Source organism: Streptomyces sp. NPDC005566 (assembly GCF_040605575.1).
Taxonomy (GTDB): domain Bacteria; phylum Actinomycetota; class Actinomycetes; order Streptomycetales; family Streptomycetaceae; genus Streptomyces.
In genome coordinates, this window is record NZ_JBEXDB010000001.1 from 276,385 (window position 1) to 331,440 (window position 55,056).

Below are 55,056 nucleotides of genomic sequence, written 5' to 3' on the forward strand. Positions count from 1 at the left end.
GGAGCACGGCGAGAGCGATACCGAGCGTGGGAGTGACCGGAAGCAACACCCGGCCAGCCTAGGTGTTTTGGGTACCCCGCCTGCTCACACCGCCACGAACCACCCGGAACGGGATCGCGCGTGCCCGGCCGGGTCGTCCCGCCGCCGGATCCCTTTCTCGAACAGACTTCGGGCCGGACGTCAGACCGAGCCGCCCTACCCCTTGATGTGACGTGCGCATGTCGCCACTCTGTTACCTGGCGACCATCCCCTGGAAATCCGGCGCCGCCACGATGACCATGCCCACAGGTCGCCCGCCCAAGTTCCCCCCACATCAAGGGAGTTCTTATGTCCGGTATCTACGCGCGTCGCATAGCCGTCGTCGCCGCCTCCGCCGCACTCGCCGCCACCACCGGGCTCCTCTCCGCCCCGGCCGCCCAGGCCGCCATGCCCACGCCGGTCAGCGCGTCGACCGCCCGCACGTACCTCGGCCAGCTCACCGTCTCCGCAGAGGGCTCCTCCACCGGCTACAGCCGCGACAAGTTCCCGCACTGGATCACCCAGTCGGGCGCCTGCAACACCCGCGAGGTCGTCCTGAAGCGCGACGGCACGAACGTCGTCCAGGACTCCGCCTGCGCCGCGACCAGCGGCAGTTGGTACTCGCAGTACGACGGCGCCACCTGGACCGCCGCCGCCGACCTGGACATCGACCACATGGTCCCGCTGGCCGAGGCATGGCGCTCCGGCGCGAGCGGCTGGACCACGGCCCAGCGCCAGGCCTTCGCCAACGACCTGACCCGCCCTCAGCTCATCGCGGTCACGGACAACGTCAACCAGTCCAAGAGCGACCAGGACCCGGGCGAGTGGCTGCCGTCCCGCACCGCGTACCGCTGCACCTACGCACGCGCCTGGGTGCACGTGAAGCACTACTACGGCATGAGCGTCGACTCGACCGAGAAGAGCGCGCTGCAGTCCGTGCTGAACGGCTGCTGACACCGAGCGGCCGCGGAGCCGCTCCCCGGCAGGCTGCCGCTGGGCAGGGACCCGCGGAGCGGAACCAACACGCCCTCCTCCGTCGTTCCGTACCCTACGGAGCCATCGGTCACGGCGACCCGTACCGTACGGAGCCATCGGTCACGGCGACGCGAGGAGGGCACACATGGCCGGGCTACGCCTGGGACCACTGCTGCGGTACGTCGACTGGGAGTCCGGTTCCCGGGCGACGGTCTGGGTCGAAGCGAGCCGGCCCTGCACGGCCGAGGTCCGCTGCGCGGACGGCGCGTCGGGTTCCACCCCGACCTTCGCGGTGGAGGGGCACCACTACGCGCTGGTCGTGGTCACGGGCCTGACGCCCGACTCGACCACGGCCTACGAGGTGCTCCTCGACGGCCGCCGCGTCTGGCCGCCCGAGGATTCCGGCTTCCCCGCGAGCACCATCACCACACCCGCCGTTCCGCAGCCCGAGGAGGCCGGACCCGTCCGGATCGCCTTCGGTTCCTGCCGCTGGGCGGCCCCGCCGAAGCCGGACCACGACCCGCGCTCCCGGCTGCGCAGTGGAGACCCCATCGGCCCGGACGCCCTCGACACCCTGGCCGTCGAACTCGCCAACGACCCCACGGCCGTACGCCCCGACGTGCTCCTCCTGCTCGGCGATCAGGTGTACGCGGACGAGACGTCGAAGGCCACCCGGCGCCGGATCGCCGCACGCCGCGACCTGAACGAGCCTCCCGGCGCGGAGGTCGCGGACTACGAGGAGTACACCCACCTCTACGACGAGTCCTGGCGCGACCCGGACGTGCGGTGGCTGCTCTCCACGGTCCCCAGCTGCATGATCTTCGACGACCACGACGTCATCGACGACTGGAACACCAGCGCCGCCTGGCTCGAGGACATACGCCGCACGCCCTGGTGGCACGAACGGATCGTCAGTGGCCTGATGTCGTACTGGGTGTACCAGCACCTCGGCAATCTCTCCCCCGAGGCCCTGGAGGCCGACCCGCTGTACGCGGCGGTGCGCGCCGTCCCGGACGCCACCGAAGTACTGCGGGACCATGCCGCCCGGGCCGACGCCGATCCCACACACACCCGGTGGAGCTACCGGCGTGTTTTCGGCCGAGTACGGCTGCTGATGGTGGACACCCGGGCGGCCCGCGTTCTCGGCGAGCAGCAGCGGTCGATGCTCGACGCGGGAGAGGCACGCTGGGTGCGCGACGAGGCCCTCGCCGACCCTGACGCGTACGACCATCTACTGATCGGCACGTCGCTGCCGTGGCTGCTGCCGCCGCTCATCCATGATGCGGAGAGCTGGAACGCCGCGCTGTGCCGGGGCGAGCGCGGCGGCCCGGACGGGCGCTGGGCGCGCTTCGGGGAGAAGGTACGCCGCGCCTCTGACCTGGAGCATTGGGCGGCCTTCCCCGAATCCTTCAACGAGTTGACGGAACTGCTGCGGCAGGTGGCCGGTGGGCCCCACGCTCCTGCCACGGTTTGCGTGCTCTCGGGCGATGTGCACCATGCGTACATCGCCGAACCCCACTGGCCAGATCCCGTACCGGGCGCCACTCCAGGCGCACGCATACTGCAGTTGACCTGCTCCCCCGTGCACAACTCGATCCCCGCCACGATAAGAGCCGGATTCCGTTTCGGCTGGAGCACGCCCGGCCGGTGGCTGGGACGCGCGCTGGCGCTCCACGGCCGGACGGGAGCGCCGCCGATGCGCTGGCGCAGGACGGGCGGACCATGGTTCGGCAACCAGCTGATGGCCCTCACCCTGCATGGCCGGAAAGCTGCGCTGACATTGGTTCAGGCCAGACAACGGCCCACAGGCGCGCAGCTGGAGACCGTCCTGGAGCGCACTCTGACGTCGAACAACTGACCGCTTTCGGCCAGTTGCGAATATGTTGAACTTGCAAGTAATAATGAGGTCTACCTAACCTGAAGGGCCCCGATCGGTTCACGTCCCCAGACCGAAGGAGCCAACCCCCCATGTCCGCACGTCTGAACAGGGCACAGCCCTACGCACTCGGACTCTTCCGTGCCGTCATCGGTTTCCTCTTCGCCTGCCACGGCGCCGCCTCGCTCTTCGGCGTCCTCGGCGGCGCGATGGGCGGCGGCACCGTACCTTCCGGCACCTGGCCGGGCTGGTACGCGGCCGTGATCCAGCTCGTCGGCGGCACCCTGGTCGCGCTCGGCCTCGGCACCCGCATAGCCGCCCTCGTCGCCTCCGGATCCATGGCGTACGCGTACTTCAAGGTTCACCAGCCTGAATCGCTGTTCCCCCTGCAGAACGGCGGCGAAGCGTCGGCCGTCTTCTGCTGGGCCTTCCTTCTGCTGGTCTTCACGGGCCCCGGCGCCGTGGCCGTGGACCGGCTCTTCTCCTCCCGCACCGGCGCCGCCCGCGAGGACCGGCGCCCCCACGAGAACTCCCCGGTCGTCCCCGTCTGACCGGCCGGCCGCCGGCCCGGATCACGTACGCCCCGGTACCCCGCCGTCGCGGGGGCCGGGGCGCACGTGACCTGCACAACATCATCCGCCCCACGGCGAACTCCGGGGAAACGGCAGGCGTACCCTGAACCGCTGACCCTGCCGCTCCTGCCGCTCCCCTGCGACGCCGCGGTGTTGACACGGTGACATGGGGAAACGGACGGGGAGTAGAAGGTGCTCGAGAGTGTGGGTGCGCTGACCGGCAGCCCATGGATCTACGCAGTGGTCGCCCTCTCGGTACTTCTGGACGTCTTCCTGCCCGTCCTGCCCAGCGGTGTGCTGGTGATCACGGCGGCGACGGCCGCCGCGGCGAGCTCGACGACGGTCACCGCCACCGCCGACGAGGCCACGCGGCAAGTGCCTTCCCTGCTGGTGCTGACCCTGAGCGCGGCCACCGCCTCGGTGCTCGGCGACCTCGTCGCGTACCGCCTCGCATGGCGTGGCGGCGACCGTCTGGACCGGGCCATCGCCCGCTCCCGCCGTCTCACCACCGCACAGGAGCGCCTCGGCGCGGCCCTCAGCCGCGGTGGTGGCGCCCTCGTCGTCATCGCCCGCTTCGCCCCGGCAGGCCGCTCGGTCGTCTCCCTGGGTGCGGGCGCCGCCCACCGCAAGGTGCGGGAGTTCCTGCCCTGGTCGGCGCTGGCCGGGGTTGCCTGGGCGACCTACAGCGTGAGCCTCGGCTACTTCGGCGGCCAGTGGCTGGGCGCGAGCTGGCTGGGCACGGCCGTCTCGGTACTGGCCCTGTTCCTTGCGGGCGCCCTCGCGGCACTCGTCGTCCGGCGGCCCCCGCACACCCGGCGGGCACCGGTCGCCTCCGGATCCCCGGCAGGCAACTGACACCCCCGGTCCACACCTGGCAGCTTCCCGGCCGAGGGCCGGTCGCCCAGGCAGGCAGCAGGCGCGCAGGCGGTGACGACGGACCGGTCAGGTCGCCCCGGACTCACACCCGGGCGGCGCTGCCCCGGATCTCCAGGCCGTCGAGCAGCCGTTGAGTCGCCTCCGCGATCTCGGCGACGGCGTGGTCGAAGACCTCCTGGTTGTGCGCGGCGGGCGCACGGAAGCCCGACACCTTGCGCACGTACTGCAGGGCGGCGGCTGTCATCTCCTCCTCGGTGGCCTCTTCGGGGATGGCTGGCGGACGAAGCGTCTTGATGCTGCGGCACATGTCTCCAGTGTGTACCGCGGCACCGACAAGCGGCACCGACGAGGACCCGCGGCCTACCGGTCCTCGAGCCGCCCGATGGCCGGGATCACATAGCTCCCGTCGAGAACGGCCTGCTCAGGGGTGTGGAGCCGCATCACGGCCCGGAAGTCGCCGGCGGGCGCGGGCAGCCAGTTCGCCGCCCTGCCGGGGTCCGCCGGCCGCTGCCGGGACAGGTACAGGGTCAGCGACCCGTCGGGGGCGTACACGAGACCGGGGGTTCGGTCGCCGATCGCGTACCGGCCCGCCACGTTCTCGACCAGGTGGTCGCCCACGTCGTACACGGTCATGGACCAGAACGCCTCGACCGGAGGCGGCCGGCCCAGACGCAGCGCGTAGCTGTGCGCCCCGCTGAGCCGCCGGCCCCGGGAGTCGCTGCGGGTGTGGGCGCACACCGCTTCGTATCCGTGGGGCCCCCAGAGCGCCTGCCGTGCCGCCACCGCCCTGACCAGGTACGACGCCTCACGGTCCGGGATCCTCCACTCCGGCGAGCTGATCGTGCCGACGCCGAAGTGGTCGAGGTTGTGGTCGAAGAGGTGCGGGTTCATCGCCCACGCACCCGGCGCCGTGTCCGCACCCTCCCGGGCGTCGTCCCGGTAGCGGCACGCCTGCGCCACCCGTGCCCTGCCCAGCGCGAGCCCTTGTGTCAGCGCCCGCAGGAGGCCGGGCCCGGCCGACACGTACGGCGAGACGCCCTCCTCCAGCAGCCCGAGGGGCTGGAACCGGTCCTGGTAGGCACGGTCGGCGGCCGCGGGCGGGAAGTCGGCCATCCACACCCGGAGCCGTTCGAAGAACCGAAGAGCCTCGGGTACGTCGGAGTCGGGCGCGGGCAGACCGGTCCGGTGGGCATGGGCTCCCAGGTGCGTGAGCGTGAGCTCCTGTTGGAGCGCCCGGACTCGGGGCATGTCCTCCGGCCCGTCGCACGCGATGCGGCCGACGAGGGAGACGACGGAGGTGGGTGCGTCGATCACCCCCGTCACCACGTCGGGCACGGTGCCGGACCAGCCGGGCGGCACGATCAGCCAGTCGCCCTCGTCCGTGCCGGTCGCCCGCCGCCCGACATAGGCGAACGTGCCGCTCCACGCGTCCACGAACTGCAGCGCGTAGTACGCACCGCCGGTGTCCGGCACATGGAGTCTGACCGGGCCGCCGGACAGGTCGAGCTGCGCGATCGCGTCGACGGTGTCGACAGCCGCGTTCGCGACGCTGTCGGCGGGAACGGCGGGCCGGACGGCGTGGGCGAAACTGTTGAAGGGCGTCGGCGCCAGCACGCCGAAGCCCTCCTGCAGGCACGCCTCGACCGCCGACAGTGCGAGGACCAGCGGAGAGCCGTAGACGTATGCCTCGGCGGCCAGGGCAGCCGTACCGTCCCCCTCCCGGCCACCGCGCCCGCCACTCACGTCAGAAGGCCGCCTTCGTACGGTCCGTGCACAGGGCCCAGATCACGAAGGCGTCGATGGCGATCGAGACGATCGCCCACACCGGCTGGTACGGCAGCCACATGAAGTTGGCGATGAGGTTCAGCGCGGCCAGCCCGACACCCACGCCGCGGGCCCAGAGCGCACCCTTCAGGATGCCCACGCCGACGAGCACGAGGACGATGCCGAGGATCAGGTGGATCCAGCCCCAGGACGTCACGCTGAACTTGAACGTGTAGTCGTTGATGCGGGCGTACACGTCGTCGGACGCGATGCCCGCGATCCCCCTGATCACGGCCAGGACACCGTCGACGAGCAGCAGGACACCGGCGAACAACACGCCCCCGGACGCCCACGCACTGCCGGATCCGGAGCGAGGGGAGGTGCCCGGTGTGGGGGCTGACTGGGCCATGGGAACTCCTTCGGTCGTCGGACGCCCGGCCGCCTGCGCGGCCGCGGGCAGATCCGACGCTGCGCGACACGGCCCCCCGGGACTACCCGGACGCGTCCGTTCGGGTGAGGACGACGCGGACGACGACGCGCCGTGGCACAACCCGAGCCCTCCGCTCGTGCGGGCCCGGTTCAGGGGCCGCCGACGCTCACGACATGCCCCTGGGCATCGACGGTGAGGGCGACCCGCTCGACCTTGTTCGTCAGCGCGAGGCCGACCCATACGGCACCCCACACGAAGCACGAGAAGACGGTCAGCAAGGCATGCAGCACATGGTTGACGGGCTGCCCGCGCACCAGGACGGCCTGAGTCCCCGACCGGGACTCCACACGCCACCCGCCGGCGATCCGCTGGCTCACCACCCAGTCGAGGATCAGCGCTCGCTGTATGACGTCGGGCGCCGACCCGCCCGCCCCGTAGTACCCGGGCGGAGGTTCGAGGGACGCCTCGCCCCGGCGCGCTCCACGAAACCTCATGGGGCTCACCTCCAGGTATCGAGGTCTCCGCCTCGCCACTCGATCAGCTCGGGTTGGTCCAGATCGATCTCCTCCACCCCCACGGCAAGCCCGGCCTGCCGCAGAAAGGAGGCCACGTCCCCGCGCCCGTGTGCCAGCCCGACGATCTGCCCCCGCACGGTCACCCGCCGCCCGCCGGTCGGCGAGGGCGGATACACGATCACAGGTGGATGTCCGGACATGCCTCCACGGTCCCCCGCCCCCCGCCGGACCGCATCCCGGGAGGTACTTCGGCGGCTGCGGTCGTCCGCCGGGAAACCCCGGTGCACCCAGCCCTCCCTCACTGGCCCACCCTCCCGTCCACGCACTCGCGCAACAGGTCGGCGTGCCCGCAGTGACGGGCGTACTCCTCGATCCTGTGCACCATCAGCTCCCGTACGGCGATCCCGTCCTTACCAAGCCGCTCACCCAGATCCGGGTGCCGGGCCAGCGCGGCATCGGTCGCGGCCTGCTCGCGCTCCAGGTCGGAGTACGCGGCCTCGACCACGGCCCGGTCGGCGACAGCTCCGTCGAAGTCCGCGTCCCGCTGCCCGTACAGCTTCGGCAGCGGCTCCCCGTCGCCGATCCAGTTCTGCCAGTCCCGTTCCACCTCGACGAGGTGGCGGAGCAGCCCGAGCAGCGACATGGTCGACGGCGGAACCGACCGCCGGGCCAACTGCTCCGCGTCCAGGCCCTCGCACTTCATCCGCAGGGTCAGGCGGTAGTCCGCCAGGAAGTCCTGCAGCGTGGCAAGCTCGCCCTCCGAACCGGAACCTTCGCTGTTGCGGGGATCCTCGTCCGGGTCGGCCCACATGTCGGGGTAGGTGGTTGCCCGGGTCCATCGTGCGGGTTGATCATTCATGCGCCCATGCTCGACCGGGAGAACCCGGGCCCGCTACTCCTTTACGGTTGGCATCGCCGGGATGGAGAGAAGTCATTTGCGAACCCATCACTTCAGAGTGCAGAAGGGCGGCTACGGACTGTTTCTCGGGATCGCAGCCGAGGTCATCCGACCCGCTTCCCCGCCGCCCCACGGCATCCCCGTCAGCGACCGGGTCTGGCTGGACGCTTCCGAGGTCCACAACGCCTACTACGGGAGTCGGCTGACACTTACCGAGGCCGAAGTGGCCTCGCTGCAAGTCGGCCTGGGCAAGGTCTCCGGGGCCATCGAACTCGTCGAGAGCAGCCCTTGCATCCTGATCGCAGTCCGAGCACTGGAGATCGTCGAGGCCCACCACGCAGAGGTCGCTCTCGCTCCGGCAATCGCAGGGTGGGCCGAATCGGAGTGGTCTCTGGCGCCCCGCCGCTGCGACGCCGTCCGGAACCGTGCCACCGGCCGGTACACGCTGGTCTGGGACGAGTGAACTTCGGGAAGCCATGAAACGGTGAGTGCGAAGGATGCCCGAGTACTGATCATGCGCCGTGTTCGCGCGTCGCGATCCGGGCGAGCTTCGTCAGCATCATTCCGTTGCGGACCGCGACGAGGTAGTCCACGGGCAGTCCGTGCATCCGGGTGCCTGGACCCCGGAGGGGATGCCAGTCGAGGGTGAGGAGAGTGCTCTCGCCCCAGGGAATCAACGTCATGGCGATGCGGGCCGCGCCGAAGGGCTCTGCTTTCGCTTCCAGTTCCAGGCGGTGCCGGGGCTCACAGATGCGGACGACGACGGTGTCGTCGAGGTTCAGGGGACCGGCGCCGACGCGGACCTTCAGGCGGGCACCTGCTTCTGGCCAGTGCGGGTCGACGGCAAGGACCTGTTGGGTTCCTGTCACCCACTCCCCGTAGCGGTGGCCATCGGACAGCAGGCGCCACACCTCGGACGGCGAGCTCAGGATCAGACGGCAATTCCGGGCCACGCTGATCACGCTCCTTCTGGAGGGTGCGGACATGGAAAGCGCCGCCGAGATCATGTCCGGCCGCCCATGGGCTTGACCTCCAGCCTCATGCGACCGCACCACATGCACAGTCCGACAGGTCCAGACGGGTGGGCCGGCCTGACCTCTCCCACTCCACAGGCAGAAGCACCGGGCGCCCCTCGGCCGGCGGAATCGCAGGGAAGAAGGAAGGCCCAGGCTCCCGGTTCCGTACCGGGTGGCCTGGGCCTTTGTCGCATTTTGATCAAGCCGTCAAGGCTCTACGAGAACTTGCTGATCTCCCAGAAGCGGAAGACGGTCGACGCGTCCAGGGTCCATTCCAGACCGGAGACGTCGTCGTACGCCACCGCGTACTGCTTGCCCTGCCACAGCGGCAGGATCGGCAGGTCCTCCGCCACCGCGTCCTGGAGCTCGCCGAAGGCCTTCTGGGTGGTGCCCCGATCGGCCAGGGCGGTGGTGCCGGGGATGATCCGGCCGGTGATGTCGTCGTTCTCGTAGCCGTTCTGCAGGACGTTGTCCTTGCCGAAGAACGGCTGGGTGAAGTTGTCCGGGTCGGGGTAGTCAGGGACCCAGCCCTTCACATAGACCCCGAGCTCTCCGGCCGCGATCCGCTCCTCGTACTCCTTGATGGGGAGGGACTTGACCTGCGCGTCGAACAGTCCGCTCGCGTTGAGCTGCTTCGCGATCGCCCGGAACTCGTTGTCGGTGGCGGGGCCGTAACGGGTCGGCGTGGACCACAGCGTGAGCTTCACCTTGTCGGTGATGCCCGCGGAGCGCAGCACCTGTTCGGCCTTGGCCGGCTGCGGGCTCCCGCCGTACTTGTCGAAGAACGCGGTGTTGTGCGCGGTGATACCGGCCGGGACGATCGAATACAGCGGGGTGGCCGTGGAGTGGTACACCTCGCTGACGAGGGCGTCACGATTCACCAGGTACGCGATGGCCTTGCGCACGGGAAGCTTCCCGGCCACCGGGTCCTTCATGTTGAAGACCAGGTGCTGCACTTCCGCGCTGGTGCCTTCGACGATGTCGATGCCCTTGTCGGCCGCGGCGCTGGATGCCTGCAGCTGGGCGATGTCCTGCGCGGCCATACCGCGGTAGGCGACGTCGATGTCCCCCTTCTGCAGCGAGGACGCCAGCTTCTTCTGGTCGCCCCGGAAGAACTGGAGAGTGACGCCCGAGTTCTTCACCCGCGCCGTGCCCTCGTAGCCGGAGTTGACCGAGAAGACGGCCTTCGACTTGTCGAGGGACTTCAGCGCGTAGGGCCCGGAGCCGACGGCCTTGCCGTCCTTGCGCAGGCTGTCCGCCGGGTACTCGCGGTGGTCCACGATGGAGCCGGCGCCCGAGGCGATCTTGCTGGGGAAGGTGGCGTCGGGAGCTGTGAGCCGGAAGACGACCGTGCGCGGGTCCGGAGCGGTGATCTTCGCGATGGTGCTGAGCAGCGGCGCCGGACCGGCGGGGTCGTCGATCCTGATCGCGCGCTCGAAGGAGTACTTGACGTCCTCGGAGGTGAGGCTGTTGCCGTTGCTGAAGGTCAGGCCGTCACGCAGCGTGCACCGGTACACCCTGTTGCCGGCCTCGAACGCGCAGGACTTCGCCGCTTCCGGCTCAGGTATGGAACCCCCGCGGGGAAAGCTGAGCAGGGACTGGAAGACGTTGTTGAACAACAGCCAGGACCCCGGGTCGTAGCCCGAGGCCGGATCCGCGGCCAGGACGTCATCCGACATGCCCACGACGATCGAGTCGCCGCCTCCGGCGGCACCTCCGTCGGTCTGGCTTCCGCAGCCGCCCAGCAGGGCCACCGCGAGACCGGCCCCGAGGGGAGCAATTGTCCGCCGTTTGCGTACGTTCACAGAACTGCCTCTTGTTTCCGGCGGCCGCGCGGGGTGCAGTAGTCGCTGCTCCGAGCCTCGGTCCGCGTCCCCTCCAGGCATGCGGAGGCTCCGCAGATCCGGACAGGGGAGGTGAGCACCTTTTCCCCAGATCATAAGGGTGAGGCGGAAGCTCCTCGTTTGCACCCTGTGCCCTGGACCAACTGCACCTCGGCAGCCGGTCGGCACAGGGCGGCGGACGCGGGAGGCGACCGCGGGTGTGACCGGTCAACCGACGGGCGATCTGCCCCTGGTTGCGCTCGACCGCCGGCCTGCACCGCGGTCACGTCACCTGTGGTCGGAGCCCTGGCCGGTTCCCGGGACGACTCGGGCAGCTCCCGCCTTCGAGCACAGACGCCAGGGCTCCGGACGGAGCATGCCGGGTGTGATGCTCCGGTACGTAAGCGGCGCGATGCCACTCCCCCGCCGGAACCGGGGAGGAACGGAGAAGGTTCTCAGCCTACCCACGTTGACCTGGGCCTTTTCGGACGTTCTGCTGAATCGCCGACATCTGCTCCACACGTTCGTCCGGAGAGCCCGTCCGGCATCTTCAGGTGGTTGATGTGCGGCTGTCAGGATCCACCTGGCGGTGTCGGTCGCCCAGCGTCGTCGGTGTCGGCTGCGGTTGCGGACGCCCTTCGGACGGGTCGTCCGGCGGTGAGAACCCCCAGGGCACAGAGGGCAAGGAGAAGCGCAAGGCTCAGTACGTCGCAGATCACCACGACCGCGAACGGGGCATCGACGGCCATCGGCAGATGTTGCCCGATCGCGGCTGTTCCAAGCACAAGGGGAAGCCACACCGCAGTGAGCCGGTAGCGAATGCGGGCAGCACCCCGCCGCATTCCAGCCTTCTCCCGCAGACGCAAGTGCCCGCTCCCGCCGACGAGGAGAAACCCCAGACCAAGAAGCACAAACAGCCATTCCACGGTGTCTCCCCCCTGCCTTTCGTGGTCTCGTGGCTTACCTCGGCGTGTAGGCACCCGGTCACCCCGGTGACTCACAGCCTGCGACATGATCGGTGAAGTTCATCCGGCTGCGGGAGGGCGATGACCAGTCGCCCTGATTCGACACCGACCGCCGAAGTCCGCGCGCGTGACGGCAAGAGCTGGCGTCAGGGCGAGGCGGCTTCGGCACTGGCTCGCTCTGCCAACTCGCGCCCGTAGCGGACAGCCGCCAGCACCAGAGAAAGAGCTGCCAGGCAACGCACAACTCTGTCGTCCTCGACAACCAGGAAGATCAGAAGCGGCACCACGATCATCAGATTCCAGTGCGGGTGATCCCACCAGCTCTTGTTCATCATCTCGCCCCCTGAGCGGCACCCTAGCGCGCGACCGTTGCGGCCGGAACGGGCCGTTCCCCTTGTCGACCGACCGCCTGGCATCCCAGGTGGAGCGCGCCACTGTACGAACGGCCTGGCGCCCTGGGCTGCGGCTCCTGGGCCAAGGCGGTCAGGATGGGAACCCAGAACGCTCACCACGAATCCGCCGACACCCGCGAACGGCGCCCCTCCCATCCCGGAGTCACGGGGTGGCCCAAGGCCCACCCGTGACCTGCGGAAAGATCCACGACTGGGGTTACCGCGGGTTCCGTCGCCGCGCACACAGGATCGTCACCGAACCGACATACCGAGCGGTCGGAAACCCCTTACGCAAGGGCTATACCCATGAGTAACGTACGCGGACCCACCAGCGCCACCCGCTCGTCCCCCGGGGCGGCAAGGAGCAAGATCGATGTCGTACCACCAGTCTTTCCCCGGCCCACCGCCCGTACCGCAGCACCGGAATTCCGGGCGCCACCGCCAAGAGGCGGCGTCGCAGTCCTGGGAGGATGGATCGCCGTCCTGGAACACCGATCCACAAGCAGCCTGGGACCCGTCCCCGCAAGCGTGGGACTCCTCGCCGCAGGGCTGGGACTCCGCGCAGCAACCCTGGGACGCCTCCCCGCAGCCGCAACCGCCCGCCGCCACCGACGATCGTGATGATCTGCACCGGCTCGGATCGGCCTACCGCAGGCTCCGCCGCGTCGCCACCTTCACCACGCTCGGCTACTTCGCCGTCTTCCTTTTCCTGTCCGGCTACGCCCCCTCGATGATGACCAGCAACATCACCGGTGGTCTCACCACCGGTCTGGTCCTGGGGCTCCTCCAACTGCCCGTGGCGCTGGCTGCGATCGCGCTGTACGAGCGGATCGCGCGCAACCGCGTCGACCCGCTCGCCGCGGCGATCCGCGAGCGCGCCGAGCAGGCGGCCGCGGCAGCCGCGCCCCGGCCGGAACGCCAGAGCCGCTCCGGACGTCCCGTGTGGCAGCAGCCCACCGGAGGTGCGCGCGCATGACCAGCTTCAGCTCCGGGGCCCAGACCATGTCGCTGATGGCGTTCATCGCGGTCATCACCGTCACGCTGCTGCTGTGCGTGATGACCGGCCCCGATCGTGACGACCTGGACGAGTTCTACACCGGCTACCGCTCGCTCTCCCCCGTGCAGAGCGGCCTCGCGATCGCCGGCGACTACATCTCCGCCGGCACCGTGCTCGGCACCATCGGCATCATCGCGCTCGTCGGCTACGACGGCGTCACGCTCGTCCTGAGCACCGTGCTCTCGCTGGTCCTGATGATGTTCCTGCTCGCCGAACCGCTGCGTAACGCCGGCCGGTTCACGATCGGCGACGTCTTCACCCGGCGTCTCCCCGGCCCAGCCGTGCGGATCACCACGGCCGCGGTCACCCTGACCGCACTGCTGCCGCTCGTGATCTTCCAGCTCGCGGGCGCCGGCGATCTCCTCTCCGTCGTCCTCGGCTTCGACGCCGACGGCTTCAAGACCGGCGCGATCGTGTTCCTGGGCCTGCTGATGATCGCGTACGCGGCGATCGGCGGCATGAAGGGCACCGCCTTCATCCAGATCGTCAAGACCGTCGTCCTGCTCGGCGCGTCCCTCGCGATCGCCGCGCTCATCCTCAACCGCTTCGACTTCAGCCTGCCCTCCCTGCTGGACGCCGCCAAGCGCGGCAGCGGGGCGGGAGACGCCTATCTCGCCTCCGGTCTGCAGTTCGGCGGCAACGAACTCGACATGATCAGCACTCAGTTGACCGTCGTGCTCGGCGCCGCGGTGCTGCCGCAGATCACCATGCGCATGTTCACCGCACGCAGCGCGGCAGCCGTTCGGCGCTCGATGTCCTGGGCCGTGTCGACCGTCGTCGTGACCTGTCTGCTGATCGCCGTCATCGGCTTCGGCGCGGCGGCGATCGTCGGCCACCAGGGGATCGTCGCCGGCGACCCGCAGGGCAAGACAGCGTTCCTCATGGTCAGCCAGGCCGTCATGGGCACGGACCAGACGACCGTCGAGACACTGCTGTTCGCGGCCGTGGCGACAGCCATCTTCCTCACCCTGCTTGCCTCGGTCGCCGGGATCACCCTGGCCTGCGCCAACACCCTGGCGCACGACCTCATCACGCACGGGCTGCGCCGCAAGGCACAACTGAAGGACTCCGCAGAGATGGCCATCGCCAGGACCGCCGCGGCGGGCGTCGGGCTCGTGGCGATCGCGATCGCCGCCGGTGCACGGCATCTGAACCTTCAGGCACTGCTCACCCTGTCGTTCTGCATCGGCGCGTCCGCGGTCGCACCGGCCCTCATCTACAGCCTCTTCTGGCGCCGCTACTCCCGTACGGGACTGCTCTGCACCCTCATCGTGGGCACCGCCTCCGCGTTCATCCTCATGACCGGCAGCAATCTGGTGTCCGGATCGCCCCAGGCGATCTTCCCGGACCAGGACTTCAACTGGTTCCCGTTCACCACCTCGGGCATCCTCTCGGCCCCGCTGGGCTTCCTCGCGGGCTGGCTCGGCACGGTGCTCTACGAAAGCGATCCGGCCGACCAGCACATGCGGTACGAAGCGGTGGAGGAGACGATCCTGGCCGGCACACCCGCGGCGAACAACGCCTCCGCGTCCTGACGCGCCCACCCCGCCGGAAGGGCGCCCGGCCTGATGTTGCAGGCCGGGCGCCCTTTCGACTGTCCCGAGGTGCCTAGATGATCGATTCCAAGGGGTCGCCTGCGGAGGCGTGTGGGGTGGGCGGCAGCCGAGAAGCCACCGCGAGACGGCCTGGCAGCGGGCTGCCGACCTTGGTTGTCGAGGTGGGCGTCGTCCACGGCCCTGACGTCTGGCCAATGCATGAACCCCGCGAGGGCTCAGAAACTCGAGAGTTGCCATGGCGCTCAAGCGTGGAAACCATCCAACACGCGATGATCCAATCTGCTCGACACTCGCTCTGGGCGATCAACAGGCCTCGCTGCTCCGCCGCCTGATTTGCCTCGTTCCTCGTGGTGCGAGGCGATCGGGTGAAGCGGGCACTACACCCGTTATCCGTCCAGTCGGCAGGGCGTTACCTGTGTTGGCCTCCCGCGCGAACCGCGCTCCAATCCGCGCTGCTAGGGCCGAGGGAGACCTTCGAAGACAGGAGAAGCTCGGAATGGAAAAGCACGGATTGAGTCGGCGGATGTCTGCCCTCACGACGGTTCTGGGACTCGGCATCGCGCTCCCGTTTGCCACGGGGGTCACGCCCGCCCAGGCTCAACCGATCTTTGGCGTCGACAAGAGCCACGCAGGAAACTTCGCACGGGGAGGGCAGGGCCTCTACAACATTACGCTGACCAACAGCGGCGATGAGGGCGCCGGTGCGGAGCTCACGGACAACCTCCCCGCGGGTCTCACAGTCGCGAGCCTAGGGGGCGACATCACGCCTGGTTGTGAGGTCATCAACGGCGACACAACGGTCCACTGCATCTTCCCTTTCACCACGGGAGCCCCTCTCACACTCGCCGTAACCGTCAACATCGCCGACAACGCACCGTGCTCCGTCACGAACACCGTCACGGTCACCGAGACCGGAGATGGAAATGCCAGCGCCTCGGACAGTGACCCCACGACGATCACCGGCGGCGACTGCAACGGCGGCGACGGGGGCAACGGGGGGTCGATCCTGCCGATCAACCTCAACGGCGTCATCCCGATGTTCAACAACATCACGACCAACAACAACATCAACAGCCCTCACGCCAGCAACAACAGCCGCCAGGTCTTCGGCCTGAACGCACCCTGAGCGTGTAGCCCTTCCATCCGAGGAGTAAGCGGAACTCGCGGCGTGCGGTAGTACCGACCAGCGCCACCGCACGCCGTGCAGAGTCAGCGCCGAGCGCCGCCGCCCTCCACCGGGCTCACTTCCGGAATCGATTGGTGGGCGGACCAAGTGAGGCGACGAGCAGCCCTGGCCGATTCCAAAGATCGCCATCAGCGCTCCAAAAGCTGATCACCTCCCACTCGGGGACTGCCTTGACCCACCACTCACCCCGGCTTCCATCCCGTCCGCCTTTGGCCCACACACCGTGGAGCGGGCGTGGTTCAGGGCGTCAAAGGGTGGAGCGCGCCACCGTACGAACGACCATGACGCCCTGGGCCACGGCTGCTCGGCTCTGCCTGGGCCGAAGGTGGTCGGGATGGGAGCCAACAAAGCTCGCAACGAATCCGCCGCCACTCGCGAACGGCGCCCCTCCCATCCCGGAGTCTGAACGCCCCCGCCGGAGGCATGTCCTGCCTCTCCTGGTTCCCCTCGGTCAAGCTCTCTCGGGGTGGACATGCCGGACGTGGTCGCTCGATGAGGTCCTCGATGTCACTTGCGTATCGTCGCTGGATGTAAGCAGTAGCCGAGGGCCCGTGTCCGACTATGCTCCTGGTCATGAGCGAGTCAACTCCCCTTCCTGACCCGTCTGCTGCCCTCGCTGAGGCGGAGTCCCTGCGCTCAGTTCTCGAGCGCAACCGGCGGACCTTCGCCTGGAAAACGTCAGGGCTCGATGAGGAGGCTTTGCGCGCGACCACGGCCGCCAGTTCGATGACGCTCGGTGGCCTCGTCAAGCATGTGGCCCTGGTCGAGGCGGACTGGCTGGCCGTGAAGCTGGCCGGTCACGAGTACGGCGCCCCTTGGGACGCTGTGGACTTCGACGCCGACCCCGACTGGGAATGGCGCACCGGGGCCCTGGACTCCCCGGATGATGTCTACGCAGTGTGGCGAGACGCTGTCGAGCGATCGCGCGAGCTCGTCGCTGACATCATCAAGGAGCGCGGGCTCGACGGACCGGCGTCCTTCACCTGGCCGGACGGTCGCACGCCCAGCGTCCGGGACATGCTCTTGGACATGATTGAGGAGTACGCGCGGCACACGGGCCACGCGGACATCCTTCGCGAGACAGTGGATGGCCGCGTTGGCGAAGGTGCGCCCGAGGACTTCACCTTCTAGGAGATCCAATGGCTGAGGTTACGGCGGTTGGAAGTCGAGGCCGGTCTTGGCGAGGAGACCGTCGATGACGCCGGGTCGGTACTGCATTCGTTTGAGCCTGGTCTTCACCAGCGCGGTGAGCTGGTCGAGGCTGTGCTTGGTGAGGTTGGCCAGGGACCGTTTCAGGTGTGACCAGACGCCCTCGACCGGGTGAACACAGGGGCGTACGGCGGCAGCTGGTAGGCGGTCAGCCATCATCGGATGTCGATCAGCTGCCGCATGGTGCGGCTGACGTGCGTGTTCAGATTGTCCACCAGGACGATCGGGCCGCCGAGTTGCTGGTGCGCGGCGTCGAGCAGGCGTGCGTAATCAGCCTCGGTGAAGCCTTTGCGGCGGCCTTTGGCGGGGCCGCGGTCGAGGTGGGTGCGGTAGATCAGCCGGGGCCGATGGCCGGATTTCGTGCAGATCAGTGCCGCCGCGGAGACGCGTTTGGTGCCCGCGGCGGTGACCCGCACGACGCGAGTTCGGCCTCGGCGGCCCCAGGTGCGGCCTTTGGGCGGCCTCAGCCCCTGGCCGGCTTCGTCCTCGAAGCAGAGCCAGGCGCCCAGGTCCGCCGCCGTCCTTTTATGACGGGCCACTGCTCGTCCTTCCAGGCGGCGATCTTCTCCTCGTCGCGCTCGGCGACCTTGCGAGGCGGGATCTGTACGGTCCAGCCGATGCGGTGCAGCAGCAGATCCAGCCCGGCCGGGGTGTAGTCCACGCCGAACCGGCGTCGCACGACCTCGGCGATCCTCGCGAGAGTCCAGCACTGGTCGCTCCAGCCCGCATCGGCCGGGCCGGCATCCAACACCACCTTCAGCACACGTAGTTGACCCGCACCGAGCTTGCAACGCGCACCGCCGGGCCCCTGGAGACCAGTGCCTGCCGCCCACCCGAAGCCAAACCCCGCCGCCAGCGGTTCGCCGACATACGCGTCACCCTGAACCGCCGGGCCACCTCCCGGTCACTGGCACCTGCCTCGATTAGATCAGCGGCCGCCAACCGGACTCGCTCACGCCGAACCCGCTCCTCAGCCGTCAGCCCTCCGCCATCGGGATACCTCATCCCTACGGCATAGCGCGGCCCACGACAGCCGTCACGACCCCACGCGTAACCCACACCCTTAAAGATCTCTAGTTGCGCGACCGGCGTAGCCGGGACCCAGAGCGGGGCGGAGGCAGGAGCGCAGGGGGCCCCGGCGGTGAGCCGGGAAGCGCGCGACGAGCGGAGCGAGGCGCCTTGATGGAGTAGAGAAAGCTTTGCCGCGCTATGGCCCGTCACAGGCCCCCAACCATGATTGGTTGGGGGCCTGTGCACTGGTGGGCGCGGACGGTTTCGAACCGCCGACATCTGCTTTGTAAGCCTGGCAGCGGCATATGAGTCATCACCGCAGCTCAGCCTGTCTGTGTGCTGCGACGGCTGTCACCAGCTGCTGACGCCGTGGCCTTCCCCAGATGACCGTGGCTGACCGCTCGATCTGGCACGTATCTGGCACGCATGCCTAGAGCTCAACACGGTCGCTCACGACGTCGTCACCGGGCTCCCCATAGCGCAGCACGACATGGGCCGGCCGAAACGGAAGCATGCGCAACCCAGACTCCATAACCCGGAACAAGGCTTCGGCATCAGGACCATAGGCGTAGATCACAACCTCTCCCCCGCCGAACTCATTGCCGTCGACCTCACCAACACCAGCGGCTGCGACCGCGGCACCGATGGACCGTTCGGCTGCAAAGACCAATGACCTCTGGTCAGGTTCGCCGAAGTCGTCGCCGCCCAGCTGGAAGCGAGCGATCACGGCGTGTTCCGGAGTCTCGTCCGGCAAGTCAAAAAGGGCGTCCTGCATGGCTCAACCCTCCCACCGGGCTCTGACAGTCGGTCGCCAGACCGGACATCTGAGCGAGCGGCGCTCTCGCAGGAGACACCTGACCTGTAAGTTCGGCCGGACGGCCGCTCCACCCCTTCGCCCCTCGGGCGATGACGCTGTTGACGGTCGTTCGGTGCCGTTGCTGTCCACTGTCGTTGATGGCAGCTATGGATGTCAGTCTCCCAGGCGGCTCCACCACGGCCTCAGGTAGGCGGACGGCTCCGACCTCCTGACAACTGCCGCGCCGAGGCTGAAGATTGCAACATGGACGAGTGGAAGTACACCCTGCTCAACGGGGCCATTTCATCAGGTGGGGCGCTACTGGTAGGCCTGTTTGCCCTTTATGGCGTACTAAGACAAGCCGCCAAGGCTCAGGACAGCGCGTCACAACAAAGCCTTGCCCTTCTTGAACAGGTTAGTAGGTCCGCAGAAGCAACGCGAGACCAGACTAAATGGCAGCTACGGCGAGACTCTTACGCAGAGATGCTGAGCTCCTGCGACCAGTACGAGGACACCATCGACAAACTCAGCTGGTTCCTTGCAGGTCAATTTGACGAAAGCGGTTCAGTAGTTGCCGACTTCGATGAATCGTCCCACGCAGAGGAGCTATCTGATTCCTTGAGCAGAGTCAGGGCGAAGACTCACACGCTGCGACTTGAGGGGCCCAAATCGCTGGACCCACAGATCAAGGGCTATCTCCAAGAGGCGGGGACTATATATCAGATGATGCACACTTGGTCGTCATTGCTCCATGATGGCCAATATTCCGACCATGTCGATGACTGGAAATTTCAACAGGCAGATCTGATCGAGGCCAGGGAAGAACTTTTCCAAGCCATGTACGCAGTGCTTCACGAGTAACGCCCAAGAGTGAACCGCCCCTAATGGGGCACCGACGCCTGGCGTCGCAGCGACGTGCGACGCAGGGCCGCCCCTCTACTCCAGGAGGATTTCTTCCGGCCGACGGTTGGTCACGACTGTCTCATGGCTGCTGAGGACATGCTCAACGCAGGCTTGCAAGTCACCACCGTGATCATCACGGGCCATTTGACGGAGCTCGCGCACCAGGTCGAGACCGTTGACCAAGATCACTGGATACTGATCTTCGACCATCTCCAGTTGTGCCGGCTCTGAGAACGATCCGGTAGTGACGTATACGCCTATCCATCCGCGACGCAGACGAGCGACCACCCGTGCGATCTGTTCAGCAGACACCAAGCTGTCGGGCTTGATGCACTTGGCCTGGCCCAGAACTACAAGTCCAGTCCCGGCGAGCCCACTGCCAAGATCGAGACGCCCTACGAAGTCCGCGCCGCCGTCGCCTGACCGGCGGGTCAACCACCCTTCGAGATAGCTGTGACCCGATCCCCTGAGCACTCGGGCAGCAACAGCAGATGCCAATGCCTCGAAGTCATGCTTGCGCCCATCAAACCGCTTGTAGACCTTCTCCAGATCGACGGCGTCTGCGCTACCCAGTGAAGGACGCTGGTCCTTGACCTTAGTGACGCGGGCGCGCGCCACTCGCCGGCGTAGCCGCGGCAAGGCCGAGTTCCCGTGCTTGACCCACTCGCGCCACGACCGCGGCGCCAGCTCCAGTGTCTCGCAATCCTTAGCGTCCGCGTCCCGACGTCGACTGACCCAGTCTCAAGGCACCTCGTCGTTCTCCGGAGTGAGATCCAAAAGGGCGACGTCGTAGACGTAGTTGACGAATGTGCTCCTCTCATGACCGCTCCACTGCACGAGCCGTTCAGCGCGTTCCATCACACCAAGGCCACAGAACTCGACATGCCCCTTCGGCTTCCCATTACGAGACACCGAACGGAAAAGCATCAGAGGGGCGGCGCGAACCCGCCCCTCAGGGGTATGTGCCTGGTGGGCCGTGAAGGCTTCCAGTAGGACCGCGTTGCCGGTCGTGGCCCCGGGCGCTACCGCAAGGTCCGCCTTATGGTCGCCGAAGTAGCGAACGTGACCGTTGTCCATGTCGAAGACATCGTGCCAAGGGGTCTGCTCGCTGCCGGCCTTCCATGGGCTCGACCGGATGAGGACCAATGGGCGGCGTCCCGAACCGGCACCCTTCACCAACCGGGCCATACCGTTGATGCCCGATTCCAGCAGTGCGCGCTTCGCTCCCGGCGTATAGGTCGCGTGGTGGAAGTTGCGGAATCCCTCGATGAAGGTCGGCTTCGGGTCCTTGCCACTCGCGTAGCGGAAGACTTCGCCAACCCGTAGTCGCTCGCCCACAATGACTACCCCTCATTCAAAACGGCATCTCTAGGACACGCCGTGCGGCGATGGAAAAGTCATTTCGGGCATCTTCAAGTGCGTCGAGGATCACATCCACACCTGCCGGGCGAGAAGCGCCATGGCTTGCATCCTGCTCACGCTCAAGGGCACGGCGTAGATCGGCAATGCGCGCCCAAACTTCAACCGCAGAACGTTCGACTTCGGACGGCCCAACCAAATCGACCTGAGCTTGCAACCTGTAAAGGTCGCGTACCAAGGATCTCAAAGTTGAGATCTGTTCGGTTCGACTCAGTGAGCCATCTTCAGGGCCGACCTCGCCATGCCAGCCGAGTGAGACCAGAACTGGATGCAGATCTTCCACTGCCTGCATGAAAGCCAAGTAGGCTTCACGCCTCTCGGACCTGAGTGACTTTTTGAAGTCGACTACCCCCTGGTCAGCAGCCTGCTTCCGAGTTGCTATGTATGTCAACGCGGCTGCACCAAGTGTCCCGACGACACCAACACTGGCCCCCAAGACAGCCGCAAGTCCCTGATCCATGTGCCCCATTCTTCCGTCGCTGCTGGCCTCGCGAGGAACTCTCCGTCAAGGCAATGGCGCCTCTCGCTTGGCCTCATTGACCGCTGACGTCCAGCCTCGATTGCACCTGTTCGCGCACGTTGATGTCAGCCACTGATGACAGGCGCTTATGGAGGCTTGACGAGTTCATCTCTCCATCGGGTAGCGGCGCACTCGATCCGAGACGTGTTCCTCAAAGAGATCATGAGCGTGGATCTCACCGCTCAATAGGCGTTGCAAGTCGCCGGCGTCCCAGAGCAGGACGGTCCTACCGTTTGGTTCTTGGGCCGCGATGCGGCGGCAATTTTCAGTGAACCCTGACCACGCAACATAGATGCCCGCGACGACCGCGGGACGCCTGCCGAGCTTGGCGGTCAGATCAGCCAGCTCACGCGGTTGCAGGCGCCTCTGCTTCCACCGACACTCGACGACAGCCCGGAATGGTTTGTGGACGAAGAAGTCGACTTGTTCCCCCTCGCCGTTGACTCCTGGCTCCACGTCGCACCCATGCGCTTTCAGGAGTTCACCGAACCAGGTCTCGAACCGGTTTCCCCTACGGGTTCCTTGTAGCTCAGCGATGGTTTCTAGCTGGCTTCTCAGACCGGCCAGTGCCGCCTCGTTGATCTCACGCCCCATAAGGGCATTGATCGCCCTCTCCCACTGCGGCTGCCCTATCGCCACACGGGCATCTGAATCTGCTTCTTCTCTACCGGAGTACTCAGGATTCGAGCTTGCGACGTGAGGTGTCCTATCGAGGTCGAACCTCATATTGTAGTCGTCGGCCCTGTACAGCTCGTAGTCAACCCCCAAGCCGACAGCCTCGCGAACTACGCGCTCATGGTCCGCACGACTGAGCATGCTCCTTTGAGCCAGACATGCATCCTCCCACCGTTGGTCCATGACGATGCTGTCTGCGTCTGCCGGTCTGGTGAACACCCATTCCTTGGCCAACGAGACAACCACGTAGACCTCTAGGGGCCTGAGCAACGAGAAACAGTCCGAGTGTTGCTCTGCAAGGTCCTCGTACAGATCACGAACCCGGTCACGATAGGCAGCAAGAGTGCGCGTCCAGCGCTCCCGGGTGAAGTCAGGCCACCCTTCGGCGTAAACCCGCGAAGGGAGGAGTCGTGACTCCCCGAAGCGAAGCGGCTCTGTCATATAGGTCGCTCTCCAGGGTGGCTGGCACGTGACCTGATCAGCGTAATGGGCAGAGCTCGATTTTACAGCGCACACAACTTCATCAACCCACCACTCACCCCAGCTCCCATCCCGTCCGCCTTCGACCCACACGCCGTGGAGCGGGCGTGGTTCAGGGCGTCAAGGTGGAGCGCGCCACTGTACGAACGACCTTGACGCCCTGGGCCGCGACTGCTCGGCTCTGCCTGGGTCGAAGGTGGTCGGGATGGGAGCCCCCACGACGCTCACCACGAATCCGCCGGCGCTCGCGAACGGCGCCCCTCCCATCCCGGAGTCTGAGCGCCCCCGCCGGAGGCATGTCTTGAAGCCGCGGGCTTGGTTCTCGTCTCATGCCCTCCGGGCCTATCCAGTCGTGGGCGCGCGTCGGCGGCGGCAGCGCCAAGCGGGCCGAAGGCAGGAGCGCGGGCGCAGCCAGAGCCGGGAAGCGCGCCCGGCGGAGCGGAGCGCAGCCGGGTGCCTTGATGAGGTAGAGAAACCTGTAACAGCTCTCGGCGTGGGTCAAGCAGAGGGCGAATCGGTCGCCAGGAGTCGACTGGTGAAACCGGCTTGGCGGAGTCGCTGGTACGCCTCGGCTACGTCGGCAGGTACGGGCTGGCGGATCATGAATCCCTGGTCCGGATAGGTCATCAGTCGCTGCAGTGCGCCCACAAGCATGTCGATCACCAGACGTGCGTCATCGATGGAGTCCACGTACTCGTCCAGAGTCATCGGCGTCGAAGCGCTGACGATCTCCACCTCAGGCCACAGTTTGCGGGCAGTGGCGTATGCCCGCCGCTCCTCGTACGGCTTGCTGATCAGCAGGACAGAAGCCACCCGGACGCCCTCCTCCTCCAGCAATTCCCGCGAGAAGCGGATGTTCTCACCCGTGTTGCGTGCCCTCGGTTCCACAAGGACAGCCGCGCTGGGAACACCCAACTCGAGTGCCCGCTCTCGGTAGTGCACTGCTTCCCCGCGGGGCATCCGCTCCCGGGTCGTAGGGCTCGTGGCTCCGGTGAAAAGCAGGAGCGGCACCAATCCGCGGTGATACAGATCTGCCGACGTGTCGGCCACTCCCAGATCGTGGCTGCCGAGCCCGATGGCAACGGAGCAGGGTTGGAGGGCGTGGCCCATCTGGTGGTAGTCCCAGATGCGCCGAGCGTCGGCCCAGTCCTGTGCGGAGATCACTACGAGTCTTCCTTGTCCGTCGCCGAATCAGGCACCTGAAACTCGTATTCCCAGGCGAAGCGCGATGCCGCGTGCACTCCGATGGCGAACTCCACTACCGTGCCGTCGGCCGTGTACGTCGTCCGGTGCAATTCAACGACCGGTTCACCCGGCGGCAGTTGGAGAAGCTTTGACTCGTCCGGTGTGGCGGCCCGAGCGAAGACCCGCTCTTTCATGTGGTCGATCTCGTAACCGGCGTCGTAGAGCACGCGGAACCCTCCGCCCCGGCCGGCAGGCCCGGGAGTCGGGTCAACGATGCGGGTTCCCTCGACGTGCTCGGGCCGGTAGTAGCTCGTCAAGGTGTGGGTGGGCTGCTCACCTTCCTTCACAAGACGGGCCCGCGCGTATACCTCAGCTCCTGCGGGCAGGCCGTGCGCTGCCGATACGGCGGGGGGAGCCTCCACAAGGCTGACAGTTTGCGTTTGCTCGTTCCGGCGGTAGGTGCGTCCACTTGCCACACGGTCCGCAATGAACGCCACTTCGTCGCTATCGCGCCACTTGGCCTTGTCGTATCGAGCGATACCGAGTCGCTTGAGGGGAACTTGCTGGCGCACGACCGTGCCGTGACCACGGGATGAAGTGACCAGACCTTCTGCCTCGAGAGCCTTGTAGGCGGCGTGAACGGTGGACTTGGAGCCCTCGCCCGCCTCCACAAGCTCCCGGATGTGCGGAAGCTGCGCGCCCGGAGCGTAGTCACCAGCCCTGATCCTTTCGGCCAGCTTGTCTGCCAGCTCTCGCCACTTGGGCGCCATCCCTGAACCCCTCTCGTCACAACCAAGTCAAACACAGTCCCAGGACTGTTGACAGTCCTGGGACTGCGGGTCATTATCTTGCTTAGAAGTTCGCAGTCCTAGGACAGTGAACTTCCGAAGGCCCTCGTTGGGCTGATCTATGTCAATCCAGGGAGTATCAGATGCCGTCCTTCAAGATCGACGTTTCGACCGCTGTCGTGTTCGTCGCGACGCCTCCGACGCCGAAGCTCGTGAGCAAGCAGACCGGTGAGATCGCGATGGACCGGGAGACCGGTGCCCCGCTCGCGACGGTGGGTCTGCTGATCTCGGATGAGGGGGAGGGCAACCTCTACCAGGTGACGGTGCCGAGCACGGGTGTCCCGGAGAACCTGACCCCGGGAACGCCGGTCACGGTGATCGGGCTCAAGGCCCGGGACTGGGAGAACACGTTCAACGGCCAGACCCGGCACGGGATCAGCTTCCGTGCGGTGGCCATCACGGCGGGTGCCTGACCATGTCAGACCTGACCACGGTGATCGAGGTGGCGGGGGCCTTATCGGCTGCCGGCGGTCTCGGCTACGCAAAGGTTCGCGCTCCTCGCGTGTTCTGGTCGCTGGCCGGCCTGCCGGTCGCCCGGGTCCGCTTCGCCGCCACGTACCGCTCGACGATGGATGTGTGCGGGCTGACGGTTCAGCCGTCCCGCCTGAGGGCGTTCATGGTCCGCAACGTGGCCCGCCGCCCCGACGTCCAGCCGGTCCCCCCGAAGGTTCGCCGAGTCCGCGGCTCCTCCACCGGAATGCGGGTCACCCTCCGCCTCCCCGCCGGCCTCGAACCCGCCGACGTCGCCGCCGCCTCCGAACGTCTGCGGCACGCCTGGGGCGTCCACTCCGTGCATGTCGTGGAGATCAAGCCCGGCTTCGTCGAACTCCGCATGACCGGCTACGACGTGCTGCGTCGGGTGAAGATGCCGCGCCGGCTGCCCCGCAAGGTCACCTCGGGCCCGCTGGTGGTACCCGTGGCACTGCGGGAAGACGGCTCCGCGTTCGTCCGCGACTACACCGCGGTTCCCCACGGGCTGATCCTGGGTGCGAATCAGTCGGGCAAGTCGATGTACCAGCGCAACCTCATCACCGGCCTCGCAAAGCTCCCGGTCGGCCTGGTCGGGATCGACTGCAAGCGCGGTGTCGAACAGCGCGGGTTCGCCCCCCGATTGTCCGCCCTCGCCGTCACCCCCGATGAGGCATCGGACCTGCTCGCCGCCCTCGTCCAGGAGATGGAAGACCGCTTCGACACCTTGAGCGCCCACGGCGTCTCAGAGCTCTGGGACTTGCCAGCGAAGGTGCGGCCCGTGCCTCTTGTGGTGCTGGTCGACGAGGTGGCCGAACTCTTCCTCGTCGCCGCAAAAAAGGATGAGGAACGCCGGGACCGCATGGTCATGCACCTGGTGCGCCTCGCTCAGATGGCCCGTGCGGTCGGCATCTACCTGGAGATCTGCGGGCAGCGCTTCGGCTCCGAGCTCGGCAAGGGCGCCACCATGCTCCGCGCCCAACTCACCGGCCGTGTCGTCCACCGCGTCAACGACAAACAGACCGCCGACATGGGCCTCGGCGACATCGCCCCCGATGCAGTCTTCGCCGCCACCACCATCCCGCCGGATCGCCCCGGTGTGGCCGTGGCCGGCGACTCCTCCGGCGGCTGGTCCCGCATACGCACCCCCGAAATGAGCGCCGCCGACGCCGTGGCCACCTGCCACGAATACGCGCACCTGACCCCCGACGTCCCGGCCCTGGCCCCGTTCCGCCCGGTCGTCCGCACCACCCCTGGATCGGCTTCACCGCTGGCCACCCCGCGCCCGGTCACCGAGTAGCACGAGCACTTCACACGGTTGGCGTGACCGTCTCGCGCCAGGTCCCTACCCCGCCCATGCCCGGAACCGGAAGGACCCACGTCATGGCCACACGGACCACCAAGCCCAGGAAGCCCCCCGGGGCCCCGACTGAGCCGGCCGCCTGCCAGCCGTGCGGCGGGACCGGAAACGTCCCCACCACGGTGCGAGTCGGTCGTAAGCGCCGCCCGGTCGGACAGCAGGACGGCCTGTGCCTCAACTGCCTCGGCTCCGGCACCGACCCCGACGCCTGACCCCCCTCACCCCGGGAGCCGGGCGGTGACCACCACAACCCGCCCGGTCCCTGGCCGACCCGAAAGGAGGTGACCCAATGTCCCGCCAACTCCGCCTCGACGCCGTGCTGATCCAAGCCGTCATCGCGGGTGCACTGTCCTTCTCGCACCTGCATGACCTTGCCGAAGCGGCTGGGCAGAACGGTTGGAAGGCATGGGCCTACCCGATCAGCGTGGACCTGCTCCTCGTCGCCGCATGGCGCCGCATGCGCACCCACGCCGACAACCGCGCCGCCTGGATCTGGTTCGTCATCGCGCTCGTCGCCTCACTTGGCGCGAACGTCGCCACCGCCGGGCTCCTCGACCTCGGCGACGTTCCGGCCTGGCTCCGCATCCTCGTCGCAGGCTGGCCCGCACTCGCCTTCCTCGGCGGCACCCTCCTTGCTCACACACCCACCACGCCGGAGCCCGCGGCCCAGGCTCCGGCACCGCTGGCTGCCCCGGACCCTGAACCTGCCTCGGACATCACGGTGGAGCGGGCCCCCCAATCGGCTCCCGAACTCCCGCGGGCATCCGCGCCCACCCCTGCTCCGGTTGCTGCTCCAGCTTCGGCTGTTCCGCCGGCCCTGCTCGATCACGCCCGGAAGATCGCCGACACCCACCGCGCGACGACCGGTGACCGGATCGACGCGGCCACTCTCCGCGCTCGCCTCGGGGTCCCGGCCTCGCTCGCTGACGCCATCACCGCCCAACTCGCCTGATCAGACAAGGAGGAACCGCCATGCCGCGCCCGAACCGCTTCACCGAGGTGATCCGCATCGGCCCCGTACAGGTCGGCACGCACTACGACGGCCGGGGCCGCACCAAGCACACCGCCGCGTGCACCGCCCCCGGCTGCAACTTCTCCGCCGACTACCACGGCCGCGCCGCCGCTGAACTCGCCGCCCGCACCCACCGCTGCAACCCCTGAGAGGACAACCCATGTTCACCCCGAAGTACCCGACCCCGGACACCGCCCCCACCCCGGACACGTCCCTCGTCCGCCCCCTCACCGGCATCACCCACCACGCGGCCTGCGACTGCCACCACACCCCCGCCTCGATCCCGGCACCCGCACCGGTGCCCGCCGCGGTTTCGGCCGGACGGCCCTCGGTCCAGTTCACCCCCGGGGCCCTGGTAGTGGCTGTGGCCGGCGGGAGTGCCGTGGTCCTGGTCGTGGGGACGGTCCTGGTCTCGATGCTCCTCGCGGTCGCCATCACCGCGGCGTCCGTCGCGATCTGCGCCGTTGTCCTGCGCTCGCTCCTGAACCACAACAACCAGCGCTGAAAGGACTCGTCATGAAGTTCTTCACCCGCAGCAACAACTCCCCGGCCCCGGACCCGACCATGACCGAACTCGGCCGCGAGTACGCCATCGCCAAGCGCCACGGGGACCGCAAGACCGCATCCCGCATCAACCGCCAGCTCGGCAACACGTCCCTCTCGGACTCCGACCGGGACGCCTTCAAGCAGGGCAAGGACGCCTACGACGCGATCCCGCCCATCAAGCCCGCACGCCGCAACCGGCGCCGCTAACAGCCCCCGGGGCGGCCTCAACCGCCAAGTTTCCGCCGCCCCGGGCGCCTTCCCACCTTCCAGATCTAGCTGACCCGAAAGGGAGATCCCATCATGCCCGAGACCACCCGCCCCCGGCCGATCTGCGCCCACTGCGACGGCTTCCCCAGCGTCACTATCACCACCGGCCAGACCACCCCGGACGGCCACCGCCACACCACCACCGCCGACTGCCCGGCCTGCCGCGGGACGGGCCACGTCCTCCGCGTCCGCGCCTACGCCCGGATCGGTGCGTGAGCGCGGTGTCCGACCTGACCCCCACCCCGGACCGCCCCGGCCTCCACGTAAGCAAACCGTCCCCCAACGCCCCGGCCACCGGATCCGCGGTCTGCCACTGCGGCGCCTCGGCCACCGCCACCGGCGACGCCCAGGTCCGTGCCCTGGTCGAGGGCTACACCGCCAACCACGGGACCGCCCACAACCGGACAGGACGGTGACCACCATGCCCCGCGTCCTTGACCTGTTCTCCTGCGCCGGCGGCGCCGCCATGGGCTACCACCGCGCCGGCTTCGACGTGGACGGCGTCGACATCGCCCACCACCCCAACTACCCCTTCCCCTACCACCACGGCGACGCCATGGACCGCCTCGCCCGCCTCATCGCCACCGGTGAAATCGAGCGGTACGCCCTGGTGCACGCCTCCCCGCCCTGCCAAGCACAGTGCGCGCTCACCGTGGGCACCAACCGGTCCCAGGGTTGGGGAGGAACACACACGGACCTGGTCGCCCCCACAAGGGCCCTGCTGGAGCTGACCGGGCTGCCGTACGTGATCGAGCAGCCCAACGGCCGCACCACCATCCGCAAGGACCTGACCCTGTGCGGAGAGATGTTCGGCCTCGGCGTCCTGCGCCACCGCAACTTCGAACTCGGCGGCTGGATGGCCACCCGACCCGCTCACCCCTCTCACCGGGGCTACGTGCGCGGCCACCGCCACGGCGTCTACCGGGACGGCCCCTACGTCGCCCCGTACGGCTCCGGCGGCGGCAAAGCCACCGTGCCCGAAATGCAGGCCGCCATGGGCATCACCTGGACCGATGTCCGCGAGGAACTCACCGAAGCAATCCCCCCGGCCTACACCCAATGGATCGGAACCGCGTACCTCACCGGCCGGCAAGAGGTGCTCGTATGACCGACCCCGTCACCGCGGCGGGCCTGGACCCGGCCACTCTGGGCGATCTGCTCCGGGTGGCCAGCTCCGCGGACTTCGACCGCTGGCAAGAACAGATCCGCCGCACCGGAGGATGCGCCCAACCCATCCACCTCACCGGCGCCACCAAAACCACGGACCGGGCCACCGGCACCCTCCTGCACCACTACACGACCGACACCGAACCCGGCGGCCGGTTACGCATCGCCTGCGGCAACCGCCGCGCCTCCCGCTGCCCCGCCTGCGCCTGGACCTACGCCGGCGACACCTACCACCTCATCCGCGCCGGCCTCACCGGCGACCCCGACAAAGGCACCCCGCATACCATCCGCGACCACCCCCGGGTCTTCGCCACTCTCACCGCCCCCTCATTCGGCCCCGTTCACAACCGGCCCGGAAACCGGCCCTGCCGCTGCGGCACCCACCACCCCGACACCGCCCCCGAACTCGGAACCCCGCTCGACCCGGACAGGTACGACTACGCCGGCGCCGTGCTGTGGAACAACCACGCTTCCGACCTCTGGCGCTACTTCACGATCTACCTCCGCCGCGAAATCGCCCGCCGAGCTGGCCTCACCCAGAAAGCCGCCCGTGAACAGTCCCGGCTCTCCTTCGGAAAGGTCGCCGAGTACCAAAAACGCGGTGCCGTCCACTTCCACGCCGTTATCCGCTTCGACGGGCCCGAAGGACCCGACTCCCCGCCCCCGGCCTGGGCCACCCTCGATCTCCTCGACGACGCCATTCGCGGGGCTGCCGCCCGGGTCGCAGTCACCGTGCCCGCCAACCCGGCCGCCGGAATCGCCAACGACTGGGTACTTCACTGGGGCACACAACTCGACGTCCAGCCCATCGGCGCCTTCGGGAACGGCGAAGACCTCACCGAACAGGCTGTTGCCTCCTACGTCGCCAAGTACGCAACCAAAGCAGCCGAGACCACCGGCACCGTGGACCACCGCATCGGCAACAAGGAGGCCCTGATCCTCCTCGACGTCCCGGACCACCCCCGGCGCCTGATCAAAGCCTGCCTCGACCTCCACCACGCCTACCCTGACCGCAAGCTCCGTGACTGGGCCCACATGCTCGGCTTCCGCGGCCACTTCTCCACCAAATCGCGCCGCTACTCCACCACCCTCGGTGCTCTTCGCCAGGTCCGGGCCGACTACCGCGCACAGCAGCAACGCACCGCCCTCGGCCTGCCCGACCCCGACGACCACCCCGAAGCAACCACGCTCACCCTCGCCCACTGGACCTACGCCGGCCACGGCCACACCCCCGGCGAATCCTGGCTCGCCGCCAACATCCACCGCGATATCCAACACAACCGCGACACCGCACGCGAGCACCGCGCCGAGCTCATGGACCAACTCGCCCAGGAAGGAGCCGAAGCATGAAGGACCGTCTGATGAGCGTTCCTGAAGCCGCCGAGTATCTCGGTACAACCGAACGCTTCCCGCGTCGGCTGATCGCGGAGCGCCGCATCGTGTTCGTGAAGGTGGGGCGGCATGTCCGCATCCCTGAAAGCGCGTTGGCTGACTTCATTGCGGCCCATACCGTCCAGCCGATCGTCACGAGTCGGCGGCGCTTCGGGGCGGTGGCCTGATGGCGAACCAGAAGGGCAAACGGCGTCGGTTCGGTTCAGTCCGCAAGCTGCCGTCCGGCCGCTTTCAGGCCCGGTATCCCGGCCCGGATGGTCTGCTGCGTTCGGCGCCGGAAACCTTCCCCACGCAGACCGACGCTGACCGGTGGCTCGTCCGCAAGGAAGCGGAGATCCTCGACGGCCGATGGAAGAACCCCGACAACGAGGTCCTGTTCGGGGTGTACGCCGAGGCCTGGTTCAAGGAGCACGACTATGCGGCAACTACCCGGGAACGCAACGGCAGTGCCCTTCGCCTCCACATCCTGCCGACCTTCGCAAACGTGGTCTTGAGTGAGATCACTACACCGCAGGTCCGCCGCTGGCGCGCCGGCCTCCTGGAGTCCGGTGTCGGTGCACCGACCGTTGCCAAGGCGTATCAGATCCTTCGCGCCATCATGAACACCGCGGTCGACGACGAGGTGATCCAGCGCAACCCCTGCCGTATCAAGGGCGCCGGGACGGCCCAGACAGCCGAGCGGCCGTTCCTGGACGTCACCGAGGTCTTCCAGCTCGCCAAAGCCGTACCGACGCGCTTCCGGGTGTTCATCCTCCTCGCGGCCTTCACCGGCCTTCGCTTCGGGGAGCTCGCCGCGCTCCAGCGCCATGACGTCGACCTCGAACGGCGAACCGTCGCCGTACGTCGAGCCCTGGCCGAGACTCGCACGGACGGCATATTGGTCAAGACGCCCAAGAGCGCGGCCGGTGTGCGCACCGTCGCTTTCCCGGCCTCGCTGACGGAGAACCTGGCCGCGCACCTCTCTGCTTACGCCGAGCCGGGTCGTACGGGGCTGGTCTTCACCGGCGCACGCGGCGGGCAGCTTCGCCGGAACAACTTCCGTCGCCTGTGGCTGCGGGCGCTGGAGACGACCGGCCTCGGAGACGTTCACTTCCACGATCTGCGCCATACCGGGAACACCCTCGCCGCGACCGGCGGTGCGACCACGCGTGAGCTGATGCAGCGGATGGGGCACTCCTCGGTGCGTGCCGCGCTGATCTACCAGCACCTGGTGAACGGCCGTGACCACGCCATCGCCGCGCACGTCGACGATCAGATCAGGAAGGTCAGGCCGGCAGAACCCGGCGACGCATCTGGCACGTGACTGGCACGACGCCTCTCCCCCGCCCTCGCAGCTGAGAAACGAACAAGGCCCAGGCTCCCGGTTCTGTACCGGTGACCTGGGCCTTCGTCGTGCTTCCTGCTGGTGGGCGCGGACGGTTTCGAACCGCCGACATCTGCTTTGTAAGAGCAGCGCTCTACCCCTGAGCTACGCACCCGTGGATGAGGCAACAGGTTACATGGCTCACGCCCCTGCCCGGCAATCCGGTTCCGTGCGGGGCCGGCCGGGAGTCGGTGGGGTGGCATGCGGGGGGTAACCCCACCCTGGAGAGGGGAGCCGTCCGGATCGTTCGCGGGGCGCGTCGTACATACCGTGGGGGCACACCGGCAGCGCTCTCAGGGGGATCCGATCGCCATGACTTTCCGTACCCGTACCCGCACTCGCACCCACCCACGTACCGGGACGCTCGTCGCGGCCGCCGGTGGAACCGCTCTTCTCGTCGTGGCCCTGAGCGGCTGCGGCAGTACGGACGTGGAGGGTGCCCCCGAGGAGCACAAGTCGTTCGCCTTCAGTGGGAAGACGCTCACCATCGACGCCGGGAACTCCTCGCTGGACCTCGTGCCCGCCGATGTGAAGGAGGTCGAGGTGACCCGACGTGTCGACGGGTGGGTCGTGCTGGGCAACGGTCCGGATGCCAGCTGGAAGCTGGAGGGCGGCAAGCTGACGTTGAAGGTGAAGTGCGAGGCGATGATCAGTGACTGCGCCTCGCATCACCGGGTGAAGGTGCCCCGTGGGGTGGCGCTGAGCGTGAACGCGGACAACGGCAAGGTCATCGCGTCCGGGTTCGACACCCGGCTCGTGCTCGACTCCGACAACGGCGGGGTCGTCGTACGCGACTCGAGCGGGCCGCTCCGGCTCCAGAGCAACAACGGGTCTGTCGTGGCCGAGGAGTTCTCCGGTTCGTCGGTGGTGGCCCGTTCGGACAACGGGTCGATCCGGCTCGGGCTCACCCGGGTACCTGACCTGGTGGACACGGTCAGTGACAACGGGGGCATCACCATCGACCTCCCGAAGGGCGAAGGGCCGTACGCCGTGACAGCCGAGGCCGACAACGGCGACGTCTCCGTGGACGTGCCGCGCAGCGACAGTAGCCCGCATGTGGTGAAGGCGCGCAGCGACAACGGTGAAGTCACCGTCCGAAGCGCGAACTAACGGACCCGTGTGTTCGTCCTTACCGGGTGGGAGAATGTACCGGGGACAGGGCGAATCGGCACGGGAGAGGGATGTGACGGCGACACACGCGCGGCCGCAGGCGAAAGCGAGTGGAAGTTCCGCCGTCAAGGACGTCCTGGTGCTGATGCTGCTCCCGGTGCCCCTGGTCGCCGCCGCGCTGCCGGCCGCCTTCGCGGGTGGGGGCACACGCCGCTGGTTCGGGGGGCGCGGTGAGAACGAGAGGGCCGATGCCCAGGCGGCGAAGGACGCGGCAGCGGCCGCGTTCTACGAGCTCGACACCGCCCAGCGGGATCTGCAGATCTCCATCGAGACGATCAGCGCGGTCGACAGTTCGCCCCGCGCTCGCAAGGCTGCGGAGGACTTCGCCGCGCTGGGGAGGCGGATCGACGAGGTCAGCCACGGGTACATCACCGCGGTCGACGCGCACGACCTCGACCGCGACGATCTCGAACCCGCCGCCGCAGCCGGTGCCAGGACCCAGCTGAACCGGGCCAAGGACGAGCTGGTTCGGGTGAAGGGCGAGCTCGACCGCTTCGCCGCAGGTCTGGGATCGCTGCTCGGCAGTGCGGAGACTCAGCTCGCCCGGCTCGCTCCAGCCGTGGAACGTGCCCGGCAGGCGCTCCTCGGTGCGAGCAACGCTCTCGACGCCGTACGGGCGTCCGGTATGCGCGCCGATGATCTCGCCGCACGGCTGGCGGCTCTCGCGCCGGAACTGACCAAGCTGAATCAGGGCGCCGGACGGCACGGTGTGGCCGAGACGCTGCAGCGCGCCGACCAGGTGCTGCGTGATGCCGAGGCGGTGCGGGCGGAGGCGGACCGGCTTCCTGAGCGGGCTGCCGAGATCGACCGCAGGCTCGTGTCGCTGCGTACCCGGGCCCAGGCGCTGACGACGCGCGCCGGGCAGGTCGAGCCGGTGCTCAGCGAGCTGCGGCGCCGCTTCTCGGCGGCGTGCTGGCAGGACCTGCAGCCCGTGCCCGACCAGGCCGCGGTCAATATCCGGCAGGCGGAAGAGAAGCTGGCAGAGGCCGCGACGGCTCGCGACGAGCAGAGCTGGGCCGATGCGACCGCCCGGCTGAGCACGGTTCGGGCCCTGCTCAACGCGACGGACGAAGCGGTGTCCGCCGCCGGTGACCGGCTGCAGCGTCTGGACGCCGTGGCCAAGGATCCGCAGGTGGAGATCGACCGGACCCGGTTCGCGATCCGGGACGCGCAGCGCCTCGCCATGGCCGGCCGCCACACCCCCGATCCGCTCCATGCCCGTCCGCTGGACGATGCCGTAGCCCGGCTCGACCGGGCCGTCGCCGGGCTCGAGGGGCGTCACCCTGACTACTGGCACTTCCTGACCGAGACCGAGACCGTGCGGCGGACGACGGCCCGTGTGGTCTCGGCGATCCGCGAGGAGCGCGGCAGCGGCGCCTAGGCGCCCGCGCGGCGCGTGGTCGCGCGCGCCCGGCCCGCCGGTCCGGATCCCCTCGCGCGCTTCCGGGGCCGGGCCCGCCCACTCAGGTACCTCCGGACCGGACCGGGCCCGCCCACTCAGGTACCTCCGGAACGGACCGGGCCCGCCCACTCACGTACCTCGGACCGGGCCGGACCCCCTCGTGTGCCGCCGGACCCGTCGGGCGAGCCCCGCCAACAGTCCGATTTGTCCATGTCGGCCGGTGGGCCGATGCTGGAGGTACGCCGCGGTTCCCGCTGGTGTGTTCTGGCCGCACGGGCCGGTTCTGGCCGCACGGGCCGAAGGAGGCCGTCATGGCCACTCATGTCCTGCCCACGGGCCGGCGCCGCGAGGCCATTCGGCTCAACGAGCATCTGCCGGTGGACCACCGGCTCAGCAAGGTCTACCGGGTGGGGGCCGGACTTGCCGGGCTGTTCCTCCTCGCCTTCGGCATCCTGGGGCTCATCGACCGTATCGGCTTCTTCGACACCGGTGGCGACACGGTTGCGGGCCTGAACACCAACGGTGCGCTCGGCGTGCTGTCCATCTGTGTGGGGCTGCTGCTGTTCGTCGGAATGGTGATCGGAGGGAACTTCGCCTCGACCCTGAACATGGTCCTGGGCATCGCCTTCATCCTCAGCGGCTTCGTGAATCTGGCCCTGCTGGACACGGGCCTCAACTTCCTCGCCTTCGAGATGCAGAACGTGCTGTTCAGCTTCGTGATCGGGTTGCTGCTGATGATGTTCGGCATGTACGGGAGGGTCAGCGGCGGCCTGCCGCACGACAATCCGTACTGGCGGTCCCGTCACCCGGAGCAGGTCATGCTCGAGGAGCGCCGCAGCCGCCCCCCGATGCCTGAGGTCACACGGGTCACGCAGGTCACGCAGCCGCAGGTCACGAGGAAGAGGCCTTAATCTGGGGCCATGCCTCGTTACGAGTTCCGTTGCCGCCCCTGCGGCGAGACGTTCGAAGTCAGCCGCCCGATGGCCGAGTCCTCCGCTCCGGCCTCCTGCCCGGCAGGGCACGAGGACACCGTGAAGCTGCTCTCCACCGTGGCTGTCGGCGGCTCGTCCGCCGGTGCAGCCGCCTCCGCTCCCGCACCGTCCGGCGGTGGCGGTGGCTGCTGTGGAGGCGGCTGCTGCGGGTGATCCCAGTGGTGCGCCCATAAGAGGGTGATCCCGGCAGGGAGCCCTCGCAGAGGGTGATCTGTCGGAGCGGCCGGCCGCTCAGCGACCCGTCCGCTGCGCCGACGCGCGCAGCAGCCGGCTCAGGATCTCTTCGCCCGCGGCGACGCCCCGCTCCCGCAGCACCTGGACGTTCGGCGCCCGCCAGCCGCTGTCCGCGAGTTCGCCGTGCCCCGGACGCCAGGCGTGGTCGGCGGCGAGCAGCAGGTCGGCGTCGAGGAGTGAGTCGCCGGCGGCGAGCGTCGTCGTGGCGCCGCAGCGGCGGGCGACCTCGTCCATCGCGGCGCTCTTGGTGAGCGGCTTGGGAACGGCGTAGATCTTGCGCCCCTGCAGGGAGACCGTCCAGCCACGGGGGTCCGCCCAGGCCGCGAGCTCCTTCACCCAGCCGTCGGGGAGGAGCGAGCGTTCGACCACGAGGTACGCGAAGACGTTCTCGGCGACCCGTTCCTTGAGCAGCCAGGCGGGGTCGGCCGTGGTGACCAGGTGGGCGCGGACCTCGGCGAGCGAGGCGCATTCGTCGGCGAGCCGACGGGCGACCTTCGTCTGCCAGTCCGGGTCGGAGACCCCGTCGACCAGGATGTGTCCGCCGTTGGCGCATATGGCGTACCGGGGTGCGGGGCCGGGAAGGTGGATGCGTCCGTACTGCTCGCGGGTCCGGGTGGTGGTCGGTACGAAGACCGTGCTGCGGGCCAGTTCGTCGAGCAGCGCGGCAGCCTTCTCCGTCATGTAGGAGAGCGGCTTGTGTCCGTAGACCTCGACGCAGAGCAGCCGTGGGGCCTCCGCGTCCGGCATCGACAGCTGGAGGGCCGCAGCCGAGTAGATGAGGGTGCGGTCGAGGTCGCTGGCCACCAGCGTCACGGGCGCGCTCACTGTCCCGCCACCGCCTTGCCGTCCGCGCCCGTCGCGCCCCGGGTGAACTTCGGGTGGATCAGTCCGACGCAGGTGTACGGGAGTTCGCCGACCTCCTCGACGGGGACGCCGCGCTGTTCGGCGAGCAGCCGTACGTGGTCGAGGTCGCTTCCCGCGCCACGCTTGGCGAGGATCTTCCACGGCACTCGGCGCAGCAGCACCCGGGTCGTCTCGCCGACGCCCGGCTTGACGAGGTTCACGTCGTGGATGCCGTACTCCTCGCTGATCCGTTCGACGGCGGCCCAGCCCTCCCAGGTGGGGGCGCGGTCCGCGGCGAGCATTTCCTTGGCGTCGGCGTCCACTGCTTCGGCGACCTCGTCGAAGCGGGCGGCGACCGTGTCGAGGAAGAGGCCGGACACGTCGGAGTCCGCGAGTTCCCGGTAGAACTTCGCTCCGTGGAAGTCGTCGGGGCCGACGAGGTCGGAACGCAGGACCGTACGGGAGATCAGTCCGGAGACCGTGGAGTTGAGGCAGGCGGACGGGATGAGGAAGTCCTCGCGCGTTCCGTACGTACCGACGCACCCGCCCGGGTCCGCCAGTACCGCGATCTCCGGGTTGAAGCCGTCGAACTCCTCGAGTGCGGCGGCCAGTTCGCGGGTGATGGCGCCCTTGCCCGTCCAGCCGTCGACGAAGACGACGTCCGCCGGGTCGTGATGGGCGGCCAGCCAGCGCAGGGCGTTGGCGTCGATGCCTCGGCCCCGGACGATGGATACGGCGTAGTGCGGCAGGTCGAGTCCGTGCCGGTGCTGGGCCCAGCGGCGCATGAGGACCCCGACGGGGGTGCCGGCACGGGCGAGCGATACCAGCACGGGGCGGGGGCCGCGTTCGGCGAGCACCGTCTCGGTGACCGTTCCGACGGCTCGGGCGATACGGGCGGCCGAGGCGTCCAGGGCGGCCTTGAACAGCTCCTGGTACTGCGGGGTGGGCTGGTACTCGACGGGCAGCGATTCGGCGTAGTGCGCGCCACCGCTCTGTATCGCCTCCTCGCGTTCCTCCGTGGGTGCCTCCAGCACGGTGTCCGAGAGGTCCTGGAGCAGCCAGCCGACGTCGTCCGCCGCGTAGGAGGAGAAGGCGGGGCCCCGGAGGGGTTCGGGCAGCATGGAGGCTTCCTGCCTTTCGAGGGTGGCCGGGAGGACGGGCGAGGGGGCGTACGAGGGGACGACCGCGAGCAGGACCTGGTCCGCGTGCGCGGCGAGCCGGGCGAGCAGCCCGTCGGGGGCGTGCAGCGCCGGGGTGTCGGCGGTGGAGTCGACCACGGCCACGACGGCGTCGAAGCCGGCTCCCGCGACGTTGTACGCGTACCGGTCGCCGGGTCCGTCCGCGGGGTCGTCGTGGGCCGGGAAGACCAGGCGGGTGCGAATGGCGTAGCCGGGGTCGTCGACGGCGAGGACGGGCGAGCGGGTGGTGGTGGAGTACCGCACGTCGGCGGTGGTGGCTTCCTCCAGGGCGGTGCCCAGCCGCAGCGGCGCGTACATCAGCTCTTCGAAGCCGAGGACGAGCACCCTGCGGGCGTCGCCCAGCGCGTCGGCGATCCGGGCGGCCATGTCCGGCAGGGCTGCCTCCAGGGCCGCCCGGTGCACGGGGGTGAATCCGTGGCGTCCACCGTCGGGGAGGCCGTCCGGCCAGCCCAGCTCGACGCGTACGGGAGCGGGGCGGGCACCGCGCGGGGCGGGCGCCTCGGGCGAGGGGTCCTCCTCGTGGGCGGCCACCAGGGCCCGGCCCTTCTCCAGGACGCCTTCGGGCAGCCGTACGGTGCCGCGGGCGCGGGCGACCAGGTCGACCCGGGCGCCGATCTCCTCGGCGAATTCGGCGAGCCGCCCCTGGTCGGCCTCGGACCGCATGTCCACGAGGGTCACGACGACGTACCGCTCCCGGGGGTAGCGCACGTGGAGGTCGCGGATGGTGTTGAGCACGGTGTTGCCGGTGGAGAACTCGTCGTCGACCAGGACGAGCGGTGTACCCGGGGAGTCCTCGGTCGCCGCGCCCGTCAGCAGGTCCGGGTCCTCGGGGAGCAGCAGATGGGACGTCGCGTGCGAGTGCGACTCCTCGAAGCCGCCCGCCGGTGCGACGCCCGCGACGGGGCGCCGGGTCGAGTGGAGGTACGTGGCCACCCCGAGCCCGTCCGCGACGGCGTGGCCCAGGCCGGTCGCCGTTTCCGCGTACCCGAGGACGACAGCCCGCCGGGCCTCGGCCTCGCCCAGAAGGTCCCGCACCCGTTCGCCGAGTTCGAACCCCGCCCCGTACACGAGAGACGGCCGCTGCGGCACATGCTTGCCCAGCACGTTCGACACGAGCAGGTGGGCCCGTTTGGGATTGCGGCGCAGGGCGAGGCCCAGCAGCTCCCGGAGCTCCCCGTCGCCGACGAGCTCGACCCCGAGCCGCTCGGCGACCCAGTCACCCGACCACTTCACGTCCACTGCCTCTTCTTCCGTCACGTGCTCGCCCATGACCACTCAGTCCGCCAGACCCGCGGCCAGGAGCTCGACGAAGCCGACGTCCTCCTTGGCCACTCCGAAGACCTCGGCCCTCTGCAGGGTCCGTTCGGCCCAGGCGCGATGGGGCTTCACTTCGTTCATCTTGTTCGTGTACGCCGAGCGCAGCACCCCGCCGCCGCCCCGGTCCGGCCGCAGGATGTCCTGCGCGTCACTGAACTCCTCGTGGCTCACGACCGACAGTGCGTGCACCGGCAGGACGTGGGACGGGTGGATACAGGTCTTGCCGAGCAGTCCGTTGGCCCGGTCGAGCTCGATCTCGCGCAGCAGTCCGTCGAGGTCGTGCTCGATGAGGGCGGTGCGCAGCTCCTCGGCACGTCCCATGAAGGGGCTGCGGCGCAGTTGCGGTTTGAACATGCGCTCCTGGAGGCGGAAGTACTCCCATACCGGCCCGGTGATGGTGAAGCCGGTGCCGTCGGCCCTGCCCAGCACGTTGACGACGTCACCGATGACCGCGCCGACGATCTGGACGTCGTACGCCGTCATGTCGGGCGCCCGGCGCAGACCGTACGCGGAGCAGAAGTCGGTGACGCCGAGGCGCAGCGCGAGGACCCGGTCCCGGTACTTGTCGACGGTGCGGGCGATTCCTCGGAGGGTGTCGCCCCTGGTCTCCAGGTGCAGCAGCTCGGGCGATTCGAGGACCGGCATAGCGAACAGCCGGCACCCGCCGGCGGCTTCCGCCGCGGTGAGGGCCTCCAGGAACAGCTCTCCCCGCTCCTCCGTGAATTTCGGAAGTACAAAACCGGACAACAATCGGACCGAGTTGCCGAGGCGCTCCACGAGGTCGGAAATCTGTTCCGGCTCACGGACCCTGATGAAGAGCAGCGGCAGTTCGACGCCCCGTGAATCAAGATCGGCGAACTGTCTGACGAGGTTCGCCTCGGCGCCGACGACTTCGGCGTCGTCGATCGAATCCTCCAGGCAGAGCACCATCGAGACGACACCTCGCCTGCGCTGCTTGATCACGTCCTCGGCCAGCTGCGGCCGGTTCGCCGGGCTGTAGAGGGTGGCGCCGAGGGCCACCGACAGCATGCGAGCGGAGGAGCCTGCGTCGAATTCGCACGGCTCCCGGAAGAACAGGCCCTCTCGGGCAGTGGGCGAGATGTGCCCGAAATGACGCATGTGATTCCCCCGTACTGCCTGACAGGCCGGACAACGTATGGCCGGTAATAGTACGTACGGACAGGTGTCGACAGTTCCCCAAGAGTATGAACTTCGGGTAACCCGGCCATTTCTCACTCTCTTCGCGGAGTGCCCCCGCTCCGCCTGCTGACACCTCCCACCCGCGTGTTCGGACCCCCGCGTTGTCCGGGAGGGCCACGAGCAGGCAGGATGACCGCCATGACGCACGCGATGCTGAAGGGCTCGAACGTCCCTCTCGACGCCATGGCCGTACGGGCTGTGCTGCGCTGGACCCCGGGTGCCGGGGTCCCGGACGTGGACGCCTCCGCGCTGCTGCTCGGCGCTTCGGGCCGTGTGCGTTCGGACGAGGACTTCGTCTTCTACAACCAGCCCCGGCATCCCTCGGGCCTGGTGCGAAGGCTGCCCAAGCGCAGTGCCGCCGGAGGGCTGACGGACACCATCGAGGCGGATCTCTCCGCGCTCGACCCGTCCGTGGACCAGGTGGTCATCGCGGCGTCCTGTGACGAAGCGGCCTTCGAGCAGGTTCGTGACCTGCGGATATCGCTGTACGACTCCGCGTCCGCGGACGGCGATCCGCTCGCCGTCTTCGATGTGCGCGCGGAGACCGGCGAGGAGACCGCCATCATCTGCGGCGAGCTCTACCGGCGCGGCGACGGGTGGAAGTTCCGTGCGGTGGGCCAGGGGTACCCGACGGGCCTGGTCGGACTGGCCACCGCGTTCGGGATCTCGGTCGACGAGGCGGAGGCGGCCGCTGAGCCGGACCCGACCCCGCCCGTACCCGAAACCACCACGTCCGCGCCCTCGGCGGCGGCGCCCGTCCCCGACTCGCAGGCCACCGTCCAGCACCAGCAGCCCGCCTACGGGTACCCGCAGCCCGCTGCGCAGCCCCAGCCGGCCTACGGCTACCCGCAGCCCACCTCTGCGCCCGCCTACGGCTACCCTCAGCCCGCCTCCGCACCGCCCGCTTACGGATATCCGCAGCCCGCGGCCGCGGCGGCGCACGCCCCGGATCCGGCGTTCGTGCTTCCTCCGCAGGGCCCGCAGTTCATCCGGTCCTGAGCCGACGGCGCGGTCGCCCTCCACGGTGCTCACTCAGGCCCGCGTCTTGTAGCCGCGTCCCCACTGCATGCCGAATCCGTACAGCCGGTCCAGCTCCGACTGGAAGCCGTACACGAATTTCACCTCGCGGCGCACGATCAGCTCGCCCTTGACGTTCTCCACCGTGAAGACGGCGCAGGAGCGGGCCTGCGGTGCCCGTTCGTCCAGCTCGATCTCGATCCGCGGGCCGTTGCCCGGATAGAGCGTCACCTTGGCGTGCGTGCGGTCGAAGGCCGGGGTCTGGTCGTAGATGTACACGAAGAACAGCAGCCGCTTGATCTCGTCCCGCTTGTCGAGGTTCACGTAGACCGTCTCGCCCGACGGTGCGCCGAAACGGTCGTCGCCGCTGAGCCGGATGTACGGCGGGGCGTTCAGGTCGCCGATCAGGTTGCCCAGCGGCTGCACGACACCCTTGCTGCCGTCCATGAGCTCGTACATGCAGCCCAGGTCCAGGTCGACGTTGACCACGCCCTGGGTGTGCGCCTGGACCACGTCGGGGGTGAAGAGCTTCAGAGGGCGGAGCAGCCTGCCGCTCTGCCGCGACCTGCCCTCGATGTCCGAGGTGCGCATCCGCCAGGAGAGGTTGACGCGCAGGTTCCCCGACAGGGCGCCCTGCTTGTTCAGCGAGACCGTGGCGTGCCGTCTGGAGAGCACGATGGAGTTCGTCGCGGCATTGCCCGACTCGAACTGGTTTTCCCGCCCCGGCCACAGGCTGTCCCAGAAGGCCATCCCAACCCCCACATGTATCGATAGAGCCCGACCCCACACGCGCCCCGAACGTCACTGCGGGGCGGCCACCGGGCCGGGTCCGGGTGTATCCGGAGAACCGCCGCTGTGGGCCGCCCCGCAGAGAGAGCGTTCCTCAATCCCTACCGGGTCACACCCCGGAGGAGACTTCCGCCTTGGAATCGGAGCCGCCGCCGTCGCCGCCGGCTGCCTCGAGCGCCTTGTTGCGCCGCACCGAGGACCAGAAGGACCAGCCGATCAGCACGACGCCGACGAGACCGGTGATGATCTCGTTGATCTCGTACTGGATGGTGACGAGCAGGATGACGGACAGCGCGCCGATCGCGTAGTGCGCGCCGTGCTCCAGGTAGACGTAGTCGTCCAGCGTGCCCTGGCGGACCAGGTACACGGTGAGCGAACGGACGTACATGGCACCGATACCGAGGCCGAGGGCCATGAGCACGATCTCGTTGGTGATGGCGAACGCGCCGATGACACCGTCGAACGAGAAGGACGCGTCGAGCACCTCGAGGTAGAGGAACATGAAGAACGCGGCCTTGCCGGCGAGGACGACCGCGGAGACCGGCTTACCGGCCTTTCTGGCCTCTTCCTCGGCCTCGTGCTCGCGCTCCTCCTCCTCCTCGAGCTTGTTCTCGAAGAATCCGGAGAGACCGCCGACGACGAGGTAGGTGATCAGCCCGGCGATGCCGGAGAGCATGACGGTCTCCGCCTTGTCCGCGTGCCCGCCACCGTGCTGGTGCGCGTGGGTCGCGAACGTCATGGCGGTGACCATCAGGATGATCAGCGCGACGCAGACCGACAGCATGTCGACCTTGCCGAGCTTGGCGAGCGGACGCTCGATCCAGCGCAGCCACTGGATGTCCCGGTCCTCGAAGATGAAGTCGAGGAAGATCATCAGCAGGAACATGCCACCGAAGGCGGCGATGGACGGATGCGCGTCCGTCACCAGTTCCTTGTACCGGTCGGGATCATTGAAGGAAAGATCAATGGCCTCGATGGGCCCGAGCTGGGCACTGATGGCGACGATCACGACGGGGAAGACCAGCCGCATACCGAAGACCGCGATGAGCACACCGATGGTGAGGAAGATCTTCTGCCAGAAGGCACTCATCTTCTTCAGGATTCCGGCGTTGATCACCGCGTTGTCGAAGGACAGCGAGATCTCGAGGACCGACAGGATCGCGACGATTCCGAAGGCCTGCCACCCCCCGTAGATCACCGCTGCGACCAGGCCGAGCGCGGTGACCGCGAACGACCAGCCGAAGGTTTTCAGAACCACTGGCTACCCCATCATTTATGTAAGGGTCTCCCCCGATGAGTACGGGGCTCCCCCGCGCCGTGCGCGGCTTTACGAAACGTTGACCCCGAAGTCTAGAGCGATGCCCCGAAGCCCCGACGCGTACCCCTGCCCCACTGCACGGAATTTCCACTCCCCGCCGTACCGGTAGAGCTCACCGAAGATCATCGCCGTTTCCGTGGAAGCGTCCTCGCTGAGGTCGTAGCGCGCCAGCTCCTGGCCGTCCGCCTGGTTCACCACACGGATGAAGGCATTGCTGACCTGCCCGAACGTCTGCCCGCGATTGTCGGCTTCATGGATCGAGACCGGGAAGAGAATCTTGTCGCAGTGGGCGGGAACCTGGGTGAGGTTCACGATGACCGATTCGTCGTCGCCCTCGCCCTCACCCGTGAGGTTGTCGCCGGTGTGCTCGACGGAGCCGTCGGGGCTGGTGAGGTTGTTGTAGAACACGAACCACTCGTCACCGAGCACCCGGCCCGACTGGCACAGCAGCGCGCTGGCGTCGAGGTCGAAGTCGGCTCCGGTCGTGGATCGTGCGTCCCAGCCGAGCCCGATCAGCACCTGGGTGAGATTGGGTGCGGCCTTGGAGAGGGAGACATTGCCTCCCTTGGCAAGCGTGACGCCCATGCTGTGTCCTCCCCGAGTCGATGGACGGTCTTTCGAACGCACGGCGCCCGTGGGAGGGGCGCGGCGCTCTGCCGAGCTGCGTCCGGCGCCGCACATCGTGCGGCGCCGGACGTGGTGGAGCCGGGTCGGCTCAGACGTTGACGCCGAAGTCCTGCGCGATACCGCGCAGACCCGAGGCGTACCCCTGGCCGATGGCACGGAACTTCCACTCCGCGCCGTTGCGGTAGAGCTCGCCGAAGACCATGGCGGTCTCCGTCGAGGCGTCCTCGCTCAGGTCGTAGCGCGCGAGTTCGGTGTTGTCCGCCTGGTTGACCACGCGGATGTACGCGTTGCGCACCTGGCCGAAGCTCTGCTGGCGGCTCTCGGCCTCGTAGATGGAGACCGGGAAGACGATCTTGTCGACGTCGGCCGGGACACCGGCGAGGTTCACCTTGATGACCTCGTCGTCGCCCTCGCCCTCACCGGTGAGGTTGTCACCGGTGTGCTCGACCGAGCCGTCGGGGCTCTTGAGGTTGTTGAAGAAGACGAAATTTCCGTCGTTGCCGACCTTGCCCTCGGTGTTCGTCAGCAGAGCGCTGGCGTCGAGGTCGAAGTCACCACCGGTGGTGGTACGGGCATCCCAGCCCAGACCGACGATGACCGCGGTCAGGTTCGGCGCGGCCTTGGTCAGCGAGACGTTGCCGCCCTTGCTGAGGCTGACTCCCACGAGTCCTCCAAAAGTGTTGAGAGGGCCGGCAGACACCAGCGCCCCCGTCGTGCGTTGGCATCGGATCAACGATTGGATCCTAGTGACCGGTTCCCTGCCAAAACAGGCTTTTGGCCGGGCGCCGCCAGGAGATCCGGGATCAGAGCGAGTCCAGCGCCTTGATGTAGTCGTTCAGGTCACGTGCGTCGGGCAGGCCGTTGACGACGGTCCAGCGGACCACGCCTTCCTTGTCGATGATGAAGGTGCCGCGCACCGCGCAGCCCTTCTCCTCGTCGAAGACGCCGTATGCCCGGGATGTCGCACCGTGCGGCCAGAAGTCGGAGAGCAGCGGGTACTCCAGACCCTCCTGCTCGGCGAAGACACGCAGGGTGTGGATCGAGTCGTTGGAGACGGCGAGCAGCTGCACGTCGTCGTTCTCGAACTTCGGCAGCTCGTCGCGGAGCGCGCAGAGCTCGCCCGTGCAGACGCCGGTGAACGCGAACGGGTAGAAGAGGAGGACCACGTTCTTCTCACCGCGGAAGTCGGAGAGCTTCACGGTCCGCCCGTGGTTGTCCTTCAATTCGAAATCCGGAGCAGGCGTGTCGATCTCGATCGCCATGAAACGCATCCCTTCGCGACGTCACCACTGACCCGGACTGGCCCGTCCGGGTGATTCCCACCCTACGCAGGGCTTGCCGCCGGACTCGCGCAGGCCCGGACGGGCGCGTACGAAGGCCCCCGGCGGCGCGGTGCCGTCGGGGGCCTCGATGATGGAAAGAACGCTCAGCGCTGCTTGGCCTTGGCCCCCTTGGGGGTGACCAGACGGCTGCCCGTCCAGTCCTTGCCCGCACTGATGCTCTTGGTCTGGGCGAGACCAGCTGTCTGGGCAGCCTCGTTGATGTCGCTCGGTTCGACGTAGCCGTCGCGGCCGGTCTTGGGCGTCAGCAGCCAGACCGCCCCACCGTCCTCGATCAGACCAATGGCATCCACCAGCGCGTCCGTAAGGTCGCCGTCCTCGTCGCGGAACCAGAGCAGGACGACGTCAGCGACGTCGTCGTAGTCCTCGTCGACGAGTTCCTGGCCGATTGTGGCCTCAATGCCCTCACGGAGCTCCTGCTCGACGTCGTCGTCGTAGCCGATCTCCTGGACCACCTGTCCGGGCTCGAACCCAAGCCTTGCGGCCGTGTTGGTCCGTTCCTCCGCGTGGTCCGCGGTCGCGCTCACGGGTTGCCTCCTGATCATGTTTCGGAAAATGCTTCAGCCACGCGCGTACGCGGGGCATTGGCCGTAGTCCACACGGGCTCGGCGAATCGCGCAAGTACCCGGCGTCCGAGACCGCCTAAACGGTGACGTTCCCTGCCACGTCGCCGCAACTTCCGGCATGTCTCCTGCGGGGCCGGCGATGGTGTCCGGACCCTTTACGTCCTTACTCAGCTTATGCCGTTTCGGTCCGCCATTCGGAGTCGAACAGCCTTTGGGAACACATGGCCGGGTTGGGCGTATGGTTGCGGTTTGGGCCGGAGCGCCCTCGTACTGCCGGTACTCGTGCCCGGACCCGGCGTCCGGGAACCCTGTGTTACCCCACAGTAGAGATGACGTTTACGCCCTCGCGGTACACGATGGAGTCGGCGTACAGCAGACGCCCCGGGGGTACGTTCCCCCGCAACCAGGCCCCGAAGAGCACCACCGAACAGCGAAGGAACAGCGTGGCTTCCGGATCCGATCGCAATCCGATCATCATTGGCGGCCTTCCGAGCCAGGTCCCGGACTTCGATCCAGAAGAGACCCAGGAATGGCTCGACTCCCTCGACGCCGCCGTCGACGAGCGAGGCCGTGAGCGGGCCCGTTACCTGATGCTCCGGCTCATCGAGCGCGCGCGGGAGAAGCGCGTCGCCGTGCCGGAGATGCGCAGCACGGACTACGTGAACACGATCGCCACGAAGGACGAGCCGTTCTTCCCCGGCGACGAGGAGATCGAGCGCAAGGTACTCAACGCCACCCGGTGGAACGCCGCGGTGATGGTCTCCCGCGCCCAGCGCCCGGGGATCGGTGTCGGCGGCCACATCGCCACCTTCGCCTCCTCCGCCTCGCTCTACGACGTGGGCTTCAACCACTTCTTCCGCGGCAAGGACCAGGGCGACGGCGGCGACCAGATCTTCTTCCAGGGGCACGCCTCCCCCGGCATCTACGCCCGCGCCTTCCTGCTCGACCGGCTGAGCGAGGCGCAGCTCGACGCGTTCCGCCAGGAGAAGTCGAAGGCGCCGCACGGGCTGTCCAGCTACCCGCACCCGCGGCTGATGCCGGACTTCTGGGAGTTCCCGACCGTCTCGATGGGCCTCGGCCCGCTCGGCGCGATCTACCAGGCCCGGATGAACCGCTACATGGAGGCGCGCGGCATCGCCGACACCTCCAAGTCGCACGTGTGGGCCTATCTCGGTGACGGCGAGATGGACGAGCCCGAGTCGCTCGGACAGCTCTCCATCGCCGCCCGCGAGGGTCTGGACAACCTCACCTTCGTGGTCAACTGCAACCTGCAGCGCCTCGACGGCCCGGTGCGCGGCAACGGGAAGATCATCCAGGAGCTGGAGTCGCAGTTCCGCGGCGCCGGCTGGAACGTCATCAAGCTGGTCTGGGACCGCACGTGGGACCCGCTGCTCGCGCAGGACCGCACGGGCATCCTGGTCAACAAGCTGAACACCACGCCGGACGGCCAGTTCCAGACGTACGCAACCGAGACGGGCGCGTACATCCGTGACCACTTCTTCGGTGACGACCCGCGGCTGCGCGACATGGTCAAGGACATGTCCGACCACCAGATCCTGCACCTGGGGCGTGGCGGCCACGACCACCGGAAGGTCTACGCGGCGTACGCGGCCGCCAAGGCCCACAAGGGCCAGCCGACGGTGATCCTGGCGCAGACGGTCAAGGGCTGGACGCTCGGACCGAACTTCGAGGGCCGCAACGCGACCCACCAGATGAAGAAGCTCACGGTCGAGGACCTCAAGCGCTTCCGCGACCGGCTGCACATCCCGATCACGGACAAGCAGCTGGACGAGGGCTACCCGCCCTACTACCACCCGGGCCGCGACTCGGAGGAGATCCAGTACATGCACGACCGCCGCCAGGGTCTGGGCGGCTACGTCCCGACCCGTGTGGTGCGTGCGAAGCCGCTCCCCCTGCCGGACGACAAGGCCTACGCGACTGCGAAGAAGGGTTCGGGTCAGCAGTCGATCGCCACCACCATGGCGTTCGTCCGCGTCCTGAAGGACCTCATGCGGGACAAGGAGATCGGCAAGCGCTTCGTGCTGATCGCGCCCGACGAGTACCGCACCTTCGGCATGGACGCCTTCTTCCCGAGTGCGAAGATCTACAACCCGCTCGGCCAGCAGTACGAGGCGGTGGACCGCGAGCTCCTCCTCGCCTACAAGGAGTCGCCGACCGGCCAGATGCTGCACGACGGCATCTCCGAGGCGGGCTGCACGGCCTCGCTGATCGCCGCGGGTTCCGCGTACGCCACGCACGGCGAGCCGCTGATCCCGGTGTACGTCTTCTACTCGATGTTCGGCTTCCAGCGGACCGGCGACCAGTTCTGGCAGATGGCCGACCAGCTCGCGCGCGGCTTCGTGCTGGGTGCGACCGCCGGCCGGACGACGCTGACCGGTGAGGGTCTGCAGCACGCGGACGGACACTCGCAGCTGCTCGCCTCGACGAACCCGGGCTGTGTCGCGTACGACCCGGCGTTCGGGTACGAGATCGCGCACATCGTCCAGGACGGTCTGCGCAGGATGTACGGCGGGACCCCCGAGGAGAACGAGGACGTCTTCTACTACCTCACCGTCTACAACGAGCCGATCCAGCACCCGGCCGAGCCCGCGGACGTGGACGTCGAGGGCATCCTCAAGGGCGTGTACCGCTACAGGAGCGGCGAGAAGGGCCAGATCCCGGCCCAGATCATGGCGTCCGGCGTGGCGGTCCCGTGGGCGGTCGAGGCGCAGCAGATCCTCGCCGACGAGTGGAACGTGAAGGCGGACGTCTGGTCGGCGACCTCCTGGAACGAGCTGCGCCGCGAGGCGGTGGACGTGGAGCGGTACAACCTGCTCCACCCGGAGGAGGAGCAGCGCGTCCCGTACGTGACGCAGAAGCTCTCCGGTTCCGAGGGCCCGTTCGTGGCGGTCTCGGACTGGATGCGTTCGGTGCCGGACCAGATCTCGCGCTGGGTGCCCGGCGCGTACCAGTCGCTGGGCGCCGACGGCTTCGGCTTCGCCGACACCCGTGGGGCGGCTCGCCGCTTCTTCCACATCGACGCGCAGTCGATCGTGCTCGCGGTGCTCACGGAGCTGGCGAAGGAGGGCAGGATCGACCGTTCGGCGCTGAAGACGGCGGTCGACCGGTACGCGCTCCTGGACGTGGCGGCGGCCGACCCGGGTCCCGCCGGCGGGGACGCGTAACGGCGCAGATGATTGCGTGAAGGGCGGCGGGACCTCACGGTCCCGCCGCCCTTCGGCGTTCAGTTCTCCCAGATCTTGAAGGCCCTCACCGTGTACGGCGAGCGGGGCACCCAGGTGCCGCCGCCCGGGTAGGTCTCGAACTCCCCGGTCTCCTCGCACTCGGCCGACTGGTAGGTGGTGACGGGGCGCCCGGTGCGGTTGACGAGGGCCTGCGCATGGCCGCCGGCCGGCAGCGGAACGCAGCTCTCGATGTCGACCGTGGACAGTTCATGGGTCTGCCTGGCCCCGGTGAAGTCAGGTTTCGCCCAGAGGCAGAGCTGGCCCGCCCCGCACGGTGCGAGCCCCGCCGGTGCGGCCTGCGGGGCGCTCCGCGAGCGCCCCTGGTCGGCGGGCCCGTGGTGGGCGGCGGGTGCGGTGCCGGCCAGGGCCGTGGCCGGGACGAGCGCGGTGGCCGCCAGGGTGGCGGCGAGAACGGTCGTACGCATGATGGGTCAACCCCCGTGGTCGAGCGAGCCGGAGTGGCTCGGTGTCCGCACTCTGACCTGCGGGGCAGTACGCCGGGAAGGGGCGGGCGCATGGACCACCCTGATAGGCGACAGCCCCGCCGGAACTGTCCGGCGGGGCTGTCGGGTGCGCTGTGTTGACGCCTCGGCGTCAGGGTTTCGGAGGGATCAGATGTGGGCGGCGCCCGCTCCCGCCTCAGCGTTCGCACCGCGCTTGGTGAGCGTGGCGACGAGCGCCGCGACCACGGCGACGATGCCCGCGACCATGAATGCGGAGCTCATGCCCGACACGAACGTGTCATGGGCGACGCTCGTGATCTTCGCCGCGATCTCCGGCGGGGTGCCGGGCGCCACCGGGGGCATCCCGACCTTGATGGCCGAGGACGCCTGGTCCAGCTGGGTGTCGTTCACCGGCGGGAGGCCGGCGCCCTTCCAGTTGTCCCCGAGCTTCGCGTCGACCTGGGCGGCCATGACGGCACCCAGGACTGCCGTACCGAGGCTGCCGCCGACCTGCATCGCGGCCTGCTGGAGTCCGCCCGCGACACCGGAGAGCTCCATCGGGGCGTTGCCGACGATGACCTCGGTCGCGCCGACCATCACCGGGGCGAGGCCGAGACCGAGCAGACCGAACCAGATGGACATGGTCAGCGTGCCGGTGCCGATGCTCAGCTGCGACATGCCGAACATGGCGATCGCGGTGAACACCATGCCGCCGACCAGCGGGATGCGCGGGCCGAGTTTCGTGATGGCGAGGCCCGCGAGCGGCGAGCCGACGATCATCATTCCGGTCAGCGGCAGCAGGTGCAGACCGCTGTCGACCGGGCTCATGCCGTGCACGTTCTGCAGGTAGAAGGTCACGAAGAACAGGCCGCCCATGAAGGCGAAGGCCATCATCACCATCAGCACCACACCTGCCGAGAGGGGCACGGAGCGGAACATGGCCAGCGGGATCAGCGGCTCCCTGACCTTCGTCTGCGTGAACGCGAACGCGGCGAACAGGACGACGGCGCCGACGAGGAACCCGATCGTGTTCAGGTCGCCCCAGCCCCACTCGGAGCCCTTGATCAGGGCCCAGATCAGGCAGAACATCGCCAGCGACAGCAGCACGATGCCGCCGATGTCGAAGGACCTGGGCGCGTTCTCGGCGCGGTGGTCCTTGAGGATCACCAGGCCGAAGACCAGCGCGAGCACGCCGACCGGCACGTTGATGAAGAAGACGGACTGCCAGCTGACGTGCTCGACGAGCACACCGCCGAGGATGGGACCGCCCGCGGTCGAGGCGCCGATCACCATGCCCCAGATGCCGATCGCCATGTTCAGCTTCTCGGCGGGGAAGGTGGCGCGCAGCAGGCCGAGCGCCGCAGGCATCAGCAGGGCACCGAAGAGCCCCTGCAGGACGCGGAAGACGATCACCGCGGTCACGCCGTCGGAGAGGCCGATGGCCGCGGAGGCCGCGGCGAAACCGGCGATGCCTATCAGGAAGGTCTGCCGGTGGCCGAAGCGGTCACCGAGCTTGCCCGCGGTGATCAGGGAGACCGCGAGTGCCAGCATGTAGCCGTTGGTGATCCACTGGACGTCGGCGAGCGAGGCGCCGAGGTCCTGCTGGATGGCGGGGTTGGCGATCGCGACGATCGTGCCGTCGAGCGCAACCATCATCACGCCGATGGCGACGGCGAAGAGCGTCAGCCAGGGATGGCCGCGCAGTCCTTTCGCCGGTGCGGGAACAAGAGTGTCGTCGGGCTCCCGCGGCGCCTTCTCGACAGTGGTCTGACTAGTCATGCGGGGAGATTATGTCAGCGGCTGACAGTTGACAAACCAATTCACAAGTCAGTAACTGTCACGTAGCTCACAGGTAGGTTGATCAGGCCAAAGCGACAGAAAGAGGACCCGTTCGTGACACGCAGGCAGACATCCGGGGCTCCCGCATTCGCGGCTCCGGTCGGATTGCGCGAACGCAAGAAACAGCGCACCCGCGAGGCTCTGCTGCACGCCGCTCTGGAACTCTTCACCACCCAGGGGTACGACCGGACCACCGTCGACGAGATCGTCGACGCCGTCGAGGTCTCCCAGCGCACCTTCTTCCGCTACTTCGCGAACAAGGAGGCCGTGGCCTTCGCCGTCCAGGAGATGGGGGAGTCCCACTTCCTCGCGGAGCTTCGTCAACGCCCCGCCGCGGAGGCCCCTTTCGAGGCAATGCGCCGGGCCACGCTGAACGCCTGGGACAGCATCGCCGACGCCCTCGAGGACGATGTCACCGTCGAACTCCACATGCGCACCTACCAGATGATCGAATCGACCCCCGTTCTGCTCGCCGCCCTCATGCGGCGCAGCGTCGATCTGGAGCACCAGGTGGCTCTTCTGATCGCGGAGCGTGAGGGGCTGGACCCGGAGTCGGACCCTCGGCCCCGGGTGGCCGTCGCCGCGTTCTCCGGGGTGATGCGGCTGACCGGACAGCTGTGGGGACGACGGCAGGACGCGAGCGTGGACACGCTCCGGGCACTGACCGAGATGCACCTGGACCGGCTCGGACCAGCACTTGCCGGAGACTGGCGCACTGCTTAGGCGCACCGAACACCTGTGCCGCACGCCTCACGACCGGGGCATGTCCTAACTCACAACACCCCGGTCCCATGACTGCTTTCGGGGCGCCGAACGGGCTCCCGGCGCGGCGGAGCGTGGGCTCCGTACACACGGAGGGTGAGGTCGCGCCGCCGAATTCCTCGCAGCCGGGTGATGTGCGTCACCCCCCTCACGACGGCTTGTACGCGTCTCCTAGGGTGGGGCTCAGTGACTTCCTTCGACTCCTCCCCCACGCTCACCGCCTGGCGTGCTCTGCTCGCCGTCGCGGTGGTGTTCGTGATGCTGGCGACCACCGGGTGGACCGCCGTGCGTCATCAACACTCCCAAGCACCACGCGAGATCGCGCTCGCCTCCTGGGCCCGTGACCGGATAGCCGGTCACGCCCTCCCGGACACCGACGCGCCGCCGTACCGGCTGGCTCACTTCTTCGCCACGCTCACCGCGGGCCAGCAGGTCGCTCTCGCCGACAAGTACCCGCTCGTGCTGGGGAATCTGAACGGCGCCCCGGTCACCCTTCGCTACCGCGCCAACCGGCATGCGCTGGCCCTGGCCGAGACCGTGGAACAGCAGCGGACGCAGGACACGAGACTCTCGCCCGACGGCCGCCACCAAGCGGTGCTCCGCCTTGCCCGCTTCCGGTCGATGCTCGCCGGGGACCGGCAGATCCTCGCCTTCGACCCGTCGGGCAGGGGCCACGCCGCGGAGGTGTTCGGCGACCTGGACCGGGCGAAGCGGGTCTCCGTGATCGTTCCGGGCGTCGATACGAATCTGCTGACCCTGGAACGCACCGGCCGCAAGAAGAACGCCGCCCCCGTCGGCATGGCGCAGCAGTTGTACGGCGCCGAGCGCGCGGCCCGTCCCGGGACCCGTACGGCCGTCATCGCGTGGGCGGACTACACCGCGCCCGCCGGGATCGGCATGGACGCCGCCCTGGGCGGACTCGCGGCAGGCGGGGCGGTGCGGCTGAACGCGCTGGTGGAGGCGCTGCCAGGCACCTCAGCTGTCTCGCTGTTCTGCCACAGCTACGGCTCGGTGCTGTGCGGGGTCGCCGCGAAGGCCGAGCTGCCCTCCAGGGTGTCCGACATCGCGGTCGCCGGCAGTCCGGGCATGCGTGCGGACAGTGCCGAGGCTCTGGACACCGGCGCCAGGGTGTGGGCGATGCGGGACGGCGACGACTGGATCCAGGACGTGCCGAACATGGCCGTCGGCGGCCTCGGTCACGGTGCCGACCCGGTCGACCCGGAGTTCGGCGCGCGCATCGTGTCAGCCAACGGCGCGGTCGGGCACAGCGGCTATTTCGAGCCGGGCACGGACAGCCTGAGCAACTTCGCCGCCATCGGCGTCGGGGCGTACGACTCGGTCAGCTGCGCGAGCACCGACCAGGCGTGCCACCGCGAGATTTCCGGTGATCCGGACGCCTGACGCGCGTAGAGAACGGTGAAAGGCCTTGCGGGGATTGCCTGTACCGAGGGGGGACGTGCGAGCCTGTGCCGCATACGATGAGGCACATGGGTGATGTGCTGGCCGGAATTCATGCCACCTGGGAGTTCGACACCGACTCCCTGCTCATCCGCTTCGAACGGGGGATCCGCACGCCGAGGCTCTTCCAGAGCCTGCGTGAACGCCGCATTCCGTACGCGGCGTTGTCGTCGGTGACGTTGACCCCGGGCAGGCGGGGGACGGTGGTCCTGCACGCGGTGCCGAGACCGGGCGCCGATCCGCTGCTGGAGGCTGCCGCGGGGCAGCTCAAGGACGGCTGCGACCCCTATCGGCTGGCGCTGCCCGCCGAACGCGAAACGCTCGCGGAGTACTACGCGGACGAGCTGCGGACCACGCTCGGACCGGACGCGGCGAAGCACGCCGACCGGTTCCTGGTCACGGCTCCCGAGGCGCCGATGAACTTCAAGGCGTACGACGGGCGGGCCGGCTTCGACGGGGTCCGGGTCTCCTTCCGGTGGTCCTGGACAGGTGCGTCCAGCGCCAAGTGGAAGGCGGGCGACCAGACCTTCCAGGTGGCGGATCTCAGCGGCGTGCAGTGGCGGTCGCCCGAGGCTCTCGAGGGCTACCTACGGCTGGTGACGCGAGGCGCGGCCGGTGACGCGGACGAGGGCGCCCCGGTGCACGCCCTCGGGCCGGACACGGCGCAGGGCGCCCCGCATCCGGCGGTACCGCACATACCGGTGGACCAGGATCCGGCCGCCGTCGTCTTCGGCCTCGGCTACGGGCCGGTGCAC

General features: G+C 68.4%; 62 protein-coding genes, 1 tRNA gene and 1 pseudogene (2 of these 64 cut by a window edge). 32 read left to right on the forward strand and 32 right to left on the reverse strand.

What is annotated here, in order from left to right; all coding sequences use genetic code 11:
* A protein-coding gene (locus tag ABZS61_RS01300) for an ABC transporter permease (RefSeq protein ID WP_356414298.1) crosses the window boundary here: on the reverse strand, positions 1-49 show its 5' end (the start). 686 nt of this gene lie to the left of the window's left edge; only the first 49 of its 735 coding nucleotides appear in the window; the start codon lies at positions 47-49; its stop codon lies off the left edge, out of view.
* Between the two features lie 278 nt (positions 50-327).
* Between ABZS61_RS01300 and ABZS61_RS01305 the strand changes: the two genes are divergently transcribed.
* From ABZS61_RS01305 to ABZS61_RS01320, 4 genes are all read left to right on the forward strand, one after another.
* Entirely contained in the window at positions 328-972 is a 645-nt protein-coding gene (locus ABZS61_RS01305) for an HNH endonuclease family protein (RefSeq protein WP_356414301.1), read from the forward strand.
* 166 nt (positions 973-1,138) lie between these two features.
* Positions 1,139-2,851 carry an alkaline phosphatase D family protein gene (locus ABZS61_RS01310; protein WP_356414304.1) on the forward strand — a complete coding sequence of 571 codons (1,713 nt, stop codon included), beginning with the start codon at positions 1,139-1,141 and terminating at the stop codon, positions 2,849-2,851.
* A 110-nt stretch (positions 2,852-2,961) separates the two neighbouring features.
* Positions 2,962-3,420: a DoxX family protein gene (locus ABZS61_RS01315; RefSeq protein WP_356414307.1), complete on the forward strand. Its 459-nt coding sequence runs from the start codon at positions 2,962-2,964 to the stop codon at positions 3,418-3,420.
* Between the two features lie 213 nt (positions 3,421-3,633).
* A complete protein-coding gene (locus ABZS61_RS01320) occupies positions 3,634-4,296 on the forward strand; it encodes a VTT domain-containing protein (protein ID WP_356414310.1) in 663 nt (220 codons plus the stop codon).
* A gap of 103 nt (positions 4,297-4,399) precedes the next feature.
* Here the strand turns inward: ABZS61_RS01320 and ABZS61_RS01325 are convergent, their stop codons facing one another.
* The 6 genes from ABZS61_RS01325 to ABZS61_RS01350 all read right to left on the reverse strand — a co-directional run bounded on the left by ABZS61_RS01325 (position 4,400) and on the right by ABZS61_RS01350 (position 7,885).
* Positions 4,400-4,624: a DUF2277 domain-containing protein gene (locus ABZS61_RS01325; protein WP_356414313.1), complete on the reverse strand. Its 225-nt coding sequence runs from the start codon at positions 4,622-4,624 to the stop codon at positions 4,400-4,402.
* A gap of 53 nt (positions 4,625-4,677) precedes the next feature.
* Positions 4,678-6,060, reverse strand: coding sequence for a DUF1254 domain-containing protein (locus ABZS61_RS01330; RefSeq protein ID WP_356414316.1), 1,383 nt, complete (start codon positions 6,058-6,060; stop codon positions 4,678-4,680).
* A gap of 1 nt (position 6,061) precedes the next feature.
* A complete protein-coding gene (locus ABZS61_RS01335) occupies positions 6,062-6,490 on the reverse strand; it encodes a hypothetical protein (protein WP_356414319.1) in 429 nt (142 codons plus the stop codon).
* Between the two features lie 170 nt (positions 6,491-6,660).
* Complete coding sequence (locus tag ABZS61_RS01340; protein ID WP_356414322.1) at positions 6,661-7,005, reverse strand: hypothetical protein; 345 nt, start codon at positions 7,003-7,005, stop codon at positions 6,661-6,663.
* Between the two features lie 5 nt (positions 7,006-7,010).
* Complete coding sequence (locus ABZS61_RS01345; RefSeq protein ID WP_351173285.1) at positions 7,011-7,226, reverse strand: hypothetical protein; 216 nt, start codon at positions 7,224-7,226, stop codon at positions 7,011-7,013.
* A 98-nt stretch (positions 7,227-7,324) separates the two neighbouring features.
* A complete protein-coding gene (locus tag ABZS61_RS01350; RefSeq protein ID WP_356414326.1) occupies positions 7,325-7,885 on the reverse strand; it encodes a DinB family protein in 561 nt (186 codons plus the stop codon).
* 76 nt (positions 7,886-7,961) lie between these two features.
* Between ABZS61_RS01350 and ABZS61_RS01355 the strand changes: the two genes are divergently transcribed.
* Positions 7,962-8,387 carry a hypothetical protein gene (locus ABZS61_RS01355; protein WP_356414329.1) on the forward strand — a complete coding sequence of 142 codons (426 nt, stop codon included), beginning with the start codon at positions 7,962-7,964 and terminating at the stop codon, positions 8,385-8,387.
* Positions 8,388-8,436: 49 nt separating this feature from the next.
* On the opposite strand, the gene ABZS61_RS01360 is transcribed toward ABZS61_RS01355, so the two are convergent.
* From ABZS61_RS01360 to ABZS61_RS01370, 3 genes are all read right to left on the reverse strand, one after another.
* Positions 8,437-8,877: an SRPBCC family protein gene (locus tag ABZS61_RS01360; protein ID WP_356414332.1), complete on the reverse strand. Its 441-nt coding sequence runs from the start codon at positions 8,875-8,877 to the stop codon at positions 8,437-8,439.
* A 278-nt stretch (positions 8,878-9,155) separates the two neighbouring features.
* A complete protein-coding gene (locus ABZS61_RS01365) occupies positions 9,156-10,745 on the reverse strand; it encodes an ABC transporter substrate-binding protein (RefSeq protein ID WP_356414335.1) in 1,590 nt (529 codons plus the stop codon).
* Between the two features lie 1,129 nt (positions 10,746-11,874).
* The gene (locus ABZS61_RS01370; RefSeq protein WP_356414338.1) at positions 11,875-12,063 is read right to left on the reverse strand and encodes a hypothetical protein; all 189 of its coding nucleotides are present in this window, start codon (positions 12,061-12,063) and stop codon (positions 11,875-11,877) included.
* 430 nt (positions 12,064-12,493) lie between these two features.
* Here ABZS61_RS01370 and ABZS61_RS01375 point away from each other — a divergent pair, with 430 nt between their 5' ends.
* The 4 genes from ABZS61_RS01375 (at position 12,494) to ABZS61_RS01390 (ending at position 17,050) form a co-directional block, all read left to right on the forward strand.
* Positions 12,494-13,096, forward strand: coding sequence for a DUF485 domain-containing protein (locus tag ABZS61_RS01375; RefSeq protein ID WP_356414341.1), 603 nt, complete (start codon positions 12,494-12,496; stop codon positions 13,094-13,096).
* The gene (locus tag ABZS61_RS01380) at positions 13,093-14,712 is read left to right on the forward strand and encodes a cation acetate symporter (protein WP_356414344.1); all 1,620 of its coding nucleotides are present in this window, start codon (positions 13,093-13,095) and stop codon (positions 14,710-14,712) included. Before ABZS61_RS01375 ends, ABZS61_RS01380 begins: the two co-directional genes overlap by 4 nt.
* 517 nt (positions 14,713-15,229) lie before the next feature.
* Positions 15,230-15,859 (forward strand): hypothetical protein, encoded by a 630-nt coding sequence (locus tag ABZS61_RS01385; RefSeq protein ID WP_356414347.1) that lies wholly within the window; start codon positions 15,230-15,232, stop codon positions 15,857-15,859.
* 633 nt (positions 15,860-16,492) lie between these two features.
* Positions 16,493-17,050 (forward strand): DinB family protein, encoded by a 558-nt coding sequence (locus tag ABZS61_RS01390; RefSeq protein ID WP_356414350.1) that lies wholly within the window; start codon positions 16,493-16,495, stop codon positions 17,048-17,050.
* Positions 17,051-17,068: 18 nt separating this feature from the next.
* Here the strand turns inward: ABZS61_RS01390 and ABZS61_RS01395 are convergent.
* The 4 genes and pseudogenes from ABZS61_RS01395 to ABZS61_RS01410 form a co-directional block, all read right to left on the reverse strand.
* Positions 17,069-17,544: pseudogene (locus ABZS61_RS01395) on the reverse strand (transposase).
* 47 nt (positions 17,545-17,591) lie between these two features.
* Complete coding sequence (locus tag ABZS61_RS01400; RefSeq protein WP_356414353.1) at positions 17,592-17,876, reverse strand: winged helix-turn-helix domain-containing protein; 285 nt, start codon at positions 17,874-17,876, stop codon at positions 17,592-17,594.
* Between the two features lie 8 nt (positions 17,877-17,884).
* Positions 17,885-18,418 carry a helix-turn-helix domain-containing protein gene (locus ABZS61_RS01405; RefSeq protein WP_356414355.1) on the reverse strand — a complete coding sequence of 178 codons (534 nt, stop codon included), beginning with the start codon at positions 18,416-18,418 and terminating at the stop codon, positions 17,885-17,887.
* Between the two features lie 151 nt (positions 18,419-18,569).
* Positions 18,570-18,914 (reverse strand): hypothetical protein, encoded by a 345-nt coding sequence (locus ABZS61_RS01410; RefSeq protein ID WP_356414358.1) that lies wholly within the window; start codon positions 18,912-18,914, stop codon positions 18,570-18,572.
* Positions 18,915-19,199: 285 nt separating this feature from the next.
* Between ABZS61_RS01410 and ABZS61_RS01415 the strand changes: the two genes are divergently transcribed.
* Positions 19,200-19,796 (forward strand): hypothetical protein, encoded by a 597-nt coding sequence (locus ABZS61_RS01415; protein ID WP_356414361.1) that lies wholly within the window; start codon positions 19,200-19,202, stop codon positions 19,794-19,796.
* Between the two features lie 75 nt (positions 19,797-19,871).
* On the opposite strand, the gene ABZS61_RS01420 is transcribed toward ABZS61_RS01415, so the two are convergent.
* The 6 genes from ABZS61_RS01420 to ABZS61_RS01445 all read right to left on the reverse strand — a co-directional run bounded on the left by ABZS61_RS01420 (position 19,872) and on the right by ABZS61_RS01445 (position 24,887).
* A complete protein-coding gene (locus ABZS61_RS01420) occupies positions 19,872-20,456 on the reverse strand; it encodes a restriction endonuclease (RefSeq protein ID WP_356414364.1) in 585 nt (194 codons plus the stop codon).
* A gap of 123 nt (positions 20,457-20,579) precedes the next feature.
* Positions 20,580-21,176 carry a hypothetical protein gene (locus ABZS61_RS01425; protein ID WP_356414367.1) on the reverse strand — a complete coding sequence of 199 codons (597 nt, stop codon included), beginning with the start codon at positions 21,174-21,176 and terminating at the stop codon, positions 20,580-20,582.
* A 16-nt stretch (positions 21,177-21,192) separates the two neighbouring features.
* Positions 21,193-21,717, reverse strand: coding sequence for a hypothetical protein (locus ABZS61_RS01430; RefSeq protein ID WP_356414370.1), 525 nt, complete (start codon positions 21,715-21,717; stop codon positions 21,193-21,195).
* Positions 21,718-21,882: 165 nt separating this feature from the next.
* Positions 21,883-22,893: a restriction endonuclease gene (locus tag ABZS61_RS01435; protein WP_356414373.1), complete on the reverse strand. Its 1,011-nt coding sequence runs from the start codon at positions 22,891-22,893 to the stop codon at positions 21,883-21,885.
* A 537-nt stretch (positions 22,894-23,430) separates the two neighbouring features.
* Positions 23,431-24,096, reverse strand: coding sequence for a YdcF family protein (locus tag ABZS61_RS01440; protein ID WP_356414376.1), 666 nt, complete (start codon positions 24,094-24,096; stop codon positions 23,431-23,433).
* On the reverse strand, positions 24,096-24,887 hold the full coding sequence (locus ABZS61_RS01445) for a GntR family transcriptional regulator (protein WP_356414379.1): 792 nt from the start codon (positions 24,885-24,887) through the stop codon (positions 24,096-24,098). Before ABZS61_RS01445 ends, ABZS61_RS01440 begins: the two co-directional genes overlap by 1 nt.
* A 161-nt stretch (positions 24,888-25,048) precedes the next feature.
* Between ABZS61_RS01445 and ABZS61_RS01450 the strand changes: the two genes are divergently transcribed.
* The 13 genes from ABZS61_RS01450 to ABZS61_RS01510 all read left to right on the forward strand — a co-directional run bounded on the left by ABZS61_RS01450 (position 25,049) and on the right by ABZS61_RS01510 (position 32,480).
* Positions 25,049-25,378: a hypothetical protein gene (locus ABZS61_RS01450; RefSeq protein ID WP_033249554.1), complete on the forward strand. Its 330-nt coding sequence runs from the start codon at positions 25,049-25,051 to the stop codon at positions 25,376-25,378.
* 2 nt (positions 25,379-25,380) lie between these two features.
* Positions 25,381-26,733: an FtsK/SpoIIIE domain-containing protein gene (locus tag ABZS61_RS01455; protein WP_356414384.1), complete on the forward strand. Its 1,353-nt coding sequence runs from the start codon at positions 25,381-25,383 to the stop codon at positions 26,731-26,733.
* Between the two features lie 83 nt (positions 26,734-26,816).
* Entirely contained in the window at positions 26,817-27,005 is a 189-nt protein-coding gene (locus tag ABZS61_RS01460; protein WP_356414387.1) for a hypothetical protein, read from the forward strand.
* A 77-nt stretch (positions 27,006-27,082) separates the two neighbouring features.
* Positions 27,083-27,745 (forward strand): DUF2637 domain-containing protein, encoded by a 663-nt coding sequence (locus tag ABZS61_RS01465; protein ID WP_356414390.1) that lies wholly within the window; start codon positions 27,083-27,085, stop codon positions 27,743-27,745.
* Positions 27,746-27,765: 20 nt separating this feature from the next.
* On the forward strand, positions 27,766-27,954 hold the full coding sequence (locus ABZS61_RS01470) for a mobile element transfer protein (RefSeq protein ID WP_356414393.1): 189 nt from the start codon (positions 27,766-27,768) through the stop codon (positions 27,952-27,954).
* 11 nt (positions 27,955-27,965) lie between these two features.
* Complete coding sequence (locus tag ABZS61_RS01475) at positions 27,966-28,310, forward strand: SpdD protein (RefSeq protein ID WP_356414395.1); 345 nt, start codon at positions 27,966-27,968, stop codon at positions 28,308-28,310.
* Between the two features lie 11 nt (positions 28,311-28,321).
* Entirely contained in the window at positions 28,322-28,558 is a 237-nt protein-coding gene (locus ABZS61_RS01480) for a hypothetical protein (protein WP_356414398.1), read from the forward strand.
* 93 nt (positions 28,559-28,651) lie between these two features.
* Positions 28,652-28,834 carry a hypothetical protein gene (locus ABZS61_RS01485; protein ID WP_356414401.1) on the forward strand — a complete coding sequence of 61 codons (183 nt, stop codon included), beginning with the start codon at positions 28,652-28,654 and terminating at the stop codon, positions 28,832-28,834.
* A 5-nt stretch (positions 28,835-28,839) separates the two neighbouring features.
* Positions 28,840-29,034: a hypothetical protein gene (locus ABZS61_RS01490; RefSeq protein WP_356415124.1), complete on the forward strand. Its 195-nt coding sequence runs from the start codon at positions 28,840-28,842 to the stop codon at positions 29,032-29,034.
* Between the two features lie 5 nt (positions 29,035-29,039).
* On the forward strand, positions 29,040-29,726 hold the full coding sequence (locus ABZS61_RS01495; protein WP_356414404.1) for a DNA methylase: 687 nt from the start codon (positions 29,040-29,042) through the stop codon (positions 29,724-29,726).
* Positions 29,723-31,135 carry a replication initiator protein RepSA gene (repSA, locus tag ABZS61_RS01500; RefSeq protein WP_356414407.1) on the forward strand — a complete coding sequence of 471 codons (1,413 nt, stop codon included), beginning with the start codon at positions 29,723-29,725 and terminating at the stop codon, positions 31,133-31,135. Before ABZS61_RS01495 ends, repSA begins: the two co-directional genes overlap by 4 nt.
* Entirely contained in the window at positions 31,132-31,344 is a 213-nt protein-coding gene (locus tag ABZS61_RS01505; RefSeq protein ID WP_356414410.1) for an excisionase family DNA-binding protein, read from the forward strand. The genes repSA and ABZS61_RS01505 overlap by 4 nt, the downstream gene beginning before the upstream one ends.
* A complete protein-coding gene (locus ABZS61_RS01510) occupies positions 31,344-32,480 on the forward strand; it encodes a site-specific integrase (protein WP_356414413.1) in 1,137 nt (378 codons plus the stop codon). The genes ABZS61_RS01505 and ABZS61_RS01510 overlap by 1 nt, the downstream gene beginning before the upstream one ends.
* Positions 32,481-32,580: 100 nt before the next feature.
* On the opposite strand, the gene ABZS61_RS01515 is transcribed toward ABZS61_RS01510, so the two are convergent.
* A tRNA-Val gene (locus ABZS61_RS01515) sits at positions 32,581-32,655 on the reverse strand.
* Positions 32,656-32,852: 197 nt separating this feature from the next.
* Here ABZS61_RS01515 and ABZS61_RS01520 point away from each other — a divergent pair.
* From ABZS61_RS01520 to ABZS61_RS01535, 4 genes are all read left to right on the forward strand, one after another.
* A complete protein-coding gene (locus ABZS61_RS01520) occupies positions 32,853-33,650 on the forward strand; it encodes a DUF4097 family beta strand repeat-containing protein (RefSeq protein WP_356414416.1) in 798 nt (265 codons plus the stop codon).
* 73 nt (positions 33,651-33,723) lie between these two features.
* Positions 33,724-35,091: a hypothetical protein gene (locus ABZS61_RS01525; protein WP_356414419.1), complete on the forward strand. Its 1,368-nt coding sequence runs from the start codon at positions 33,724-33,726 to the stop codon at positions 35,089-35,091.
* A 332-nt stretch (positions 35,092-35,423) separates the two neighbouring features.
* Complete coding sequence (locus ABZS61_RS01530) at positions 35,424-36,023, forward strand: DUF4383 domain-containing protein (RefSeq protein WP_356414421.1); 600 nt, start codon at positions 35,424-35,426, stop codon at positions 36,021-36,023.
* Positions 36,024-36,032: 9 nt separating this feature from the next.
* Positions 36,033-36,257 (forward strand): zinc ribbon domain-containing protein, encoded by a 225-nt coding sequence (locus tag ABZS61_RS01535; RefSeq protein ID WP_356414424.1) that lies wholly within the window; start codon positions 36,033-36,035, stop codon positions 36,255-36,257.
* A gap of 78 nt (positions 36,258-36,335) precedes the next feature.
* Here ABZS61_RS01535 and ABZS61_RS01540 read toward each other — a convergent pair whose 3' ends face one another.
* From ABZS61_RS01540 to ABZS61_RS01550, 3 genes are read right to left on the reverse strand one after another with little or no spacing between them, the layout of a single operon-like run.
* Positions 36,336-37,142: an HAD family hydrolase gene (locus tag ABZS61_RS01540; protein ID WP_356415127.1), complete on the reverse strand. Its 807-nt coding sequence runs from the start codon at positions 37,140-37,142 to the stop codon at positions 36,336-36,338.
* A gap of 17 nt (positions 37,143-37,159) precedes the next feature.
* A complete protein-coding gene (locus ABZS61_RS01545; protein WP_356414427.1) occupies positions 37,160-39,649 on the reverse strand; it encodes a phosphoribosyltransferase in 2,490 nt (829 codons plus the stop codon).
* Between the two features lie 6 nt (positions 39,650-39,655).
* Entirely contained in the window at positions 39,656-40,816 is a 1,161-nt protein-coding gene (locus tag ABZS61_RS01550; RefSeq protein WP_356414430.1) for an HpcH/HpaI aldolase/citrate lyase family protein, read from the reverse strand.
* Between the two features lie 210 nt (positions 40,817-41,026).
* On the opposite strand from ABZS61_RS01550, the gene ABZS61_RS01555 reads away from it, so the two are divergent.
* A complete protein-coding gene (locus tag ABZS61_RS01555; RefSeq protein ID WP_356414433.1) occupies positions 41,027-41,896 on the forward strand; it encodes a TerD family protein in 870 nt (289 codons plus the stop codon).
* 33 nt (positions 41,897-41,929) lie between these two features.
* On the opposite strand, the gene ABZS61_RS01560 is transcribed toward ABZS61_RS01555, so the two are convergent.
* The 6 genes from ABZS61_RS01560 to ABZS61_RS01585 all read right to left on the reverse strand — a co-directional run bounded on the left by ABZS61_RS01560 (position 41,930) and on the right by ABZS61_RS01585 (position 46,515).
* Entirely contained in the window at positions 41,930-42,664 is a 735-nt protein-coding gene (locus ABZS61_RS01560) for a Tellurium resistance (protein WP_356414436.1), read from the reverse strand.
* Between the two features lie 148 nt (positions 42,665-42,812).
* Positions 42,813-43,961: a DUF475 domain-containing protein gene (locus ABZS61_RS01565; protein WP_356414439.1), complete on the reverse strand. Its 1,149-nt coding sequence runs from the start codon at positions 43,959-43,961 to the stop codon at positions 42,813-42,815.
* Between the two features lie 69 nt (positions 43,962-44,030).
* The gene (locus tag ABZS61_RS01570) at positions 44,031-44,606 is read right to left on the reverse strand and encodes a TerD family protein (RefSeq protein ID WP_329211423.1); all 576 of its coding nucleotides are present in this window, start codon (positions 44,604-44,606) and stop codon (positions 44,031-44,033) included.
* A 130-nt stretch (positions 44,607-44,736) separates the two neighbouring features.
* The gene (locus tag ABZS61_RS01575) at positions 44,737-45,312 is read right to left on the reverse strand and encodes a TerD family protein (RefSeq protein ID WP_356414444.1); all 576 of its coding nucleotides are present in this window, start codon (positions 45,310-45,312) and stop codon (positions 44,737-44,739) included.
* A gap of 139 nt (positions 45,313-45,451) precedes the next feature.
* On the reverse strand, positions 45,452-45,910 hold the full coding sequence (locus ABZS61_RS01580) for a peroxiredoxin (RefSeq protein ID WP_356414447.1): 459 nt from the start codon (positions 45,908-45,910) through the stop codon (positions 45,452-45,454).
* 164 nt (positions 45,911-46,074) lie between these two features.
* The gene (locus tag ABZS61_RS01585; RefSeq protein ID WP_329211418.1) at positions 46,075-46,515 is read right to left on the reverse strand and encodes a DUF3052 domain-containing protein; all 441 of its coding nucleotides are present in this window, start codon (positions 46,513-46,515) and stop codon (positions 46,075-46,077) included.
* Between the two features lie 482 nt (positions 46,516-46,997).
* Here ABZS61_RS01585 and aceE point away from each other — a divergent pair, with 482 nt between their 5' ends.
* Positions 46,998-49,739, forward strand: coding sequence for a pyruvate dehydrogenase (acetyl-transferring), homodimeric type (gene aceE, locus ABZS61_RS01590; RefSeq protein WP_356414451.1), 2,742 nt, complete (start codon positions 46,998-47,000; stop codon positions 49,737-49,739).
* 59 nt (positions 49,740-49,798) lie between these two features.
* Here aceE and ABZS61_RS01595 read toward each other — a convergent pair whose 3' ends face one another.
* Positions 49,799-50,224 carry a peptidase inhibitor family I36 protein gene (locus ABZS61_RS01595; protein ID WP_356414454.1) on the reverse strand — a complete coding sequence of 142 codons (426 nt, stop codon included), beginning with the start codon at positions 50,222-50,224 and terminating at the stop codon, positions 49,799-49,801.
* Between the two features lie 186 nt (positions 50,225-50,410).
* A complete protein-coding gene (locus tag ABZS61_RS01600; RefSeq protein WP_356414457.1) occupies positions 50,411-52,021 on the reverse strand; it encodes an MFS transporter in 1,611 nt (536 codons plus the stop codon).
* A gap of 114 nt (positions 52,022-52,135) precedes the next feature.
* Between ABZS61_RS01600 and ABZS61_RS01605 the strand changes: the two genes are divergently transcribed.
* From ABZS61_RS01605 to ABZS61_RS01615, 3 genes are all read left to right on the forward strand, one after another.
* The gene (locus ABZS61_RS01605) at positions 52,136-52,804 is read left to right on the forward strand and encodes a TetR family transcriptional regulator (protein ID WP_356414460.1); all 669 of its coding nucleotides are present in this window, start codon (positions 52,136-52,138) and stop codon (positions 52,802-52,804) included.
* 225 nt (positions 52,805-53,029) lie between these two features.
* The gene (locus ABZS61_RS01610) at positions 53,030-54,244 is read left to right on the forward strand and encodes an alpha/beta hydrolase (RefSeq protein ID WP_356414463.1); all 1,215 of its coding nucleotides are present in this window, start codon (positions 53,030-53,032) and stop codon (positions 54,242-54,244) included.
* Positions 54,245-54,330: 86 nt separating this feature from the next.
* Positions 54,331-55,056, forward strand: the 5' portion of a protein-coding gene (locus ABZS61_RS01615; protein WP_356414466.1) for a DUF4429 domain-containing protein. 213 nt of this gene lie beyond the right edge of the window; only the first 726 of its 939 coding nucleotides appear in the window; it begins with the start codon at positions 54,331-54,333; its stop codon lies beyond the right edge, outside the window.

Excerpts from the sequence above, each read along its gene's own strand:
- ABZS61_RS01370 (WP_356414338.1), bottom strand. The coding sequence starts at position 12,063 with ATGATGAACAAGAGCTGGTGGGATCACCCGCACTGGAATCTGATGATC.
- ABZS61_RS01315 (WP_356414307.1), top strand. The coding sequence starts at position 2,962 with ATGTCCGCACGTCTGAACAGGGCACAGCCCTACGCACTCGGACTCTTC.
- repSA (WP_356414407.1), top strand. The coding sequence starts at position 29,723 with ATGACCGACCCCGTCACCGCGGCGGGCCTGGACCCGGCCACTCTGGGC.
- ABZS61_RS01380 (WP_356414344.1), top strand. The coding sequence starts at position 13,093 with ATGACCAGCTTCAGCTCCGGGGCCCAGACCATGTCGCTGATGGCGTTC.
- ABZS61_RS01430 (WP_356414370.1), bottom strand. The coding sequence starts at position 21,717 with ATGGATCAGGGACTTGCGGCTGTCTTGGGGGCCAGTGTTGGTGTCGTC.
- ABZS61_RS01470 (WP_356414393.1), top strand. The coding sequence starts at position 27,766 with ATGCCGCGCCCGAACCGCTTCACCGAGGTGATCCGCATCGGCCCCGTA.
- ABZS61_RS01445 (WP_356414379.1), bottom strand. The coding sequence starts at position 24,887 with ATGGCGCCCAAGTGGCGAGAGCTGGCAGACAAGCTGGCCGAAAGGATC.
- ABZS61_RS01530 (WP_356414421.1), top strand. The coding sequence starts at position 35,424 with ATGGCCACTCATGTCCTGCCCACGGGCCGGCGCCGCGAGGCCATTCGG.
- ABZS61_RS01310 (WP_356414304.1), top strand. The coding sequence starts at position 1,139 with ATGGCCGGGCTACGCCTGGGACCACTGCTGCGGTACGTCGACTGGGAG.
- ABZS61_RS01510 (WP_356414413.1), top strand. The coding sequence starts at position 31,344 with ATGGCGAACCAGAAGGGCAAACGGCGTCGGTTCGGTTCAGTCCGCAAG.
- ABZS61_RS01415 (WP_356414361.1), top strand. The coding sequence starts at position 19,200 with ATGGACGAGTGGAAGTACACCCTGCTCAACGGGGCCATTTCATCAGGT.
- ABZS61_RS01350 (WP_356414326.1), bottom strand. The coding sequence starts at position 7,885 with ATGAATGATCAACCCGCACGATGGACCCGGGCAACCACCTACCCCGAC.
- ABZS61_RS01600 (WP_356414457.1), bottom strand. The coding sequence starts at position 52,021 with ATGACTAGTCAGACCACTGTCGAGAAGGCGCCGCGGGAGCCCGACGAC.
- ABZS61_RS01485 (WP_356414401.1), top strand. The coding sequence starts at position 28,652 with ATGCCCGAGACCACCCGCCCCCGGCCGATCTGCGCCCACTGCGACGGC.
- ABZS61_RS01410 (WP_356414358.1), bottom strand. The coding sequence starts at position 18,914 with ATGCAGGACGCCCTTTTTGACTTGCCGGACGAGACTCCGGAACACGCC.
- ABZS61_RS01545 (WP_356414427.1), bottom strand. The coding sequence starts at position 39,649 with ATGGGCGAGCACGTGACGGAAGAAGAGGCAGTGGACGTGAAGTGGTCG.
- ABZS61_RS01555 (WP_356414433.1), top strand. The coding sequence starts at position 41,027 with ATGACCGCCATGACGCACGCGATGCTGAAGGGCTCGAACGTCCCTCTC.
- ABZS61_RS01340 (WP_356414322.1), bottom strand. The coding sequence starts at position 7,005 with ATGAGGTTTCGTGGAGCGCGCCGGGGCGAGGCGTCCCTCGAACCTCCG.
- ABZS61_RS01580 (WP_356414447.1), bottom strand. The coding sequence starts at position 45,910 with ATGGCGATCGAGATCGACACGCCTGCTCCGGATTTCGAATTGAAGGAC.
- ABZS61_RS01535 (WP_356414424.1), top strand. The coding sequence starts at position 36,033 with ATGCCTCGTTACGAGTTCCGTTGCCGCCCCTGCGGCGAGACGTTCGAA.
- ABZS61_RS01305 (WP_356414301.1), top strand. The coding sequence starts at position 328 with ATGTCCGGTATCTACGCGCGTCGCATAGCCGTCGTCGCCGCCTCCGCC.
- ABZS61_RS01480 (WP_356414398.1), top strand. The coding sequence starts at position 28,322 with ATGAAGTTCTTCACCCGCAGCAACAACTCCCCGGCCCCGGACCCGACC.
- ABZS61_RS01505 (WP_356414410.1), top strand. The coding sequence starts at position 31,132 with ATGAAGGACCGTCTGATGAGCGTTCCTGAAGCCGCCGAGTATCTCGGT.
- ABZS61_RS01375 (WP_356414341.1), top strand. The coding sequence starts at position 12,494 with ATGTCGTACCACCAGTCTTTCCCCGGCCCACCGCCCGTACCGCAGCAC.
- ABZS61_RS01325 (WP_356414313.1), bottom strand. The coding sequence starts at position 4,624 with ATGTGCCGCAGCATCAAGACGCTTCGTCCGCCAGCCATCCCCGAAGAG.
- ABZS61_RS01560 (WP_356414436.1), bottom strand. The coding sequence starts at position 42,664 with ATGGCCTTCTGGGACAGCCTGTGGCCGGGGCGGGAAAACCAGTTCGAG.
- ABZS61_RS01345 (WP_351173285.1), bottom strand. The coding sequence starts at position 7,226 with ATGTCCGGACATCCACCTGTGATCGTGTATCCGCCCTCGCCGACCGGC.
- ABZS61_RS01595 (WP_356414454.1), bottom strand. The coding sequence starts at position 50,224 with ATGCGTACGACCGTTCTCGCCGCCACCCTGGCGGCCACCGCGCTCGTC.
- ABZS61_RS01390 (WP_356414350.1), top strand. The coding sequence starts at position 16,493 with ATGAGCGAGTCAACTCCCCTTCCTGACCCGTCTGCTGCCCTCGCTGAG.
- ABZS61_RS01460 (WP_356414387.1), top strand. The coding sequence starts at position 26,817 with ATGGCCACACGGACCACCAAGCCCAGGAAGCCCCCCGGGGCCCCGACT.
- ABZS61_RS01405 (WP_356414355.1), bottom strand. The coding sequence starts at position 18,418 with ATGTCGGCGGTTCGAAACCGTCCGCGCCCACCAGTGCACAGGCCCCCA.
- ABZS61_RS01475 (WP_356414395.1), top strand. The coding sequence starts at position 27,966 with ATGTTCACCCCGAAGTACCCGACCCCGGACACCGCCCCCACCCCGGAC.
- ABZS61_RS01520 (WP_356414416.1), top strand. The coding sequence starts at position 32,853 with ATGACTTTCCGTACCCGTACCCGCACTCGCACCCACCCACGTACCGGG.
- ABZS61_RS01455 (WP_356414384.1), top strand. The coding sequence starts at position 25,381 with ATGTCAGACCTGACCACGGTGATCGAGGTGGCGGGGGCCTTATCGGCT.
- ABZS61_RS01550 (WP_356414430.1), bottom strand. The coding sequence starts at position 40,816 with ATGCGTCATTTCGGGCACATCTCGCCCACTGCCCGAGAGGGCCTGTTC.
- ABZS61_RS01450 (WP_033249554.1), top strand. The coding sequence starts at position 25,049 with ATGCCGTCCTTCAAGATCGACGTTTCGACCGCTGTCGTGTTCGTCGCG.
- ABZS61_RS01435 (WP_356414373.1), bottom strand. The coding sequence starts at position 22,893 with ATGACAGAGCCGCTTCGCTTCGGGGAGTCACGACTCCTCCCTTCGCGG.
- ABZS61_RS01385 (WP_356414347.1), top strand. The coding sequence starts at position 15,230 with ATGGAAAAGCACGGATTGAGTCGGCGGATGTCTGCCCTCACGACGGTT.
- ABZS61_RS01335 (WP_356414319.1), bottom strand. The coding sequence starts at position 6,490 with ATGGCCCAGTCAGCCCCCACACCGGGCACCTCCCCTCGCTCCGGATCC.
- ABZS61_RS01495 (WP_356414404.1), top strand. The coding sequence starts at position 29,040 with ATGCCCCGCGTCCTTGACCTGTTCTCCTGCGCCGGCGGCGCCGCCATG.
- ABZS61_RS01465 (WP_356414390.1), top strand. The coding sequence starts at position 27,083 with ATGTCCCGCCAACTCCGCCTCGACGCCGTGCTGATCCAAGCCGTCATC.
- ABZS61_RS01570 (WP_329211423.1), bottom strand. The coding sequence starts at position 44,606 with ATGGGCGTCACGCTTGCCAAGGGAGGCAATGTCTCCCTCTCCAAGGCC.